Here is a 57,671-nt window from a genome sequence, read left to right on the forward strand (position 1 = left end):
TCATTACATACCTTCAAATACTCGTAATCCTGCACCAACAACTCCATTATTTTGTGCCAATGTACTGATGCTCATCTGCTCCAAAAGATGTTGTTGCTCAGGCAGCTGAAAACTCTTTAGCTTCACTTTAATCAACTCTAGTAGAAATGGATTTTTCACAATGACACTGCCACCCAAAACCATTCTATGCGGATCTAATAAACAGGAAATCTTATAAAGACCTTGAGCTAAATAATCAGTTACCTCATTGATAATGGACTGATATTCTGGTACCCCATTTATATAACTAGCAAAAACATCTTTTGTTGAAATAGTATCTACCTGTAAGTCTCTTTCGGCTATTCTCTGGATCCCTGGCCCAGCAGCGATTTTTTCTAATCGTTCATTGTTCCCCTCCTTCGATAGAACAGGGATCAAACCTAGTTCTCCAGCAAACCCTGCTCCCCTAAAAAATGAGCCTTTATGGATGATAGAACAAGATATTCCCGTACTTATAGTCACGTAGACAAAGGTTTCATTTCCTTTTACATGTGCTGCTCTCCATTCAGCAAAAGCCGCCATATAGACATCATTGTCAATCGTGATCCGCTGGATTCCAAATTGCTCCTGCAAACGGACTGAAATAGGAAACTGGCTCCACGGTAAATTGTTTTGAAAAACGGCAATTCCATTCTCACAATCCACTTTTCCCGGTACTCCAACACCAATACCCTCGATATCAGCGATGGAAATTGATGATCTTCTGAGAACTTGTTCCACAGCTTCTACAACTCTACCAAACATTTTTTCCCGGTCTAAAGGATCACTTTTTACTTCGGTACGTTCAAGCAGTTCGCCTGTATCTGAAATAACTCCCGCTGCAATCTTCGTTCCCCCAACATCAATGCCGACTGCCTTTTTCATTTGTCTGCACCCCTAGGTTTGTATTTAAAGTATTGAGCAATTTTCTACAATTGTTATCGTTGAACATATATTTGCAATTCATTGATCAATCCACTTGCCCTAATTGATTTATACGTATTTCCGATTGTAATTATAAAGCAGCCCTAAAAGACCAGCTAATCCAATCAACATCATACCCAGTTCAAATTTACCAGCTGTTTTTTGGTAGACGATAATGAAAGATAGGCATACGAGAAACACAACAATTTTAATAACGAATACGATATTAGCCTTCATTTGAAAAATCCTCCCACCTGATTTCACTAGGTGCCAACGTCACTTCTATCCTGTTTCCTTGTCCATCGTAGACAAACGTCATTTGTTCGACCATCGAATTGTTAACAATTGCCATTTTTTGGATAGATGGATATGCATGAACTTCACAATAAATATTGCTCGCATGATACTTTTGAAATTCCTCTTCTTTATGGGCAGCATAGTATAAAGCACGCATCAGCAGACGTGTATTTTCTTCACTGTATGGAAGCCCTGCTATATAGACAGCTCTGCCTTCTCCAAACGGATGAGCAGAAAGATGAACTTCACCATTTGAATATTCAATTATTTCGGTTTCTTCTGATAACGCATAAACATTTTTCATCCCTTCGCCAAAATCAAATTGGCTGCTGTCAGCAGAAATAAAATGATTTTCGACAGGATTAATAAAATATTTATCTGTTGATAAGCTGAATCCGAGTTCCTTGTCAACGCCTAAGACATTTGCCAATTGAAAATAATGCCCTTCATGCTGATAAGCTGTAGGTTCCCCAATACCTATGAATCCTCCGCCATTATACATCCAAGCTCTGATTGTAGTGACTAACTTTTCATTAATCCAGTTAGCACCTCCTGAAAAAGCTGTTCCCACATCACCGGCATTAATAATGACGTCAATATCCTCAGATATCCCATCATTCATGACATCATCAAAACTAATGAACGTAACTTCCACTGCAGCCCCACTCAAGGACTCTAAAACACCTAAATAAGAATAAATTTGTTTATACCATAGTGCATGAGCAACCATATGTGTTTGCCAAGTTCTCAACTTGCCCCAAGAATTCAAAATCGCAACTTTAAGACCGCAGTATGGCTTCACACCTTTGATTGTGTCATGAATTTCACGAAATTCCTCAGTGACTTTTTCAATATAGGAGATAAATTCTGGGAATTGATACGCTAGACTTAAATACCCCCCATAGCCGATACGATCAACAGGATTACGCAATAAGGCTCTACGCGCCGTTAGCCAATTTTCATTCGCTTCAATCGTCGGGTTGTTACCTTCGTAAAAAGTATCTGGAAAGAAATAAGGTAAGAAACGCCCTTCTGTATATCGAACATGTGGTATATCTGCAATCATACGCAATGTAGCCCCACCGCCCACACTGCCTACAACTGCATCCAATCCGATATTTTCAAAGTATTTCCCATATGGTTCTGTACCAATCCAGTTATCACCAAGAAACATCATTGCTTCTTTTCCACTTTCATGGACAATATCCACAAGTTTCTTTGCTTCTTCAGCAACGAACTTATGAACAAAATCTATATAATCTAAAAAAGCTGGAGTTGGAATTCGAAACGAAGTATTATAATAACCTTGATCAACAATGTCCTCTGGTCTTAAGCGATAGCCTTTTTCTTTTTGAAAAGCATCCAAAGCAGCAACTGAAACACTTGCACCATATCCGAACCAATCGACAAATTTCTCTTTGCCAAGATTATTGAACACAAGGGTAAAATGATAGAAAAACGTTGTAAACCTGACTACATCTGTATCCGGATTTTCTGTCAGCCATTGTTTTAAATAGTTTTTCATAAATTCATTAGAATGTGGCTGCCTGACATCAAAAGGAATATCATGTGGCTTATCTCCCCAATTATTAGTAATATGATTGTACATTTGGGTTGGATCCCAAATCGCATAGACTAGGAATGAAACCGTATATTCATGCCAAGGAATCGCCTTCGTAATCAAAACACGATTTTGATCTTCGTTTACTTCCCAATCATTAACGTCAACAACTTCTCCTGTTGTCCGATCAATAACCTCCCAATATTTTTTTGGACTGTGAACATAATCCGGTTTTAATTGTTCCTCAAAGTAGCCTTTCATAAAATCAATTTCGAGGGTGTCAGTAAGCGCCGTATTGAACAAGCTCATTAAATAAAGTTGCTGGCATTCATCCATATGCTTCTCTGCGAACTCATTGTGAGCTCGAGCAACAAAATAAGTCGTATAAATTTTCGCATCCAATTGTTTAATATCATCATCTAGTTTCGTTCCATCACTATCGCGAATCGCATCTGCACCCCATCGTTCCATTAATTCTTTCGTTTCCTTAAGAAAATTTTCTTCACTCGGTAAAGTAACTCGGCCTTTTTTCCTTTTCATGTAAATCCTCCTCTAATCCTTTAAACCACCAAGGGTCATTCCTTGTGTTAATTTTTTTTGAACAATGATATATAAAATCAAAGTTGGTAGCATGACAAGAACCATTCCTGCATACATTTGACCATAGTTTGCAGCGGATTTTTGAGCTGCCATCAAGTTCATTAACCCAACAGGTAACGTCTTATTCGGCCCTGGAATTAATGTTAAAGCAATAATGTATTCGTTCCAAAAGGCAAGAAAATTAAATAAAATGACGGCAATAATACTTGGACGAGCTATCGGAATCATAACTGAAATCATTGTTTTGAAATATCCAGCACCATCAACCAACGCCGCTTCCTCATACGTGGATGGAAGCGATTGAAAAAAACTAGACAGCAAGTAAATCGTGAATGGTAACGCCGTCGCCGCATATACCACAGCTAAAATAAATAAATTGTCTAGTAGCAATCCATCACCTAGTTGGCCTCGTAAAAAGTTATCTCCGTCCAATAACATCAAGAAAATTGGCACAACAATGTAGTTCACATTGATGAATAATCCAGCTTTAAAAAAAGTATTTATTAATTTGCTTCCTCTAAAGGTATATCTTGCCAACACATAAGCTGCTGGTAAAGCCACAATCAATAAAATAAGAAGGGCCAACGCAGTTACCATGACTGAATTCAACATATAGGTACCCATGTTTGCCTTTTGGAAAGCATCGATAAAGTTTTGAAAATAGAAACTTTTCGGCATGGCCCAAGGACTTCCATAAAACTCCGAATTTTGCTTCACTGAGGCTAAGAAAACCCATGCAACAGGAATAACAATTGAAATCGCTAACGTAATAAGTGCTACGTAGATAAAACAGCGATACATTGCTTCTGTAGTCATTCCTTTTTGTGTTTTCATTGTTTTTGGGGCTGGATAAGCTGATTCTACAGTCATTTCTTTTTGTGTTTCTATCTTTTTTGGATCTCGATAAGCTGTTTCTGTAGTCATTCTTTTTTGTGTTTCCATCGTTTTTGGACCTCCTTAATACTCCAACACTTCCCTTTTAGTAACACCACTGATAATTGCAGATAATGCGAATGAGAATAAGAAAATGACCACCCCAATAGCCATACCGTAACCGTAAGAAGAATTTGTGTAAGCCTGCTTATACATGTAGCTTAAAAACACTTCCGTCGATCCATCAGGTCCGCCGCCAGTCATTGCTTGAACGAGAAGAAAACTTAAATTAATCGTACTAATAACGAAGAAAGTTAACGTCGTCCGAATGTTGTTCCAAATTAACGGTAAAGTAATACTAAAAAATTGTCTGAACCGTCCAGCACCTTCCAAAGCAGATGCTTCATAAAAACTTTCCGGGATACTTGCCATTGCCGCCATATACATGACCATATAGTAACCAATCGCTTGCCAAATGAGTGCCCCGCCAATGCTGTAAATGGCAATTTTTTGATTTCCGAGCCACATCTTTTGTAGGTGTTCCAGATTAAATAAAGCAAGTAAATTATTTAACAACCCTGTAGTTGGGTCATAAACTGCAGAAAATATTCCCGCGATAACTACAACCGATAAAATATTAGGGATATAAAAAATAATTCGAAAGAAGCTTTTTCCTTTTATTTTTTCTCTCGTTAACAAAGTGGCAAACAAGATCGCCATCACCATCGTGATGAGTGTGACGATAACAATCAAGACTATACTGTTTTGGAGAGACCGAAAGAAGTTCATATCATTCCATAAAATCTTGAAGTTTTCGAGCCCAACAAATACCTTATTATTAGAAAATCCTCCCCACTTATATAAAGACATCCTGAATACCTCAATCGTAGGAACAATCATAAAAATGGCTAACAGGATTAGTGCTGGTGCAGTACAAACAAAAATAAAAATTCTTTTTTCTGTCGTCTTATTCATGCCATCACCTCAGTTAATAAGTACAACGGTGAGACTAGACGACTCACCATTGTATATAGTGAAAACGAATTTATTTTAATGCAGACCGTAATTGGTCACTCACTTTTTCAACAGAGCTTTGCCAATCTTTCACCTTTTTATCACCAGAAACAACACTGTCAATCGTTCTAAATAATGTATCTGGCATACTTACACCTTCAACAGCTTTCGTTGCAGCAAATCCACCTATTCCCACTTTCACTCCATTATCATAGATACTATAGAATGATTTATTTTCACCTGTCAGTTTATTAGAAAGGCCTTTGATAGGCTGGATCGCACTCGACTCAGCAAAAATTTCAGCTGCCTTATCCGAATAAACAAACGTCATGAAATCTTTAGCAAGTTGTTTATTTTTAGCTGCCGATGGAATCCACATTTGTTCAAAGAAAGTAAATGCATAACGGTCGCTATTAGCATCAATTGTCGGTAAAGCCATCATGCCCCATTCAAACCCTTTAGATCGAGGAGCTTCTTTCATTTCACCAACTACCCACGTACCATTTGGCATAAACAAAGCTTTGTTATCGAGAATCAACTGTTGATTTTTCTTGTAGTCTTTATCATTTGCATTCGCAACAGTAGTTGGCTCTGTATATTTTGCTAATTTTCCGATAATTTCGAAGGATTTTGTTGCTTCAGAAGTTTCCCAAACACCATCTGTATATTTCATAGCTTTATTAAATAACTCAGGCCCGCCCACCCCTAGTAGTAAAGAGTAGAAGAATGTATCAAAGTAGCCTGTAGTAGGATAAGTAAATAATGCAATCCCTTCTGCTTTCGCTTTATCTCCTAACGCCCACATTTCGTCCCAAGTCTTCGGCACTTCCCAACCTTTTTCTTTTAATAAACTAGCATTATAAAATAATCCAGTTGGACTATAGAACATCGGTGCCATATAAATTTTACCGTCATTATAAGGATTAGTTGCAGGTGTACCAGTAAGCCCTGGTACTAACTTATCTTTGACTTTAACATCTTCACCATAAACATTTTTATCAAAAACATCAGTAATGTCTTCTAATGCTTTATCTTTAATCAAAGTTTCTGTTAGCGCCTGTTTTCTCCCGGTTGCCAACAACACAACATCCGGATACTTTCCTGCTTTCATATTTGAGCCTATGACATCCTCAAGATTTTTGTCCACTGTCAATTTAACATCAACTTTAGGATTAGCAGCCTCATATGCGTCAATCACTTTGTTCCACATCTCTTTACCATAAGCCGATTCAAGTGTTGCCACATGAAGGGTTTGTTTCTCACTGGAGCCTTTACCATCCTTAGCGTTATCAACTTTTGTAGTATTACTTTGGCAAGCTATTAAACTAAAAGATAACAAAGCTGTCATCCCAGACAACAATAACTTTTTTTTCATCTCTATTTACCCCCATCTCCTAATCTTCCTTTCATAATTAAAGAATACAAAATAGATAACGCTTTCACAATAAACATCTTGTTCTGTTTTTTAGATATCTTGCTTTTTACTGAATATCCCACTAAAATCTTTATAAAATAGATAAAAAGTCTACGAAGGAGGGATTCATTTGTCCAATGAAGTATATGAGATTCCGCAGTTTCAACGAAATCACCTTCCAGTTAAACTTCTTTATATAACAAAATCAAAATACGATAAAGATTGGCATAGCACCATTCACGCTCATCACTTTACAGAGCTATTGTATATTACTAAGGGCAAAGGAACTTTTATCTTTTATAAAGAAGAAATCCCTGTCCAAGAACACAATTTAATTATCATCAATCCAAATATCGAGCACACGGAAAAGTCTGATACGAATTATCCACTCGAATACATTGCACTTGGCATTCAAGGTCTGTCCTTTTCATCCATAGAAAATCCCAGTCCCGTCACTATTCATAACTATAAACAGGATCAAAAAAACTTCCTCTTCTACCTTCAGCAATTGGTTGAAGAAGTGGAAAACCATCAAGAAGATTACGATTTGATTATACAAAATATTCTGGAAATATTATTACTTAAGATGATGCGAAAAAAATCTTTTAATGTAGAGAAAACATCTACTCAAAAAATCAATAAAGATATTGAATTTATTAAAAACTATATTAAGCAGCATTTTCACGAAAATATTAGCCTAGATACATTAGCAAGCATTAGTCATATTAATAAATATTATCTATCCCATTCCTTTAGGAAATTCGTCGGTGTGTCGCCTATTGAATATTTAATTCAAACTCGTATTAGAGAAAGTAAAATTTTGCTAGAAACTACTAATTATTCGATTTCTAATATTTCAACCATTACCGGTTTTTCTTCCCAATCATTCTTTGCACAATCATTTAAACGAGAAACAAATCTATCTCCTTCACAATACAGAAACGCTATAAATTCTAGCAAAAACAAACTAGATTCTAGTGCAAAAATTTAAAGATACATTCAATTAACCTATACTTCTTTAATGTATTGTTACTATTATTTTGGAAAGAGAGTGTTCCTATGATTCAACAATTAAAAACATATTATGGTGAGGATATAAAAATTAATGAAGCTGTGTTGTCAGAAGATTATAGCTGGTTTTTAGTTGAAGGAAACAAAGTCGGAATCCGAAAAATTCGATTACATCAAAGGGAACATCAATTGCTTTCATCCATCTTAACACCCATTCATACTGATCCATTTTATAAAACAGAAAAAGAAAAATCGTGGTATGAAGCATTATACAGAAATAACAACATCCCTATACGGTCCGTTCGTTTTTTACACTTTTTCACAACACAATCTATTGTAGAAAGAGAAGAATTTCAAGATGCTTTACAGTCTATGTTTTCTTTTACTACTACAATGATATGGGAAACCTCGCAAGCTGGTGTTCTCATCTTGGAAGAAAACATAACGGAATCTGTATTGCAAACAGCCTTAGATACACTAGAAACAGATTTTTTTATATCCCTATCCTTCTTTGTTGGACGACGTTATACGCAAACAACTGAATTTACTTACCTGTATCAATGGGAACGAACATTATTTTCTGTTCTTTCTCCCTATTTATCAAAAAAAATTACATACATTGAACAACTGCTCCCTTATCAATTAATGATTTCATTACCGAAAGAAAAAAGAGAAAAATATACGCATCAATTATTGGCACATATTTCAAATGACAAAGAACTAATAGATAGCGTTAAAGTATTCTTCCAATGTAACTTAAATGTCTCTCTTGCAGCTAAACAATTATATTTACATCGTAATACTTTGCAGTATCGAATTGATAAATTCATTGAAAAAACAGGGATTAATATAAAAACCTTTGAAGGTGCAGTAGCAGTTTATATGGCGTTTCTTTCTTTAGATATCTCATGAAAAACAATATTCATTTTTCTTATGCCACATCGTTATATACACTCTTGCATGATTTGGAAACTCTTTCCCATTATTTCTCTTATCTATAGTTGAACTTATATCTAAAAGAGCTTTCTCGTATCTTAAATCTGTAAACTTGCATAAAAGCCTCTTATTTTTTTGTGCACAACGCCAATTTACTTACACTTTTAATAATCTTACAATTCTATTAATTATAAAAAAGGAGTGAATATTTATGGCCGAACTTGTATTAGATCATATTTTTAAAGTTTATGATAATAAAATCACTGCCGTTTCTGACTTTAATTTACATATTGAAGATAAAGAGTTTATTGTATTTGTCGGTCCTTCTGGGTGCGGGAAATCAACAACTCTACGTATGATTGCAGGTCTAGAAGACATTTCTGATGGTTCGTTTTATATTGATGGAGATCGTATGAATGATGTCGCTCCAAAAGATCGCAACATTGCAATGGTATTTCAAAATTACGCACTCTACCCGCATATGACTGTTTATGATAATATGGCGTTTGGCTTGAAACTACGTAAACTTCCAAAAGATGAAATTAATCGTCGAGTAACGGAAGCGGCGAAAATCTTAGGACTAGAAGATTACTTACAACGCAAACCAAAGGCATTATCAGGTGGACAACGCCAACGGGTTGCACTAGGAAGAGCTATAGTCCGTGATGCAAAAGTATTTTTAATGGACGAACCTCTATCAAATTTAGACGCAAAGTTACGCGTAAGCATGCGTTCAGAAATTTCTAAACTTCACCGCCGTTTAAATACGACCACTATATATGTGACACATGATCAAACAGAAGCAATGACAATGGCATCACGCCTTGTTGTTATGAAAGATGGGCTCATCCAGCAAGTTGGAACTCCAAAAGAGGTATATGATACTCCTGAGAACATATTTGTTGGCGGATTCATTGGTTCTCCAGCTATGAATTTCTTTACCGGTACATTACAAGATAGCTATTTTCACATGGAAAATATCCGCTTCAAAGTACCAGATGGTCAACTAAAGACATTAAAGCAAAAAGGGTATAATGGAAAAAAAATCATACTCGGTATTCGTCCTGAAGACATTCATGATGAACCTATCGTTCTTCAATCTTCTCCTGAATCCACAGTCGAAATTACAGTAGAAGTTGCTGAATTATTAGGTGCTGAAACGATGATTCATGGAAAACTTTCAAACCAAAACTTTATTGCACGAATTAACGCTCGTTCCGAGATTAAAACTAACGATACACTTCCATTAGCTTTTAGTTTAGCGAAAGCACACTTTTTTGATATCACTACCGAGCAAAGAATACGTAATAATTGACGAATGTCTAAAAAAAATCCCGATAGAATTGTCCCGTAAGTAACTCAATCTTTCCATTTTATTGTATGCATAACTTCTACTTCGAAAAAAATAGATGTAGCTACGACAAACATTTCTTGAAAAAGAATTCAAGACTAGATTCCACTATATATGCGACAGAACCATACTAAAAAACATCTCATATGAATATGAAATGTTTTTTAGTATTTTCTATTCTTTTAATAAATCTAATAAACCATTCCCTTCAGATGTACGTTCATATCCTAAAGGTACAGTTCTTTTAATAAGTTGTGCATATATTTCTGGTTCTGATAACTTTCTACCATATTCCCTTTCACACTGCTTTATGAGCAATGCCAGTGCTCCAGCGACATGCGGTGTCGCCATAGAAGTACCACTTAATACCGCATATTTCCCTTCAGGATACGTAGATAATATTTCATCGCCTGGCGCCACTAAATCAATTTCTTGATTTGAATTACTAAAACATGCGATTTTCCGATCTAAATTGACAGCGCCGACTTCAATTACTTCTGAGTATGCACCTGGGAAATCTAGTTCCTCCGTGTTATCATTACAATCTCCATTATTCCCAGCAGCACATACGACGAGAACATCTTGCTTTACCGCATTTTGAATTGCTTCATGTAATTCCGGAACGTCTTGCGGGCCACCAAGTGACATGGAAATGACTCTAACTCTTTCTTTATTAGGCCCTCTCCAATTTACAGCATAATGAATCGCCTCAATAATTTGCTCATAACTTCCAGAACCATCCCCTGCTAAAACCTTTAACACTAGCATTTTAGCAAGTGGTGCCACTCCTAAAACACCGATTCCATTTTCAGTCGCTGCAATTGTCCCCGCTACATGAGTACCGTGTCCGTTATTATCAAGATAAATATTTGGATCTCCTTCGTAATCTTTCGTGAAATTTCTTCCGCCGATAATACGATCCTTTAAATCTATATGATTCGTATCACACCCTGTATCTAATACGGCAACGACAATATCTTTTCCTTTCGCACTCTTCTCCCATACTTGCGGAGCATGAATGAGTTGTACACCTGGCGGAATTTCATTTACTTGTTCAACCACCTTATCTACTGTAAAAGGAATCAATTGTATACCTTTTTGTTTATTCGCTGTACTACTATTCATCGTAATCCCTCCTGAAAATATATTATTTTCATTTCAGACCACTTTTGAAAACACTTACATGTAACATTCGTTTTATGTGTTTCGTTTTCCTTCCTTAAAAATGTTTCTCAATAAGGCTTACGAATTTTATACTACTCTTTTATCCCGCTTTAATGGGCAGCCCGATTGGTGAGGGCTGATTAAAGTTTCACTTTATTTATCTCGTAATTTTTAGAAACGAAAAATTACGAGATAAATAAAAGGACCAATTGAATGGTCCTTTTATAGTTTTTAAAGAATGATATGGAATTTTAAAAATAATTTGAATTAAGACTAAACCTCACTCTTGTTTAAAAACTTTTCTATTTCTTTTATTAAATATTTCGCTCCATCTATACTAACAGTAATGTTTCCATTTGCTAATGATATGTTTTGATTTGAAACATCACCTGTTATTTGACAAGCATTGTAAGGTTGATATTTTTGTAAAATGACTTTGTCTTCTTCTACGAAAATTTCAAGCGGTGATTTAATTTGTATTCCCAATACATCACGTAATTCTTTAGGAATTACAATTCGTCCTAATTCGTCTACTTTTCGAATAACTCCTGTTGCTTTCATATTACTTCCTCCCTTACTTTTTATTAATTTTTTCACCTCGCTTTTTCCATTTTATCACTTTTTGGTAATACCTGCCTCTTTTTAGAAAATTTTGTACTCAAGTTAAAAAAACACATTTAACGAATACGTAATCTCTCTTTCAATTGTTTTAAATAACGAGAGCGAATCAGTAAAAAATATACAACTTGAATTCCTATGAAAATACTTAATACAATCGCATTTTCTTTAAATAGTGAGTACTCAAACATCTGTCCGAGTGCAGTTAACGCTACTGCCCCATGTAATGTTGCAACACCTATTGGAACGAAGAATAAAAGTCCCAATCGAATTGTAACTACTTTCGATAATTCTCCACTTGTTAAGCCTACTTTTCGAATCATTTCAAACAAACGAGTATCATCCTCCAAGTCAGAAAACAAACGGAAATAAAGGAAGCTTCCTGCACATACGAAAAATACAATACCAATAAAGAAACCTACAAATAGAATTGGTCCTGCAATTTGTAAACTTTGGTTTTGTTCGTACTCTTCTGCACTAAACGTTGTATGTTCTTCATAAGGCTTCATCTGATGCGTTAGTTCTTTACCAACCTCAACTTCATCTTTCGTTCCTTCTGTTTTGTACACATAATCTTTTTCCTCTTTAAATCCATCTTGTAATGCATCATATTGATTTTTAGAGATTACATAAACGTTACCTCTTAATATTTTACTTAATGAAGAAGTATTAACTTTTTTCACATGTAAAGGTTCACTCAAATGTGGTAAAGTAATTTCTTTTCTTTCCTTTATCGGTGGTCCTGGTATATCGACTGACAAAAATAAAACTTCTTTTTGGGATACCGCATGAAAGGGTTCTCCTGTTAACTTCGCATATTCCTTATAGTCTGATTCCTTTATAAAGGTGGCGCTTTTTAACGACTGCTCTTCCGTTTTCTTCGTTGAAATATTAGTTTTTGAAGCTGCTATACTATGTTTCTTTAATCCTTCGTCAATCATTTTCAAATGCTGTGATTCATTACTATTTCCTTGCTTAGAATGATAGTGAAACGCAATTGGTCTCTCCATAATCGCCTTTGTCATTGATGTAAAGCCAACTAATGTACCTATTGCTGAAAATGCTACAGTTGAAATTATGGTTACAATAAAGAACATTCTTGCGTTATCTCTCATACGGTAAGCTAAATCTGACAACGTAATAATATTTGTCTGTGTCCAATAGAAACGTTTACTTTTTTTACATAGTCTAATAATAAAGACACTCAACTGCTTATACAGCAAATACGTACCAATAATGACTACCGTTGTAACAGGAATCATCATGATAAATACCATTGCACCGTGTGACATAAGCGCTCCTGCATATCCCGCACTAAGCAATATGACTGCTAATATAGAAGAAATAATGGATGCTCTCGGTTCCGGCTTCGCTTCTGCTGATCCTCTAAACAATTTCATAATTTTATTCTTCCGGATCATTCCTGCACTAAACAATGAAATAATCATAAATAATACGAAAAACATAATACTCGTTACAACAATGGCTTTCATTGGAATGTAATAAGGTAAGGAAATATCTAACTTTAATATCATGGGAGCTACAAACATTAATACTCCAGAAAATAACATTCCTGCTAGAATTCCAAAAATAATTGCCCCTATCCCAATCATAATATTTTCAAAAAAGATAAGACGCTTTAATTGATATTTCGTCATACCTAACATCATTAAAATTCCTAATTCACGCTTTCTCGTTTTTAAAAACATTCCCATCGAATATAAAATAAAGAAAAATGTAAATAAGTAAATAATGGACTGTGCAAACGACATACTTATGAACACGTATTGTCCCAATTCTCCAGCACTTAACGCCGGATGAAACGCAAAAAATGAATAAACAAAAAAAGCCATAATAGCAAATGCACTACTTAAAAAATATGCTGAGTATGTTCGTCTATTTCGCGTTACATTTCGGTATGCGAGTTCTCTAATGTTCATATTCCTTCTCCGCCCTTCTACTAGCTATGTTCTTATATTAGTAAAATGCGGAAATAGCTTCCATCGATTCAAATGACAAAAACCTTACATTGTTGAAAGGTTTCAAAAAAATTGCTTAAACGATGCAGTTTCATTATAATGACTACATTCATATTCATACACACATCCTATTGTATATTCGTTAATTTTGCGAAATAATAAAGGATAGAAGTATGTACCAATATACATATAAACTTATTTACCGCTTTAATATGAATAGGAGGAAAACATAATGACATTGCAAGAACAGATTATGAAAGCATTACACGTTCAACCTGTAATTGATCCGAAAGCAGAAATCCGTAAACGTGTTGATTTCTTAAAAGATTATGTAAAAAAAACAGGTGCGAAAGGATTTGTACTTGGAATTAGTGGCGGACAAGACTCTACATTAGCGGGACGTTTAGCCCAGCTTGCAGTTGAAGAAATTCGTAATGAAGGTGGTAACGCAACGTTTATCGCCGTGCGCCTTCCCTATAAAGTGCAAAAAGACGAAGATGATGCGCAATTAGCATTACAATTTATTCAAGCTGATCAATCTGTTGCATTTGATATCGCTTCAACAGTTGATGCTTTCTCAAATCAATACGAAAACTTATTAGGTGAATCATTAACAGATTTCAATAAAGGTAACGTGAAAGCACGTATCCGCATGGTTACACAATATGCAATCGGTGGACAAAACAGCCTTCTTGTTATCGGAACAGATCACGCTGCAGAAGCTGTAACGGGATTCTTTACAAAATTCGGAGATGGTGGTGCAGATTTATTACCATTAACAGGATTAACGAAGCGCCAAGGACGTGCTTTACTACAAGAATTAGGTGCAGACGAGCGACTTTATTTAAAAATGCCAACAGCTGATTTATTGGATGAAAAACCTGGTCAAGCTGATGAAACAGAGTTAGGTATTACATACGATCAACTTGATGACTATTTAGAAGGTAAAGCAGTTCCAACTGACGTTGCAGAAAAAATTGAAAAACGTTACACAGTGAGCGAACATAAGAGACAAGTTCCAGCATCTATGTTTGATGATTGGTGGAAGTAAGTAAAACATAAAAAAGAAGCTAATCTCATTTAGCTTCTTTTTTATATGTTAACGATATACCCCTACTCTTTTCTCCAATACATCCTGCAAGCAATCTTCATGTTGTTTACAAAATAAAGGCGGCATTTTATCTAACGGGAAAAACTGCAAATCCAATGTTTCATCACCGTCTGTTCTTTTCTCTCCTCCAACAATTGAGCATGAAAAGACTATCACAATTGACTGTGCCTTGTCTCCATTTGGATATGATTGAAAATATTTTGTATACACTCCAATAAGCTCATTTATTTCTACATCATACCCGGTTTCTTCTTTTATTTCTCGAATTGCAGTTTCTGCAGCCGATTCTCCAATTTCCATTGCCCCGCCAGGAAAGCCCCAGGCATTAAAGTCTCCTCTTTTTTGCAGTAATACTTCTCCTTCTTTATTAAATACACAACCACCGGCAAAGTTTAAGAAAACATAATCATGTCCTACTTTTTCACGTAATTCTTTTATATAATTGGCCATTCTCTTTCCCCTTTTCATACTTCTTTTATCACTATTTCTTATCTTTTTCAAGCAATTCAATAATTCGATCTAACTTCTGGTTCATATTAATCGCGTGGTGTTTCTTTGCAGCACTGCTTTGTAATACTCTTCTAATAAACAAAGTAAATGATATGAAAAACAAAACGATAAGTCCGATTACTAAACAAGTATATATCAATGTAAATATATTACTTTCGAAGAAGTTCATTCAGCATTCACATCCTCTCCTCGTTATTTTATCACATAATTCCCAATATTTTAAAGTAATAAACAAATGTAAAAAGAGCACCTTTTTACAGATGCTCTTTTTCATTACTTAATACGTAAATGTAATTGTCGCTAATGAATAATCTGCCATCGCACTATAAGGTGCTACTTGATAAGATACACGCTTTGCACCTTTTGGCCAATTTATTTCATTTAACACTTTCTTTATATCTTGCATTGTTCCATCCATAGACTGCTTATATCGTACTTCTACCTTTTCTGGCTTAGAAGCAAATTGTTGCTGTAATTTCTTCTTAAACTCACTATAATTCTCTGCTCCGTATTGTGTAGACATATATTTTAAATTTGTTTCTTTTAACATTTGTTCATACGCCGCAGTCTTTGAACTACCCGCTTTTATTTTGTTTGTTAATTCATTAAAATAACTTGTAGATGCTGCAGGATATTTACTACGATCCCAGTCGTGATCTTTACTTAATTGCTCATCAGACATATTAAAATATGAATATGTTACGCGCCCAGCTTTATCCGGTACCGGATCATCGAATGTAGTATCAAGGTGGTACCATTTGTTTTCAATGTTCACTAAATTCCATGCGTGAGCTTGTCCATTTCCTGTACCTGTTACAATATGGTTTTGGATACCCGCTTCTTTTAGTAATTCATATGTTAATAACGTATATCCTTGGCAAACGGCAGAACGATTCGCTAACGCTTCATATGCTGTATATGCTCCATAAGACGTATCATACGATACATGTTTTACAACGTAATCATGAATAGCTTTTACTTTCTCATGCTCATCCATTCCTGGTTTTACAATCGAGCCTATAATCGCTTTCGCCTGGGATTTTACATATTGTGTTTGCTCTTTTGATTCACGGTACTTAACTTGCAGTGTAAACGTATAGTTTCCTGGTAACCCTTTAATAGAATATTTAGTAGACGCTACATTATATTTTACATACTCATCTGCATCTACAACTTTATTAAACTCGCCGTACAATTGGTCCATCACATTTCTAGCATTTCTATCTTTCGTTTTATATGTGATTGTAATATTTTCTTCTCGATTATCAACCTGTTTTTTTAATTCTTTTCTAAAATCATTTAACAACTTTGCATCTGATTGTGATGTCGCTACAGTTGAATTCGTAGCTGCATAAGATACAGATGAAGCCTGTAAGCCTCCCATTACTATCGTTGAACAAAGTGCGGCAGCTGTCACATACTTACTTGTCTTTCCCATCATGTCACTCCTTACATTCTATAACTATACGAAAAAGTATCGTATAGTTTCAGAGTATACAATACTTTTTCGTATAGGTCATATGAGATTATGCATATTTAACATTGTAAAAAGGCTGTTCTTTTTATAAGAACAACCTTCTTCCTTAACAAGTTTGTAATACACAACATGCATTTTCAAAACGTCGATTTTTCAAGTCTTCATTTCCAATACAGAAATAAAGCATCCCTAAATCTCCCCACATCATATTACAATTTTTAGTATCTGAGTCAATTTGGAATAAAAGCGTCATTTGCTGCGGGTCTATTTCCATATACTGTCCAGTTTCGTACAATACCTCATCTTGTACAGAAAATGGCTCACCAAATATTTGATGGTTATCGTAGTTATCTGGGATTAGCTCTTCAAGTAATTGTAAGAAACGATCTGAATCATTCTCATCTTCAATGAAAAGCTCTGGCAATTTATATGTCAGTTCAAAAGTAGTTGCACACTGGTTATAATCCGTTTGCAATTCATCCGCTCTCCGTAATTGCTCAACAGGAACATCATAATAAAGTACACGTCCCGCTTCGGTTGGATTCACATCTTCTTCAAAGTAATTTTCAACGCTAAAGAAATATAACATCCCTGTCTTAGGAAGATTATGATCTATACCAACATTTTGTAAATCCTTTAAATTAAATTGTGCAATAAACTGTAACGGATTTCCTTTATGCGTTGGATATTCAAATGTAAATGGCAAGTCAGGAACCCCTCCCATTTTCGAACTACCTATCGCTACTGTTTCCTCCTGCTTTGGCACAACTTTTATACAAGGAAATACAGTATTCATAAGTTCCTCTTTTAAATGCGTCAGCCCATATTTATCAATTAATACTTCAATTTGTTTATTCATACATTCTCCTTATATTTACATACTTATTTGTATCATCGCACAAAAATTATACTCCATTCTTTATAAAAACAACAAGCCTCCGAAAAAACGGGCTCTTCCTTCATACGCGAACAAGTTTAAAAAAGCATAGTATACATTGTTCCTACAAACACGATAGTTCATTATTTCTTCCAGTACATTTTCCCCTCGTTCATTTTTATTTTTAATATAAGGAGGAATTCCACATGGGTTACGGATATAGTTGCGGCGGCTACGGTTACGGCGGTTACGGCGGTAGTTGTGGTGGATGTGGTTATGGAGGTTTCGCTTTATTAATCGTTTTATTCATCCTTCTAATCATCATCGGAGCTAGCTGTTGGGGCGGCTTTGTAGGCTGCTAGTAAATTTAAAAACTATTGTAAAAAAGCACGTACAATACGTGCTTTTTTGCCATTTTCAAATTTTTTATGTGAAAGGAAGTATGCTTTATGAAGATTGATGGTGTTTTTGAAGGAGGCGGTGTACGCGGAATTGCGCATGTAGGGGCAATTTGCGCGTTAGCTGAAAAAGGCTATGAATGGGAACGTGTAGCTGGAACATCAGCTGGTTCGATTATCGCTGCGCTCCTAGCAGCAGGATACTCTTGCTCAGAGCTAAAAACGATTATAACAAATATTGATTATAATAAATTTACGAAGAAAACCTTTATTGACAGAATCCCATTTATCGGAAAAGGATTAAGCGCATGGACTACTCTTGGTATTTACTCTAATATTTTTATAGAAGAATGGATTGAAGAATTACTTCGAAAAAAAGGAGTTCATTTATTTACAGATTTACCTGATTTAAATAAGCTTAAAATTATCGCTTCTGATATAAGTAATGGTAAAATGGTTATCTTTCCCGATGATTTACCAAACTACGGATTTTTAAATTATCGCTTCTCTATTGCTAAAGCTGTACGAATGAGTAGTACAATCCCCTTCTTTTTTGAACCGGTGAAATGGAGAACCCCAAAATGGAAGCAGCCTTGTTATATGGTTGATGGAGGAATTTTAAGCAATTATCCAATTTGGATTTTCGACTCCCCTACCTCTCCCCGCTGGCCGACTTTTGGGTTTCATTTCGTAAAAGATGAGATTCAAGCTGACCCAGCCCACTACAACGAGCCGATCTCCATGTTCAAAGGACTTTTTAAAACAATGATGCAAGCCCATGATTTACGTCATTTAGACAAGGAATCAAAAGCAAGAACAATTACAATCCCAACAGGGTCCATTACTAGTACAAACTTTGAGTTAACAATGGAAGAAAAAGAGTGGCTATACAATTCTGGTTATAACGCCGCAAATAAGTTTTTACAATCGTGGAACTTCAGACAATATATTGATAACTATAGAAACGGAAATCAGGATCGAAAATCAAATCGTTATTTCCGTCAACTTGACTCATAATATTATTATCTTTTATACGAGAACACGTAACGCTTTCAAAAAAATAAGCCTAGTAATAATATATTACTAAGCTTATTTACTTTCTGCATCATTATTATACGTTGTTTAAGGATAAGTTAACCCTTCTGCTTCCTCTGCAGTAATAACGGTGTATCGATTTCCCGTTCGTAATCCTAACAATTCTGCTTTTTCAATTGCTTCCTGCTTCGTCTCCGCATAAGCAGCTAAATATTTTTCTCCATTGATAATTTGGCAAATTACATATTGTTTCATTACTTTCTCCTCTTACTTTTTCATTAGTTGTGCAAGTTTTTTTATACCTATTTCAATTTCTTCTAACGTTGCGTATGAATATGATAAACGCAAAAATTGATTTGCACTTCTATCATACAAAGTACCTGGATTTAATAAAACCTTTTCTTTCAAAGCTTTATCAAATAAGCTACGATTTGAAACGGGGATATTCATATGTAACCAAATATAAAAACCACCTGCTGGTTCATACCAAGTTGCTATATCATGGCAATATTTCTCTAACATTTGTAACATAAAATCTCTGCGTTTTTTCAACTTAGTTCTTACAAACTGTAAATGTTCATCATACAATCCATTTGTAAACCATTCCGCTGCAATTTGCTGGGATATAGAACTCGATCCATAATCTGTTTGCATTTTTATGTCTGCCAATCTTTGAATAACAGGCTCAGACCCAACAATCCATCCAATTCTTAATCCCGGACTAATAACTTTAGACATACTTCCAATATGTAGTACGATTCCATTTTTATCATATGCTTTTAAAGGTTTCGAAATAGGAGCATCAAACCATAAGTCTTGATACACTGCGTCCTCTATAATAGGCAATCCAATCTCATTGCATATCTCCATCACTTCTGTCCGCTTCTTCGTATCCATGCTAAAATTAGTTGGATTATGAAAAGAAGGGATTGTATATAAAATAGAAGCATTAAATTGCTTCTTATATTTCGCAATATATGACACATCTAGCCCTCTCTCATCCAATGGCATTCCAATTAAACGTATTCCTGCTGATTGAAAAACATTGAGAGAGTATAAATATGATGGTTTTTCTAATAAAATTGACGCTCCTTTCGGAAGAAGCCCAATAGAAATAAGTTGAAGCGCTTGAATTGCTCCTGAAACAATCAATATAGAGTCAGGAGATACATATATACCCTGTCCTTTTAAATAATCTGCAATCTTCTTCCTTAAAGAAAGATTTCCTTTCGGCTCTTCATAGCCAAGTATCATCTTGGCTCCTAAAAGCTTATTCATAATATCTTTCATCTTTTTTTCAGGTAAAAGACTTGGCGCGAGCTCACCTGTTCCTAAACGAATGACATGCGGATCAAATTCAGCTTGATTTATTTCTTGAATAGCAGGCAGATTCGGATAATGAAGTCCTGTTTCTACATAAGACTGCCAATTAGGCGGGGGTGCGTATGTGGAAGCATTCACATTATTATTTACAACAATTGTTCCTTTCCTGCCGTTTCCTTCAATGTACCCCTTGGCAACTAGTTCATCGAAAGCCATTACAATTGTGCTTCGATTCACACCAAATGTATATGCCAATTCTCTTTGTGAAGGTAATTTCGTTCCAACAGTCCATTCTCCATTAACGATTCTTTCTTTTATATACATTTCTATTTGTTTATATAGAGGCGTCGCTAGAGACATATTCGGTTTCCAAACGATTCTTTCCATCATATCACCTTACATTCTTTTTGGTTGGTAACCTCCCCAACCATATGGATGGATACAAATTTTCATTTCTTCTATACAATATACACTATCATAACGAATTAAAATAGGAGGTAATATGATGAGTGAAGCAATTATTCATGGTATCATTCTTGCATTTGGCCTTATCATTCCATTAGGTGTTCAAAATGTTTTCGTCTTTAACCAAGGTGCGAGCCAACCGAATATTTGGAGAGCAGCCCCTGTCGTATTAACTGCCTCTATATGTGATACGTTACTCATATTGATAGCGGTACAAGGTGTTTCCCTTGTACTCCTTACTTTTTCTTGGCTAACTAACTCGTTATATATAATTGGATTTTTCTTTCTCCTATACATGGGCTTTGTTATTTGGAGAAGTAACCCTTCCAACGATGTAAAACAAGAAAAAAGCATGCCCTTAAAAAAGCAAATCCTTTTCGCCGCATCGGTTTCGTTATTAAATCCACATGCAATTTTAGATACAATCGGTGTAATTGGAACCAATTCTATTCAATACATAGGAAATGAAAAATGGGCTTTCACACTTGCAACTATTATCGTTTCTTGGATTTGGTTTATAAGCTTAGCTTTAGCGGGGAAATTTCTAAAAAGGCTAGACTCAACCGGAAAGACAATCGTATTATTAAATAAATTTTCTGGTCTCATCATATGGAGTGTCGCACTTTATATGTTAAAACAAGTTATTTATTCCTAATGAACGAAAGAGAATTGCATGTTACTGAAAACATCATGCAATTCTCTTACAAATTATGAAGTAGGTTCTGGTTTCTTTTTTACGTTCTTTGCATCTTTTGCTGGTTTAATCCAAATGATTGCTATAGCAGCACCGATCCCAGCGAAAATACTTGTTAAATAAAACACTTCATGGTCAGCACCTTTCATGAAAAAAGAGTATAGAGGTGGTCCAGCTGCTACACCGATAAATCGCATAGAACTATAAAATGACGTAACCGTCCCCCTTTGCTCCTTTTCAATTCCTTGTGTAATGAGAGCATCTAAACATGGGAGTGCCATACCAATTCCTACCCCCATAATAACGAGACAAAGAAGTAGTAAATAAATTCCTTTTATAAATAAAGGAATGATGACTGATGCAGCAGCCATTAAAAAACCAATGTAAATACACTTCTTCATCACATTTTGGTTGTCTCCAATTTTTTTGCCAGCCATATATGAACTAAGTGACAGTACAAGTAACGGGATTGCAAGTACACACCCTTTCCAAATACCATGAATGTCATACTTTGATTCCAGTATAGTTGACAAATAAAAGAGAATTCCGAATAAAATAAGCATAATAATTGCACCTAATGCAAAAATGGCAATTAACCATCTTCCTTTTTCTCGAAACGTAGCAAGAATTGATTTTATAAACTCTTTAAGCGGTGGTACTTCTCCTTCTTGTTTCTTTGCCTTTACTAGAACAAGTAATAAAACAATTGATACTACGCATAAAACTGGAATCGCCCAAAACGGTAGGAACCATACAATGGCAGCAAGAGCAGACCCTAAAATAGGGCTCAACACTTTCCCAAATGTATTGGATGTTTCGATGATTCCTAAACCTGTACTAACTTGTTTTTCATCTTTGTATAAATCACCAACACACGGTATAACAACTGGCATTGCACCAGCAGCACCAATACCTTGAATCGCTCTACCGATCAATATCCAAGTGTAGGGATTATCAACTTTCCAAGATACCCAACCAGTTATCGCTCCTCCTATAGCCGCAATCAGCAAACTCGGAACCATTACCATCTTTCGTCCCCATCTATCTGATAAATAACCAGCAATCGGTATAAGTAGAATGGCTACGATAGAGTAAATTGTAATAATCATGGATACTTGAAATGATGAAATATGTAATTTTTTTTCAATAGTCGGCAGAATTGGGATGAGCATTGAATTCCCTAATGTCATAACAAGTGGAACTGATGCAAGCGCAATTAAACAACAGTTTTCTTTTTTTAACATGTTGGCTTCGAAACCTTTCATCATATATTTCTTACCATATAATAGCCCTGCTGGAACGTAACTTTTCATTCCACCAGGGCTATTACATTTTTACTACTTCCCATTCACAACAAAAGAAATTGGGGAAAATATAGTATTATTCCTATTCTTTGAATCCAGTTCACAATATATCCATACCAATTAATTGAAAAAAAAAGAAAGGAAGAATCCTTCCTTTCTCCTATAACCTTCTACAATTAGCGAGTATATCCGCCACCAAGTTGTTGTTCTGCCATCGCTACAAGGCGTTTTGTAATTTCACCGCCTACAGAACCGTTTGCACGTGAAGAAGTATCAGCGCCAAGTTGTACACCAAACTCTTGTGCAATTTCATATTTCATTTGATCTAAAGCAGCTTGTGCTCCATGTGATGCTAATTGATTAGAATTACGATTTCTAGCCATTACCAATCACCTCCTTATTTATATATAAATTGTGTTAAATTTTAATTTAAATACATGGTAATTTTTGGTTATTTGTATTTTAAAAAAAGAGTCTCTACAATGAGAGACTCTTACATCATTTTATACTAAGAAGTTACTACTTCTAAATTTCTATTTGTTAGTACTTTCATTTCTTCTTTTCATATATCTTTCACATTATGTCCAAACCATTCGAGTGAAACAAAAGAGGTAAACTTTAATTGGTATACCTCTCTCAAACATACACTTTACATAATAATATTATTAATATCTTTCCAACAATACGCTGTTTCTTCCACCTGTAATCTCTCTAAAAATTTTGTATCAATTTTTTCTGGATTAAATTTTTCATAAAACGTTTTAGAAGGGTTATTCGTAACAACCCATACTAAAAGTGATCGCATATTATTGTTTGTACATTCAGATAGTAAAGCTTGAAATAACTTTTGTCCTATTTTCATTCCTTGATACTCTTGTAAAAGGTAAATCGCATATAATTCTCCATCACAATTATATGTACCAGTTCTTTCTGCTCCTCCATCGATGAATCCAACTATTTCTCCATTTAACGTCTCTGCTACAAATCTAAATTGATGATTACATGCTTTTTGAAAAATATTTTCCCATTGTTTTTCCCGTTGCTCATATGTTATATTTTCTAAAATCTCGTTAGGGAATATGCCTTTATATGTCGTTTTCCAACTATCAGCGTGGACCTTTGCTATACCTGGTATATCATCTTTTATCGCTCTTCTAATATGTATTTCCAACATTTCTCCCCCCTTGTTATTCACCATTATATCAATTTCTTTCCTTAAAAATCCAAATAAAAAAGAGTGAATTCACTTCACTCTTTTTTATCATCTTTATCTACTTTCCACTTCAACTGAAACAACACGATCTATCTCTTTTAGGGAACTATATAACTCTGTTGTATATAAATCTTCTGGAGCTAAAATAACCATCTCCAGTTGCTGAAATGCTCCACTATCTATATCTTTAATCTTCACGCGTTTTACATGCATTCCTAAATTTTTAATCTGCTTAAATATACCATCTAACTCATGATGCTCTTTTACAGTAATTTTAATAGACAAGTCCTTTTGTCTTAATGAATACGGTCCTGCAATTTTCACCAGTTGCGGAAGTACATTAATTGCTAAAATAATTAAAATCATAGCAACCGTCGCTTGTAAATAAAATCCTGCTCCAATCGCTATACCTAAAGCTGAAGCAGCCCACACCATAGAGGCAGTCGTTAATCCAGAAATAACGTCATTACTTCTTCGTAAAATAACACCTGCTCCAAGAAAACCAATTCCGCTCACAATTTGAGCAGCTAAACGCATGGGATCCATATTGGTATGCCCTGGAACAGAATATACATGTACAGATTCAATTGAAACCATCGTAATTAAACAACTTGCTACAGAAATAACCATACTTGTTTTCACACCAAGTGGTTTATTCTTTAGCTGCCTATCTATCCCAATGAATAATCCTAAAAAGAGTGCTAAACCTAATTTGAGTAAAAATTCATATGACATATTTCCATTCTCCTTACTTAACAATGTTTCCCTTAGAATAATTCACTATAACTCTTTTATGATATCAATTCCAGTCTTTTCTATTCATTTAACGTAAAAAACCGAAAAAACATTTGTGACGATGTTTCTCCGGCTTTTTATTACGCTTAAAACTCTTCTTTATTTCTGATCTTTAATCTTAATCTCTGCATCTTTGTAGAATGCTAATTTACTGTCATTATACTCTTTTGTAAAATTGTTAAATTGCTCTTTTGATTTTTGTGCTTCCACAGTTAATTCATTAACAGCCTTAACTTTTTCACCAATCTCTTTTAATTTCGTTTCTTTTACTTTTAATTTTTCATACAGTTCTTTTTCAGTCGCCAACGCCTTCGTATAATTTTCATTCATCTTTTGGAATGCATCATAACGGTTTTTATACGACTCTTCTACTGCTTTCGCTTGTTTTTGTAACTTTTTATCTTCAAGCTTCTCTATATTTCCTTGAACAGATTTTGTTTCTTTCTGAGCTTTTTCTAGCATTTCTTTCTCATTTTTCAATGCTTTTTCACGATCATCTACATTTGCAGTAGCTTGCTCTATTTTCTTCATAACAGCGTCATTATGATCTTTACCTTCTTGTAAAATTTGAGAATATAGTTCTTGACCTTCCTTCTCTAACTTCTCTAATTTTTTCGCTTCATCAACTAATGATTTCTCTTGTGTCGCCGCTGTTTCAAAAGCTGTATATAAGTTTTCTTCTGGTTTTTCACCGAAACAACCTGTTAATAGTCCTACTGATAGTGCTCCTACTACTGCTACTTTTCCATACTTCAACGTTCATTCCTCCATTACATACGGTTATCATGCCAGAAATTCACTGGGAAGTGACTCTCTTCATGATAAGCTTCAAACTCATAACCCTTTTCTTTTAACCCTTTTAAAATTGCTGGCACAGCAGCAACTGATTGTGGGTGAATGTCATGCATTAAAATAACTTCCTGTGGTTTTGTTGCATTTGTTATTACATTTTGAGCAATTTGAGCTGCCGCTGCATCAACTTGCACTTTGTTATATTTCCAGTCTAATGAATCAATTGTCCAATCCCATACTTTAAAGCCGCCTTCTACCACTTTATTTCGAAGACTTTCATTTAATCCAGGCATTGAACCGTATGGTGGACGTGTTAATTTAGGTGATTTCCCAATAATATTAGCGATTAAACTTTGATCTTCTTTCATCTCATTTACATACTCGCCATTTTTATATAACTTTGCAAAATTATGCGTCATACTATGCATTCCTACATAATGACCCTCTGCATTTTCACGTTTCACTAAATCTGGAAACTCTTTTACATTCGCTCCAATTAAAAAGAATGTCGCCTTCGCATCATGTTGTTTTAACGTATTTAATAATTCAGCCGTATATTTCCCTGGGCCATCATCAAATGTAAGATAAGCAACTTTTCTTTCCTTGCCATTAAAACGACTTGGTGCCGTTTTATTCATTTCTACTTTTGGTTGTTCACTTGCGAGTTGTACTACATTTTCTTGTTTTGCAACAGCCTTTGCTGGTGAAGTAATGGATTGAAACATGAAATACCCAATAGCTACTGCTGCAATCGCTATTAAAACGAATACTACTCGTTTAATGTTAAAAGCTTTTTCCATTCTATCGAATTCCTCTCCCTATTAATCTTATATATAAATCACCCAATATAATTATACATCTATTTATTTTATTACACTATATAAAACAAACTTTATATGTATTATAATGGGAGTTTTATCAAAATGGTCGTTCCTATTCCTTCTTTACTTATAATATTTATTGTACCTCCATGAAGCTCCACCATTTTTTAACGATAGCTAAACCAAGACCCGCATCTGTAGTATGATTATTAATCTGGTAAAATGACTATTCTATATATGGTAAATGCTCTTTAGCAATTCCAATCCCTTCGTCTTTCACCTTTATCACTGCTTGTCCTTCATTTTTAGTCGCTTCAATATATACTTTACCATTTTTATGTGAATATTTAATGGCATTTTGAATAATATTCAAGAAAATTTGCTTTAGCCTATTTCGATTTCCTATCAATTCAATTCGTTCTATAGTTTTGATGAATTGCATTTGCTTCTCTTCAGCATTAGGAGTTAATTGCCAAATCGTCTCCTCTAGTATATCGTATATTTGCCCCTTTTGTTTATATAAATTGAAATGATTTAAGTATAAAAAATCGTTACAGAAAAGTTGCAAATCCATCTCGATAAAAAAAGATTGGCAAAGGCCAATCTTTTTTTATTATTCATTTCGAACTGGCTTTGGTGTTACACCTAAATGTTCATTTAATTTTTTCGAAATATCTTTTACATTTTTTTCATTTGGAATGTAATAATAAATACCTCCGATACGTTTATCCGTACCTTCCACTTGCATTTTTTCCATTTCCAAATTAGATCCTGCCATATTTTTCGTAATAGCAAGCATATCATCAAAAGTTAAGTTCGTTTTCATATTTTTATCAACCGCATCAAGTAAAGAGCCCATTTTGCTGATAGATTGAACAGACATCGCTTTTTTAGCAATTGCTTCAATTACAAGTTGTTGTCTTTGACCACGCATTGCATCACTGTCAATTTTACGCGTTCTTGCAAGCGCAAGTGCTTGTTCTCCATTTAAATGTTGATACCCTTTTTCTAAATGGATCATACCAGCTTGGTCTTTACTATCTTGTTCTGTGAAAGTAACTGGTACATCAATATCAATACCACCAAGTGAATCGACAATTTGTACGAATGATTCAAAGTTAAACTTCACATAATAATCAACAGGAACATTTAAAAATCTTTCCACTGTATCGCGTGTACTTTCAACACCACCAAATACGTGTGCATGTGTAATTTTATCTAATTTCTTTCTAGATGGAATATATACACGTGAATCACGCGGAATACTTACTAATTTAACTGATTTATCATCTTTATTAATTGTTGCTAATAAGAGTGCATCTGTACGAACAGCTTCTCCGTATTGACTTTTTCTCATTTCACTACCATCAACACCCATGATTAGAATTGAAATGTTATCCTTTAAAGGTTCCACTTCTTTATCACGCTTCGATGATTTATCAATTTGTGCATATGCATCACTTACTACTGCTTTTGCTTTATTATATATTAACGATCCATATCCTACTCCACCAAAAATAAGTAGGAAAAACGGAATTAAAATGAACCATTTTATTGATTTTCTTTTAGAACGTTTTTTACTGCTTCTCGTATTTTGTTCTAATTCAGAGCTCATATCCATTCGCCTCTCTTTCTCTTTTCCAATTATAATGCAAGTCTATTAACCTTCATATTGAATTTCCTTTCAATTACCTTACAATTTTGTAAGGTTACTGCGCAAATCCAATATGTACTCCATTTCACATTATACTCTCGTGCTTATTTTTGGCAAGTCACTATTTTTCGGCTTCAAATATTTAACATTTCGCATTTTCCAAAATTACCGATTTATAAATTCATTCATTTCGAATCGTTCAATTCCCCCATAAAGTGAAACTTTAATCAGTGGGGGTTTTCTTCATCCCCCCACTGATTATTAGCCCTCACCAATCGGACTTTAATGGGCAGCAAGAATAAAGAACAAAATTAGTAATACAATCCGTATGAATATAGTAATGTACATTTCATATTATTTTTTCTCCAACGGTGTATACATTGTTTTCTTCCCATGATTATTAATGAAAGCTGATTTTGCTTTTATTTTCGTCTTTTGTATTTCTATCTCTTCATTTGAGAAATTCACAATAATTTCAATATTTTTTCCATACGAAGCTAATTGTACTAATTTATCTTCTGACAAATATGCAAAGTCCGTCATTTCTTCTTTTACTGCCTTTTCATGAACTTCATTCCAAACTTTCAGGTGCTGCGTAATTTCTTGTTTATGCTTATTCCACTCTACTTCATCTAAATGGTACAATGGAGGAACGTTATACAATAATTCGTATAGCATACGGTTTCCGACCTCATCTTTTACTTTCAAGCTTCCCCATTCCCAGTGATGCGTTGTAATTACAGAATCATTGTATACTAATTTATATAACGGTACTGAATATACAGGATTTAAATACACTTGTTTATACTCTTCTTTTAACGGTACTTGTTTTGCATATTTTTCTGGAACATTTTGATTCGGTGACCAATATCCGCCTACATAATACGGACTTGTTTTGTTTTTCCTCATATCTTCATCGTCCCATTTAATTACAGGCGTTTCAATACCATGAGCAAATGCAATCGTGCTACTTGCAAAGTCATTTCCGCCTTCTGAACCAACTACCATACCTTTTTCTTGCGCAATATAATCCATTCGTTGCAACCTTGCTTTTAAATCTTGTTCTTGTGTTGTTATATGTTTGGCCGAATAGTCATCATAAATTTCACCTGTCGCATCACAATCAATAAACCATGAATTATATTTAGGTCCATTTTGTAATATATCGTTCATTCTCTCTTTTACACTAGGAAGAGATAAAGTTGGATTTAATTTTCGCCCTCTACCTAAAAATCCTTGTACCTTTTCTCCATTTTTCTTCGTCACAGTTGCCTCTTCATATAACGATGGATCAGTAAAAGAAGCTGTATTCCAATTTTTATCAGCTTTTTCGTGAATAGAATGGTAAGAATCATACGGACCAACTAAATACCCCATTTTCTTAGCTTCTGTCACGAAATCAGGCTGCATATACCCTTGTTCCCAGTTCGGTAACCCAATCCATGCATTATCTATTCCTGCAGCTTTCATTTCCTTTATAATATCCGTTCCATCTGCCTTACCCCATTTACTTACTTCTTCAACTGCATCATCGAGCGCTGACTTTAATACATGCTTATTTAAGTTATATAACTCCATCTTTGATAAATGATCCACACCTTTGTTTAATAACTCACTAGCCTTCTGATCCACTCTTTGGAAAATATCCTCTTTATATAATTCCTTCATTGATAATACTTCATTTATATAACGCAAAATAACATTTTTTTGATACTTATCAATGAAATCTTGTTTACTTACTTGATCGAATACATTTAATTCTCCAGGCTCTGAACTATATTTTTGAATAAGCTCTTTTATATGGCTAAACACAGGGCTATTTATTTTCTCTCTTAGCTTTAGCCAATTTACATTACTTTCTGATAAGCCATTTTGATTCCAAAAATAAAAATGAGCTGCACCGTAAAGCTTTTCTATCTCTTTATTTTTTCTAGCCTTTTCTTTTAATGTTTTAAATTCGCCTTTTCGAGCGATATTGTCTTTATACAGTTTAGCAATACTTACTGCATCATTATTTGTCACATATACTTGAAATCCATATGTTTTATTTTTATTTATACGCGGAAATTCATGTATAAAATCAAATCCTATTTTCGGATCCGAATGAAATTTCAATTCATTATTAAACATATTGTTCGAAATATATACAATCGAATATTTCGAACCATTTAACGCGAAAAACTTCATAGAAAATGATTCAGCAAATGAATAGGCATCATCCTTTAAAAACTTCTTCCAATTTTCATCATTACTCGGAATTTGTTTCCCTTCCCATAACGGAAGTGTATAATTTTCAGCTTGTACTTTCGGCCAAGTAAAGCTTTCTGCACCAGTCGATTCCACTTCAATATTTAAGTGATCTTTTTTCTTCTCTAGATTCACTTTTACTTTTTGATCTGGATATTCCCAAGATGTACGATCCTTATCTTTTTTTACATTCGACACCTTCATTTTCGGCAAAGGCTGTGATGCCAGTTCCTTTACGCCATCATGTTCTACAGTTAACGTGAAAGTCTCTGGATTGACATCATAAGTAAATTCTTTATACGTTGCTTTCTTTATTTTAGACTCTTGAACAGTATTGCTATCTTTTACATCACACCCGACTAAAGTCGAAAATGACATCGTTGTAAGAAGACATATCGCTATCATTTTTTTCATCTTCTGCACCTCCACCACCGAATATACAGGGGCTTTGTTACAGGAATGTGGCAAAAAAATAGAACTAGCATAAACTAGCTCTATTTGCGTATTAAAAATAAAGTGAAACTTTAATCAGTGGGGGTTTTGTTCATCCCCCACTGATGATTAGCCCTCACCAATCGGACGTTTACGGACAGTTCATCTCCCACCTAACTTCTTTGCTCCAACTGAATTTTGAGATGGGAGTTTTACTGTCCATTAACGCGGAATACAGGCAAATCATTCTAAGTTGTAACACTTATTTCTTAACTAAAGAAATAAGTGTATATAATATAGCCTAAAGCTAGCACTAAAATTACTAGCGCTGTACCTTTCCAATTCATACCACCTGCCATATCAACTGGACTACCTGTTTCAGCTCTGTTTAATCCATCCTTTAAAGAACCTGTAGGATTATTTTTCAATTCACTTTGCCTTATACGTTCTCTTTTTTCTTCTGGTGACTCTTGCTTCATAGGATCACCTCCAAATGAATACACACTTTACTAAATTATACATGATTACTTTTCTTTTATATGCCAACTGAAAAGCTATTTACAACAAAAAAAGCTAGCAATGCTAGCTTTTTTATAGTTCTATATGTTCTTCTTTATTTACAGTAATCCCTCTATGATCGATTTCTAGCTCACACACTTTCATAGACGTAAATACTCTCGCTAATTGCTCAGCAATTTCTTGACGTTTCTCATAAGGCGTTAATATAAAAATAGATGGTCCTGCACCGCTAAGCGCTGTACCGTATGCACCGAATTCTTTTGCACATTTACGAATAGATGGTAATAACGGTACTAGCTCTAAACGATATGGCTCGTGAAAATGATCCCTTTCCATCATTTCGCCTACAACTTCCCATTTCTTTTGACATAAAGCAGCTACTAATACATTACTTATTGCACTAGCCTTAACAGCTTCATGAAACGGGAATACATCTGGTAATACAGATCGACTTTCATCTGTATTTAGCTCTTCATTTGGAATAAGAGAAATAACGCCTAATTCCTTACTTTCAATTCTTACAACCGAAACATTCTTTCCATCAAGTGCTCCGATTACCGTTCCTCCTAATATAGAAGCAGCAACATTATCAGGATGACCTTCAAAATTTGTAGCAATTTGAACTTTTTGATCAGTCGTTAAGTTCAAGTTACCTAGTTGATTCGCAAGCTCTATCCCAGCTACAATTGCTGATGCACTACTTCCTAGTCCTCTTGTTAATGGGATATTACTAGTAACTTCTATTATATAAGGTGATAAAGAAGGACTCACTTTACATGCCGTACTAACGATTAAATTTTTATCGTCTGTCGGAATCGACTCATCAAAAGAATGGATCACTTGCCATTTATTAGATTTCTCTTTTACTACTACATGCAAATACAATGACAAAGCTATTCCTACTGAATCGAATCCAGGTCCAACATTCGCTGTACTAGCAGGAACACGAATACTTAATGGTATCACGACATAATCACCCCTTTAATATGCTCTTTAATTTGTTCTATATTATTTGAAACACTTGCAATATCTAATGTATTAGAAGAAATTGCGATATCAGGATCTTTCAAGCCGTTTCCAGTTAAAACTGCAACAACTGTTTCTCCTTTTTTGATTTTTCCAGATTGAACATGTTTCATTACGCCAGCTAATGAAGCATTCGATCCTGGCTCAGCGAAAACCCCTTCCGATTTTGCTAATAATCTATACGCATGTAAAATTTCTTCATCTGATACCATATCTATTTCACCGTGAGACTGCTCAGCAGCCTCTACTGCATATGACCAACTTGCTGGGTTACCGATGCGTATCGCTGTTGCAATTGTTTCTGGCTCGTCAATTACATGCCCTTTTACAATAGCAGCTGCTCCTTCCGCTTCAAATCCATGAATTCTTGGCTTCTTATATCCTTTTTCTTTCTCATATTCACAGAAACCCTTCCAATACGCTGTAATATTTCCGGCATTCCCAACAGGAATCGCTAAAACATCTGGTGCACTTTGCAATTGGTCACAAATTTCAAATGCTGCTGTTTTTTGCCCTTCAATTCGATAAGGATTTACCGAGTTAACTAATGTGATTGGCTCTTCTGCAGCAATATTTCTTACAGCCTTTAGTGCATCATCAAAATTTCCTTCTATTGAAATAATTTCAGCACCATAGGCAACTGCTTGCGCTAATTTCCCATGTGCAATTTTCCCTTCTGGGATTACGATAATACATTTCATTCCAAGACGTGCCGCGTATGCTGCGGCCGATGCTGATGTATTACCTGTTGACGCACAAATAATGGCCTCTGAACCTTCTTCTTTCGCCTTCGCAACTGCCATTACCATACCACGATCTTTAAAAGAACCTGTAGGATTCGCTCCTTCATACTTACCGTATAACTGAATTCCTAATTGTTTTGATATATTTAATAACGGGATAAGCGGTGTATTCCCTTCCATTAAGCTCACATCAGGTGTATTTTCATTTACTGGTAAATAAGAAGCATACTGTTTTAATAATCCTTTATACATATTGTTTTTCCTCCTCAATAATGTAGTAACTGTTTATTTCACTTGCGACATCTTCTATCGCTCCTAAAACTCGTTCGAATTGATATTTTGAAGTTTGATGTGTTACAACAACGACTTCTGCAAGTTCACGATTTAAAGGTAATTGAATCACTTCTTTTAAACTTACGGAATAATTAACGAAACATTCTGTTATTTTTTGCAACATCCCTGGTTCGTCTCGTAATGAAATACGCAAGAAATATTTCGAAACGACTTCTTCATCTCCCTGTAATTCGTACGGCTCTGGTTCTTTTAACGCACTTTTATTTTTCTGAACTTGATTCATATTTTTAACGATTGAAATAATATCACTTACTACAGCAGAACCAGTCGGTAACTTCCCAGCTCCAGGTCCGTAAAACATTACTTCCCCTACTGCTTGACCGTGAACATATACTGCATTAAATTCATTATTTACATTCGATAATGGATGATGACTAGGTAAAAGAGTCGGTTCTACACTTAAATGAATGGCTGATCCTTGTTTCTCTGCTTTACCAATTAATTTCATTGTAAACCCTAACTTTTCAGCCATTTGTAAATCTTCTTTTTCGACTTTTCGAATCCCTCTTACTTGTACATCATCTAAAGAAACATTCATCGAAAAACCTAAGTTTGCAAGAATCGCTACCTTTCTCGCCGCATCTAGCCCATCTACATCCGCTGTCGGATCTGATTCTGCGAAACCTAATTTTTGTGCTTCCTGTAAAGCTTCTTCATACGACCATCCATTTTGACTCATCTTTGTTAACATGTAATTTGTTGTACCATTTACAATTCCCATTATTTTTTCAATTTGATCTGATGCTAATCCGTCTGTTAACCCTCTTAACACCGGAATACCGCCCGCTACACTTGCCTCATAACATAAATCACAATCATTATCGTTCGCCAGCTGGAGAAGCTCTGCACCATATACAGCCATTAAATCTTTATTTGCTGTTACGACATGTTTCTTATTTCGTAAAGCTTTAACAATATGCTGCTTCGCTTCTTCAATTCCGCCCATTACCTCTACTACAATATCAATATTTGAATCATTTAGAACTTCATCGACATGACTTGTTACTACGATTCCATCAATACAAACATCACGTTCTTTTTCTAAATCACGTACAGCAACTGTCTTCACTTTCACTTCATACCCTGTATCAAGCGCAATTTTTTTACAATGTTCTTTCAAAATATGGACAACACCACTTCCGACCGTACCTAATCCTAACACCCCTACATTAACAATATTATTCATCTTCTAATCTCCTCCTACAATTTTATTTTTTATCTTTATCAATCACCTTACTCTGCTTTTCAATCATGCAGGTGGTGGTTATTTCCGTACGTACAAATCGTTTCATGTTACAGCACCTCCTTTCAAAGTAATAAAAAAACACACTCATCCCTAGGAAAGGGACGAATGTGTTTTCGTGGTTCCACCCTTGTTCCAATCTAGACATATTTCTCTCTAGATTGCTCAAGTTCAGATAACGGCTGATTCCGTCAATAATTACTAGATTACTCGTTCACTATTGAAGTTCAAAGGTGGTAAAATCATTTCTCGTGTTAGGAAGCTCACACCCTTGACTTCCCTCTCTGTAAACCGTAAAAATGATTTCATGTCCTTATCGTTACTTTTCGTTCATGTTTATTTGTTAACTCATTATACTCGCATAAAAAACAAAATCAATACTATTTTTTAATTATTTTTAATTTTCAATCTCTAAAACCATAAAAAAACACACTCATCCCTAGGAAAGGGACGAATGTGTTTTCGTGGTTCCACCCTTGTTCCAATCTAAACGTATTTCTCTCTAGATTGCTCAAGTTCAGATAACGGCTGATTCCGTCAATAATTACTAGATTACTCGTTCACTATTGAAGTTCAAAGGTGGTAAAATCATTTCTCGTGCTAGGAAGCTCACACCCTTGACTTCCCTCTCTGTAAACCGTAAAAATGATTCCGTGTCCTTATCATTACTTTTTCGTTCATGTCTATTTGTTAATTTATTATAGTTATGAAGTTTTTAAAAAGCAAGCCTATTTTTACTAACTATTTTCAAGAAATTTTTTTATTATATTTCACAATATCATTATGCAACTGCCACTCAATTTACCTATTTTGTTATTTCTCCAGTTTTTAAATCAACAGTTCACATATAAATATCCCATTCTAAAACACGTACATCCCACAAAAAACTATATCAATAAAATTTTTCAATACAATCTTTTCGTATAACTTTCTTTAACGCTCTCTCACTTGGTTGCCCCAATATTTTCCGTAATTCTTCCTCTGTTGAAATAATCGATTTTATTTCCGTCCTCTCTATACCCACTTATACCGTTTGAAAAAAACTAGACAAATGTATACATTCGTCACGCACAAGCCAAAACGGTGCGCCTTGTACGATTCGCCACAGGGAATCTCACCCACGTCTACCGAATATTTGACGTCACAATTGCCCTTTCCCTCCTTTCGAAGTTCCAGTTCATAGGATCAGAGGTCACCCCTGACTCAGTAGGAGCTGTTAGCTCGACTTTTTACTGCACTTTGTTGTCACGACGATTTCATGGGCACGGAGTCTTCCTTACAGGTTATCCATGGCATTGCCACCACCGTTTTTTTGTTTTAATTTAAAACTATCCTAATTTAGATAATACATATATTTTTTGTTGGAACGTATGTTTTTTCCAATGTTTTGTTGCCGAAGCCCATTGTTTTTTTCGTTCCATCGAACGATTCATTTTTTTCGGATACCCTAATGGACAAGCATACGGCACTTTTTCAAATGTCAAATCCATCCCTCTTCTTGCAATCACACAAGCCGCACTTCCGTGAGAACTTAATCCATACCGTTTCATAAATACTGTATGACCAATTTGACTGGTATAAGCAGGGTTAACAGGTATTGCTTCTACGCCTATTTTTAAACACTTATGCTGTAAAAGTTCTTTATAACGACTATAATAAAAACCACTTAATAGTCTTGCTCCATTTTTACTACTTTCACGAAGCTGTAATTTTTTCTTTTTAAAATCTAAATCTTCATAAGCAATTGGTTTTTTCTTTTCTAATGCGTATTCGACCACTTGTTTTAATGCTACACTTAAACTTTGTTCGGCAACTTCCGAAGAAACATTGTATCCCTTAAATGGAACATCGAATGTATGAATTGGATTTCCGAAACGGTCTGTTTCCGTTACCGATAAAAAGTTTGCGTTACAATCAATTCCAATGCATCCATTCCCTTTTATGGTTTGAATGTCTGGCATATCAACATCCACAGTCGCACACAAATACCAATTGTCTTCTTCTCGAATGAATTTAAAGGTTAAGGCACGATAGTACGTTACTTTATTTCCTTTTCCCTTTGTATATCCCACTCGACCTATTTTTGCTACGTCTAATTGTTCTTGACCATAAGGGAACACAACGTTCGGAACAGTAAAATGTGTGCCATATGTTGTTTCATTTTGGTTATCTACACGAATCCGTAAATGATTGTCGGTGTCATACATACAGGTTTGATTGCCATTCTTTTCATCACTCGAACCAATAAACGTAAATTGAGCAGCACGTTTTTCTTGCCATTTTTGTTTCCATTCTTTAAAGGTTAACTTGTTTTCTTCTAAATGGAATTGTTTATGAAACCATTCTTTTGAACCAAAACAAATACGAATTTTTTTATTTTTTTCATCTTCTTGTAATCGCTTTAATTTTAGTTCTAAACGATATAATCTTCTTTTCTTTTGATGAATGGTATGCTTTTGTTTTCTATAACTTCTTACCTTTTTTGTAAAATTCTTTTCTTTCCCATTCATTTGTAGCAATTTTTCATGTGCTTTTTCTTTTTGTTCCACTTTCTTTATGATTACACCCTGTAAATGAATGATTTTTTCTGTTGTTTCTTTTATATATAATTTTTGTAGTTCTCTACGTGCTTTGACACGTCCGTCTAATTGTCTCTTAATGCTATTATATTGACGAGAAGTAAGGTCGTATAAACGACAATAGCGTACTTTTGTTTGGTTTTCATTGTGACCACGCACATATAAATCCACAAATAGTTTGCGTTCGATATGACCAAATTCTTTTGCGAATTGTTGATAGTATTCATAAGTGTTGATTGTTATACCTTTACTACTCAGAACATTCGTGTTCTGAAGTTTTGTTTTGTACGTTTGGAACACGAATGATTTCCTCCTCTACTGTTTTTTGCAACTCCTTATGTTTTTTACTTCGTAGTCCATATAATTTTCCTGAAAAACTGGTAATAATACCAATTAAATCATCCGCTAACTCTTCTTGTATACTTTTTGTATTTTCTTTTTCATCTAATACATGAATAGTTACATTGTGGCTTTTAAAATATTCTTCTAAATAGCCATAGCCAAAACGTGTTAATCGATCTCGATAACGGATAGCTACATCTGTTATCTCTCCTTTTTTCGCCAAATCCATTAGTTTTAACAAACCTTTTCGTTTATCGTTCAAACCTGAACCGACATCCGAACAGGTTACAATAGAAGAAAAATGTAATTTTTCCATTTTTTCTTGAACAAAAAGGAGATTTGACGTTCCAAATCTCCTTTTTGTTTTTGTTCGTTTGAAGAAACACGACCATAAATAGCTAATTTTTTATTTGTTTTTATATTTTCTACACCTAATATGCGATGCACTTCGCTTTCAGGAATACGTCTTCTACCACTAGGAGTGCGAACGACTTGTATTTTCCCTTGTGCATCCCATCGTTGTAATGTTTTAACGGAAACATCTAATAATTCAGTTACTGTTTTTAAATTTAATAATTTTTTCCACACTCACACTTTATCATATATGACAACGAATATATATGTCTGTCTATAAAATCATTCAACTGCTAAACACCCTCTCCTTTTTTCTTTATTTTCCCAAAATTCATTACAAATATTGTATAATAAAATTTGCAGAAAGGGGAATTTAAATGACAGAGTGGTTAACAATATTTGATACTGAAAAAAATATACTTGGGAAGAAATTACGTGATGAAGTGCATCGTGACGGTGATTGGCACGAAACATTTCATTGTTGGTTTGTAGAAAAAGATGAGGAAGATATGTTTTTATATTTCCAATTACGCTCTAGAAATAAAAAAGAAGCTCCGAACATTTGGGATATTACTTCCGCTGGACATATTATGCATGATGAAGATGTACAAAGTGGTGGTCTTCGTGAAATTGAAGAAGAATTAGGGCTTTCTTTTCAAACGACTGATTTAGCATATAAGGGCATCTTTACAATAGATTATGAAATTTCAAATCTTACAGATCGCGAGTTTTGTCATATGTATTTCCACAATGTCATTAACCCACTTCCATTCGCACCGGGTCAAGAAGTAGACGATGTGATGAAAATACATGCAACTTCTTTTCTACAGCTATTAAAAAGAGAGATTTCATCTTTTACCGCTACTTCTGTTTTGAGCAATAAACCGCTAACGATAACTTTTGATGATATTTATCCATATGATTTTGCATACTATGAATTTGTTATTGAACAAGGAAAAGACTTACTAGAAAATAATAGTCTATAAATAAACTAGGACTCCTAGCATCGTACTGCAAGGAGTCCTAGTTTTTCATTATTGTTCAAGTATTTTCAATCTACTCTCTACTTGTATAAATAAACGAATGATTAATAACAGCATAATCACCATAATCGCTATCATTGTATGTGGATATCTAAACAGTATACTAATCACACTTCCAATTAACATCATAATGAATCCGTTTTGCTTCATCACTTCTGCACTATACCTATTACCTGCATCCCATAATTCTTTATTTTTCATAGATTGTTTCGTACGATAACCATATGCCGCATTAATATCGTTCGGTGGATTTTTTTGAAGGACAATTGCCGCAAGTATAAATATAATACCTATTAAAATACTCATTCCTATGTTTATTAGTGCATACATCAATTATATCCCCTCCTAACCTACAGCTTCATTATACGACACAATCCTGTTTTTTCCAAATTTACAACACATTCACTTTCGCTCTTTCGATGTTTGGAACATGCTTGGCAGCGTTACAAAACGTGCCCCTTTCGTTTTTAACTGTGGAATGATTTGGTCCAGTGCCTCTACAGATCCTTGCAGGCGTCCACCTGGAGTTGAATGTTGAAGTATGATACTACCAGGAAATGAGTTCCCTAACACATTATTTGTAATCGTATCAGCACTTACACCTTTCCAATCAACTGTATCCACACTCCACTGTACAATCATAAAGTTTTGCTCAGTTGCCCAATGCAATTGATTTTCAAGTATTTCACCATACGGCGGGCGTATAAATTTAGGAGCATAGCCGACTAAACGTTTTAATATTTCTTCCGTTTTTATAATTTGATTACGGTACTCGACCTCATTTACTTTCGCTAAATTTGGATGACTATACGTATGATTGCCAATTACATGCCCTTCATTCGCAATACGCTTTACGACATTCGGAAACTTTTCTGCGTTTTCACCAAGTAAGAAAAAAGTCGCTTTTACATTATGTTGTTTTAACTTATCTAATATTTTCGGCGTAAATTCTAAATCCGGTCCATCATCAAATGTAAGTGCGACTTCCGCTTTATTGTACGGTCCTGAAAATGCGTACGCATATTTTTCGACCCATGAAAATGGTGTCCACGATCCACGTTCATCTGCTTTCATTTGTACTTCATAGCTTTGAGGGGTATATGTGTATGGCAATGTGCTTATATAATTTCCGTAATAAAATAAGTTATATGGCATATAGGTATACGGAACATCTCGTTCTAGTCCCCATTGATATGGAGCAAACATTTGTGGCGAATAAAAATAATACATAATAAAAACCTCCCTAAAATTTCATATGTGATTCCTCTACACTTTGTTAGAGAAATTCTTATTCATAAACAAAAATAAGACTGTCCGTAATTTGGACAGTCTTACTACTTACTATTGTTAATAAATTGATGTGCTATCTTTTGGTAAAGCTTTCACATGTTTTAAATAACTCGTCACTCTGTCATCATCACCTTGCGGGTACTGATATCCATAAGCGCTAGCAATTTCATTCGCCACTTCCCTAAATAAATCACCCATGACAAAGAATGATTCCCATATGTTTTCATATTCTGCATTAGAAAATGTCTTTTTAAATTGCTCCCACATATCTCCTTCGAAATATTGCTCAAAATGCTTTCCAAACTTCCCTGCATTAACTGTAAAGTCTGTTTTCATACCAATATGCCATTCTAGCATTACGATGAACATATCTCGCACCGGACCATCAAGCATTCCTTTTGCATAAGAAAGCTCTTCTCTCCATAATCCTTTTGCCACATTCGTACTACACCACCAAAATTCATTACAGCAACCTAAAAACTCTTTTTCTGTAGGCTTTTTTATTAAGTAATCTTTATCGCTTGCTGGCGGGAATTCTTCCATACAATTATCTTTATCGAGAAGTAATTTACTTAAGCTATCTTGTCCAACGAACTTTTTTATTAAATCAACCGGAACTAATGTTAAATCAATCCGATTTCCATCCATGAACTGCATTAAATACGGAAACTTCCCGTCTCCATCTGGTGGAACTAATAACATTTCTTCTGGCATTTGTACAATCATTATTTCTCCAAACCTATGAATCCAATTATGATTAGACGTAAAAGAGCGTATATCTTTTACAACATATATAATATCGTAGTCTTGAAAACAATCTCTTTTCACATTTGGATTTACACGCGATCCATTCATGATGACAGCTCGAATTCTTTCATCCTCTTTTGCTGTATTTATAATTAAGTCCAGCATTTCTTTTTCAGTTCTCATCTATTCCTAACCTCCAATTTTTAATATAAACTTATATTTTGAAGTACGTTGGAGGTCCACGAGCTAACTGCGTTGTATACGATACATGTTATAACTTTTCAAACATCTTTTTCATTCTATTTATCTCCTTTCGTTATTCTTTTACGACTGCCATTATAAATCCATCGTACCCTTTACTTCCGACTGTTTGAAGCGCTGTAGCACTTACACGTGGCTCAGCAGCTATTAGCTCATAGAAGCGACGTATCCCTTGTACGCGAGGGTCATTACTCGTATTGTCAATCACTTCTCCTTCACGTACTACGTTATCCCCAATAATTACAGTACCGGGGCGTGATAGTTTCAGTGCCCATTCAAAATAAGCAGGGTTATTTTGTTTATCAGCGTCTATAAAGATAAAATCAAATGGTTCATACTTCTCATTTTCTATTTGTTGTAAAGAATCTAAAGCTAATCCTGTTCGCACTTCAACTCTATCATTCAAATTAGCGCGTTCAATATTGCTACGCGCAATGTCAGCATGCTTTTCTACTATCCACTTTTGATTATACCGAAAATTCTGTCTCATATGCAAAAAATAAAGAAGGGACATCTACTTCATTACAAAATAGATATCCCTTCTTTTGTTTATACATGTATCCCTTACGGATTAGTAGACCAAAGTCCTGCTGATTTAATAAATGTACGTTTATTTAATTTCAGCTGCGCTACGATAAACTCTGCAATATCTTCTGCTTGCATTACTTTATCCGGATTTCCGTCAGTTAATCCTAAATCAACAGCCATGTCTGTTGCTACTGTACTTGGAGTTAAAGCTGTTACACGAATGTTATGTTTGCGAACTTCCATCGCTAACGATTCTGTTAAGCCAAGAACACCAAATTTAGAAGCACTATATGCACTTGTTACAGGTGCACCTTTTTGTCCTGCTGTAGATGAAATATTAATAATATCACCAGATTGTTGTTCAATCATGCTTGGTAAAGCTGCGCGAGTTGCATAGTATACACCCATTAAGTTTACTTGAATGATTTTTTCCCAATCAGCAACGTCTAATTCTAAAAACTTACCGAATTTAGAAATACCAGCGTTATTAATTAAAATATCGATAGATCCTAAACCGTTTTTTAACGTTTCAATTGCAGTAGTTACCTCTTCATATGAAGAAACATCAGCAGTCGCAATAACAGCTTTTACGCCTTCTGCTTCTACTTCTTTCGCTACAGCTTTTAAGTTTTCTTCTGAACGAGCTAAAAGACCGACATTTACGCCTTCTTTCGCTAATGCGATCGCTACAGCGCGACCAATCCCTCTACCTGCTCCTGTAATTAAAGCATTTTTGCCTTGTAATAATTCTGCCAAGTATAACACTCCTTAATCATCTCAGTTATGTACTATATGAAAATTGTATCTATGTTTATGTAAAAAGGCAATGATGCACTTTCATGTGCGTAGGTTACTTGTAGGTAACTATAGAAATTTTTTATTTATAATTCTTATGGATTTGCCATAATTCATGTAAAATAAAAATAAATTCTACATAGGAGAGTATATGTGTATGACAAGAAAAAAATGGTTCTTGCCACTAACTGCAGTCGGACTATGCATCATATTTTTGGCTATGTACTTTATATTTGGTAATCCACTACATTATAAAGTAATAAAAAAAGATACTAACGAATATCTCCATACTATAAAAGGATATAAGCAAAAAGAAATACAAAGCATAACCGGAAAATATACTCCTCTTTATAATATCGGCTATTATGCGGAAGTCGTATATAAAGACGAACCTTATTTTACATACTCTTATACATACGATAATAATAAAATAATACAAGACAACGGCATTTTAGGAAGACATACTGAGTCATTTGAAAATCTTAATTTAAACTGGTCATTGTTTGACGAGTTAGTAGACGGTATTCATAAAAACTTGCAAGAAAGAGGTTTAAGTAAAAAGAAAGATTATTCTATACGCCATGTTCAATTCGTTGATATTGATGATGATAAAAACGGTGCAGAAGCATACGTTGACTTTAAAAAAGATAAAGAATCTGATTACTCATACCGTATGAATAGTGAAGGAAAAGCTTATCAGTATAGCTGCAGCAATGGTAAATGTACGTATAAAGAAAAATAGTGTTAGAAGATATGCCCCTAACACTATTTCTCTTTATACTTAGGAATACACACAATAAATTCCGTACCCTTCCCTTCCTCACTCTCGACTTTTATTTCTCCTTGATGAAGGTCAAGTACTTTTTTTACGATAGCCAAACCTAAGCCACTTCCTCCATAAGCACGATTTCGTGAAGAATCCGCTTTATAAAAGCGCTCAAAAATATGTTGCTTCTGTTCTTTTGATATACCAATTCCTGAATCGCGAATACGTACTTCCACTACTTTCTCATATTCTTTTAACTGAATTGTAATCGTGCCACCATTTGGCGTAAATTTAATACTATTATGAATTAAATTTATCCAAACTTGACTCATACTTTCTTGGTCAGCAGTAATGTGCACTTTCTCTAAATTAAGTTCCAATTCAATTTCTTTTTCAGCCCAGAGCGGTTCACTATTTAACACAATTTGCTTTAACTGTTGATCTAATCGATAAGTCGCTCTTTCTGGTGTATATTCTTCCGACTCTAAAAGGGTAAGCTTCAGTAAATTTTGACTTAGTTTAGATAATCTCGTCGTTTCCGTTTCAATAATGGTAAGGTAATGCTCTCTCTTTTCCTCGGAAAGATTGTTATCTTGTAGCGCTCTAGCAAATCCTTTTATAGAAGTTAATGGTGACTGTATTTCATGAGAAACATTCGATACAAATTCCTGGCGCATTTTCTCCATCGCATTTAGTTCATCTGTCATATCATTTATACTTTTTACGAGCACACCAATTTCTCCATCATATTTCTCTTCATTTCGTATTTTTACGGAGAAGTCCCCTTTTGCAATTTTTTGTATCGGTTCAATAATAGTCCAAATCATCGCCTCTCGCTTCGGTCTCATTAATACCCCAATCAACACCCAAATAAGAACAATAAATACAAAGCCGACCATATCACTAATTAAAAAAGTAACAAAAGGTGATACTTGTATTTCAAGAGCATTTATTACACTTGATGATACATAAAAGGCTATAGACCAAATTATTGTGAGAAAAGAAAAGAGAGCTAGTACCGCTCCAATTATTTTCAATATCTTCACCTTATTCATTCGCTCTCTTCTTCTCATTTACTTACCTCTAAGCGATATCCTAAGCCTCTTATCGTTTTAATACTAAATTTCGACTTCTCTTCTTGGAACTTCTCACGTAACCGATTTATATGAACGTCTAGTGTACGCTCATTCCCTTCAAAATCATATCCCCATACATCTTCAATTAATTGCTCTCTCGAACAAGTCCTTCCCGCTTTAGAACCTAAAGTAAAGAGCAATTCGAATTCTTTTAGTGGTAACGTAACCGTTTGTTCTCCGGTTATAACTTCAAATGTTTTACGGTTTAACAGTACATTTCCAACTTGAATTGATTGCGACACAGTAATTTGATAACGTTTCAATAACGCCTTTACCCTCACTACTAGTTCTATCGGATCAAATGGTTTTACAAGATAATCATCCGTACCAAGATGAAACCCTTTTACTTTTTGAGATGTTTCTCCTTTAGCAGTTAGCATCAAAATAGGGATATCATAGTATTTTCTTAATTCAAAACATACATCAAATCCATCCATATTCGGCATCATGATATCAAGAATAACCATATCAACTTTCACTTCATCTATTTTTTGAAGTGCATCTAGACCATCAATTGCTTCATATGTTTGAAATCCTTCCCGCTCTAAAAATACAGAAACAAGTTCTCTAATATGTGGATCGTCATCTACTATTAAAATTTTTGGTAGCAAAGAAAACCTCTCCTTTCTACGTAGCATCTTTTATATAACTTGTAAAAATGAATCATCAGCGGAGTATAAGCCCCACTGATGATTCATTTTATAATACGCCCTCTTTAATTTTCAATTGTTGCGTTGCAAATTCACGATACATGTCATGTGTGCGTAACAATTCATCATGTGTACCGCTTCCTGTAAGATTCCCTTTTTCTATAAAAATAATTTTATCTGCATCTACTACAGTAGAAAGTCTATGTGCAATAACTAACGTTGTTCTGCCTTTCATTAAGTTATTTAATGCCTTTTGAACGACAGACTCTGATTTACTATCTAAACTAGAAGTTGCTTCATCTAACATAAGAATTTGTGGATTTCGAAGTAACGCTCGGGCAATGGCAATTCGCTGTCTTTGTCCTCCAGAAAGTTTCACACCACGTTCTCCAACTTCTGTTGCATATCCATTTGGCAAATCATGAATAAATGCATCAACGTATGCCATCGCCGCTACTTTTTCAATTTCTTCATCTGTCACTTCTCCCTCAACGCCGTAACAAATGTTATCCCGAATCGTTCCATCAATTAACGGACTATCTTGTGAAACGTAACCAATTTGACGTCGCCATGATTGTAATGAATAGTTCGTAATTGCATCTTTCCCTAATTTAATAGCACCGCTAGTTGGCTCATAAAAACGTTCTAATAGTGAAAATAATGTCGTTTTCCCGCTACCACTTGGCCCTACGATCGCTGTTACTTTTCCTGATTTAATTGTGAAATCAATATTCTTTAACACTTGCTCTTCTTCGTTATACTCGAAATATACATTTTCAAGAACAATTGGTTGCTTAGCATTTGTGACTTTCACACCAGTTTCATGGTCTTCTACTTCATATTCTAAAATAGTATTAATTCTTTCCGTTGCACCAATTGCCTTTTGGAATTGTGTAAAGAACATAGATAATTGACTCATCGGCATTATAATTTGAACTAAATATAAAATAAACGCTACTAGTTCCCCAGTTGTTAATGCACCGCTAGAAACTCGCATCCCGCCATATCCTACGATAATAACAAGTAATGCCATTAAAACAAACGACATAACTGGTGAAATTAACGCTTGCACTTTTCCCTCTTTCAAACCAAATTGCAATAACTTCTCGATACCTTTATTTCCAGTTTCATATTCTCTTTTTTCTGTGTTCGAAGATTTCACTAAACGAATTTCTGATAATACTTGCGTTAGCACACTTGTAAAAGAAGCTGTTTCATCTTGAAGCGCTTTTGAAATCTTATACATTTTTCGTCCTAGTGGAACTAAGATCAGTACTGATAATGGAATAACCGTTAAAAGTAAAAGTGTCATTTTCCAATCTAAAACAAATAATACGATTAATGATCCGACAATTGAAATACCGCCTGTTAATAAATTTGACAAATGCTCAGAAATTAATGTCTTCACAACACCTGTATCATTTGTCATTCGGCTAATTGTATCGCCTGTTCTATTTTGATCATAATAAGATACTGGCAATATAAGTACCTTTTTCCACAAACGTTCTCTCAGTCCGGCTACAATCTTCTGCCCGATATAATTTAGTAAATATATAGATAATCCTGCAGCTATAGTTTGCATAATAAAGAATGCAACTAGCCCAACAATTTGTCCTGTACTAATTGACGAAAGTGAAAAATTATCTACTAATCCTTTTGTTAACATCGGAATAAATAAACTCGCTCCCGTAGAAAGCAAACTCATGAATAACGCAAAAACAAGAATCCCTTTCGAAGGATTTGTATCTTGAATAAGGCGTAAAAACTGCCTCCAACTCCCTTTTTTCTTTATTTCATTTCTAACTTCCATTTCTGTCATCTCCTCGTGTTAAACAAAACTGTTCTTTCTAAAAATAGAATACAATACAAATGTAAACTGAATGTAAACACACTTTTTCTGTTTTTACAAAATATACATAAAAACTCATCTTTACAACAGATATAAACATCTGATATTATTACCTGGTACTTAATATTGTTCTATGTGAATGATAGATAACTAATTTACAATACTATATAAATCTCCAGTTATTGAAAGGAGTATCCTTTTTGCAAACAAATATACATTCTAAAAAGGAAACAATTATTTTTATTCATGGTTTAGTCGGCAATCGTCGTGCTTTCAAAAAAGAGCATAAACGGTTTTCCGCCTCTTACAACATTATTACTTATGACTTATTAGGTCACGGCGATGATAAAGGAGAAGCTATCGAATTTTCATTACAGCGTCTCGTTGATCAATTATTGAATTTATACGAAAAAGAAGGCATTCAAAAAGCTCATATTTGCGCTTTAAGCTACGGCTGTTATATCTCTACCATTTTTGCACAAATGCATCCAGAAAAAGTTTTGAGCATTTGTCATATTGGTGGACATTATAATAACCCTTCCCTTTTATATAACGTATTTCAAAAGTTTTGGGAGAAGCGAGGAGACGATTACTCTAAATGGCTCTCTCAATACGCAAATACCATTTTTCCAAGTGGCATACTAAAGGCAAATCCGTTCGCAGTCATTTCAAGAAATATTTATTATCGGTTCGGATTGCAATTACATTCATCAATTATTGCTCAATCATTACGTCACCGGTTAGAATTCGATTTAAAATCTAAATTAAAATCACTTCCCCACCCTATTCTATGGGTAATGGGCGAACATGATCATCTCTATAAATCTTGTCTTTTTGATTTAAAGTCCATTCTTCCTAACGTTTTATATAAAGAAATACCGTTAGCAGGACATGCAGCAAACTTATTCCGCCCCAACTACTTTCATGATCTATACGCTCGATTTTTAAACGGGAAGTTACAGTAAAAACTATTACCTTCCAATTTATTAAACTATAAAAAGGCTTCCCAAGTTTCCCTGGAAAGCCTTTTCTCTATACGAAAAGTATATAATCTACTTTTTCTTAGTATGCTTTTGTGTAACCTAATAGGTGCTTGCTCCAGTAAGAGTTACTTACAGAACTAATACGTACACCAGTTGCATCAGTTTCTGCACTAATGAACTGACCGTTTCCTAAGTAAACACCCATGTGAGAAGGACCTGATTTATAAGTGTTTTGGAAGTATACTAAATCACCTGGTTGTGGATTGCTAGTTTTTGTTTTAGAGCTCCAGTATCCAGCAACTGTTTGACGAGCGCCTTTATGACCAGTTTGATTTAATACGTAGTGAATGAATCCACTGCAATCAAAACCAGCAGGTGTTGTACCAGCTGTTCTGTATGGTGAACCATTTAATGATCTAGCGAATCCAGCGATTGAAGATGTATCTCCACCAGTTGTTGGCTTTTGTACGTCTTTACCTGGTTGTTGAACGTTATTTGTAACGTTATTGTTATTTGTAACGTTGTTTACTCCGCCTTTTACAAACTTAACGAAGTCTGCACTTACGTAACCTGTGCGGCCGTTATGGTTAATTTTGTACCAACCATTTTCAGCGCCAGTAACGTTTAATACTGTACCGTTTGTTACACCACCGATTACAGCGTTGTATGTAGCTGGGCCTGTACGTACTTTTAAAGCACCAGTGTTAACAACATAAGAACCACCAGTTTGAACTGTAGTAGTATTGTTGTTTGTAGTTGGTTGTTGTGTTTGGTTAGATACAGCAGAACCACCTTTTGTGACGAAGTCTTTGCTTACGTATCCAGTTCCACCATTGAAATTGATTTTAAACCAATCTTGTACTTCACCAACAACTTGTACTGTTTTACCTTTATTTACAGAGCCTAATACTGTATGAGATGTACTTGGGCCTGTACGTACGTTAAGTGAAGAAACGTTTACTGTGTAAGTACCAGTTCCTTGTTGAACAGTAGTTCCTGTTTTACCACCAGTCGTTACGAAGTCACCACTTACATAACCAGTTTGACCGTTTACAGTTACTTTGAACCAACCGTTTTCTTGTCCAATTACTTGTAGTACTTGACCTTGTTTTACTTTAGAAATAACGCTATGTCCTGTACCAGCACCTGAACGAACATTTAATACATCAGCAGTTACTGTGTATTTTAAGTCAGATTTTGTTTCTACAGTTTTTGTTTCAGTTACAGTCGTTTGTGTTTGAGTTTGTCCATTAATTTCTTTTAGCGCTTCGTTTGAAACTTGTGCATGAGCAGAATCCATACCTGGAACTGCAACACCTGCTACTGAAGCTGCTGCTAAACCTGCAATTACTTTTTTCATAAGTTGTCTTTACTTCCTTTCCCTACTATCCTCTTAAAAAAAACTTATAAACTTAATACTTTACAATATTATCAAAGTAAAATATTCATTAAGTTCCATTTTTTAACAAGAGTTTTATTTTTCACACAGAGTTCATTTTAAACGAGCGAAGTGAAATCCGTGTGAACTTCATGTGAACTTTACCATTAAACTTACTCTTTTTGCAATGCTTTTTTTATATTTCTTATGTATTTTATTGAAAATTCGACATACCATTCATTATCTTAGTATATATTTTCTATCCACTTAAAAAAATTCTATTCATCTAACACAATGCAAAGAATGTATTTCCTAGTATAGTTCTTCCTATGAAGGATACTCTTATCATGACAAAAAACACTTTTTTTATCAATAGTATAATATTTTTAGAAAACTATTTTTGATACTATCTATCGCTTTTAAAAGATTTGACGATTTGTAAGATTTAACTTCAAAAATTCTGTTCTAATTTGACGAAAATGTACATTCCACTAACTATTTTTCACTACATATGGAATTTTCAGGATATTTATATTATTATATATACAGTGGTACCTTAATCCATACAAATATTATCCACCCTACCCGGAAACCAATCGAACTTTTACAGGTCGGTATTCTCCACTTAACATTGAATTTTGAGATGGAAGCCTTATTGCCTGCAAATAGTGAAATCAAAAAGGAGGTATATTTATGAAAAATATAATAGATAATCCTATCAATAAAAATATAGAACTGTACTATGCTTTTTTTCAATTCGTTTCAATTATTACCTTACAAAAAATATCAACTGTTGAAACACGTAAAAACGAATTAAAAGATCAGATGAAAAATTCCTATCAAAAAAATCCTTACTACTTATAAAAAGGTGAACAGGTTGTATCCCTGTTCACCTTTTTATAAGTAGCAAAACCCCGATTGGTTCAAATAATAATTAGTGGGGGATAAACAATTCCCCCGCTCGTTCCTACATTATTTATAAATTTTCACACGTTTTTCTAAAGGCTGGTATTCTTTTTCACCTGCAGGTACAACTGGTTTACCAAACGGCATTTGCGCAATAAGCTTCCAATTTTCTGGAACCCCCCATTCTTTTCTCACTTCTTCATCAATTAATGGATTGTAATGTTGCAATGTAGCACCAAACCCTTCAATTTCCAAAGCTGTCCAAATTGCAAATTGTAACATTCCTGAGGATTGCTGAGACCAAATTGGAAAGTTCTCTTTGTATAATGCAAATTTTTCTTGCAGTTCTTCCACCACTTCACTATCTTCGAAGTATAGAACTGTTCCATAACCACTTTTAAATGCATTCATTTTTTCTTCCGTAGAAGCGAAGTTATTTTCAGGTACAATTTTTCGTAACGTTTCTTTCGTAATATCCCATAACTTATCGTGTTGTTCTCCAAGCAAGACGACAACGCGAGCACTCTGAGAGTTAAAAGCTGAAGGTGTATGTTTTACAGCATGATAAATTACTTCTTGAATTTTTTCATCAGAAACTACTTGTTCTTTACTAATTGCGTAAATAGATCTTCTGTCTTCAATTGCTGAGTAAAAATCTTTTGCCATCATAATTCCCTCCAATTTTCATTTGAGGCTTTTTCCTATGTACACATCATATGCCCCTCAAAACTTATCATTAATAAGTTTCTAACTTTATAATATAAACAAACAATAATAAACTCAAATAATAACACTCACATTTTTTACCTTTTTACTTTATTAGTGCTAAAAAATAAAAGGCAATTTGTTGTTACCGATAATACGTAACAACAAATTGCCTTTCTTATATGATGATCCAACTCAGTATTTCACTTAATTAACTAAGCCAAATGCATAAGACATTAGCTTATTCGTCTCTGTAAAACGCTTTGTTTTACCTTTTGTTCCCATAACAACTGTAATAATACGAGTATCACCTTGTTTTGCTGTACCCGTAAAACAATACCCTGCGCTATCTGTAAATCCTGTTTTTAATCCGTCTATTCCTTCTATATATAAAGCTTTATTATTTTTGTTTAACATATCATTTGTACTTATAACATTAATATTATTAAATGCTAACTGACTTTGACGTAAGTGAGTCACTTCTAATATTTCTGGGTAATCTTTTATAAGATGATACGCCAAGTTTGCTACATCACCAGCCGTCATTTTTGTTTCACTTCCATCGGGCTCTTGTAATCCAGAAGCATTTGCAAATTTAGCATGTTCCGACATTTTTAACTGTTTCGCTTTTGCATTCATAAGCTGAACGAAATCTTTCTCCGATTTTGCCATATGTTCTGCTAAAGCCACAGCTGAATTATTAGCTGACTCAATCATTAATGCATGATATAAATCTTTAACAGTTAATGTGTCATTAACTTGTACTGGGATTCTCGCTCCCTCTGTTTGTGCCGCTTTCGCACTCATTTTCACCGGATCTTCCCAGCGAACTTTCCCATTATGTACATTTTCTAATAGAAGATATGCTGTCATCATCTTAGACATACTAGCTGGCGCAAAAGCCTCATTTTCATTATGTTGATAAATAATATCTCCATTACTCGCATCAATAATCATAGCTGCTTTTGCATCAATTTCCGGTGGTATGTACTTTGGTGGGACTACTTTTTCAACTAATCCTGTTTTAGGTAGTTCTGCCACTTGTAAAGGTTGTCCCTCTATACTTGTTGCACTCTTTTGAGTTCCTTGGAATAAGAACCAACATATCCCTAAAACAATGACTAATAGGACTGTCAGCCTTCCCCATTTTAACCGCTTCATTTCAAAACTCCTTTAACAAACCTTTTATACACTCACATTTAACCATAACAACTTTCCCTTTATATCGTCAAGGTAAAAAGCATATTTATTCATCTACAGTAATTATTATTTCAATGCATGTATGTTACAATAACAATACCGAAATATAAGAATATTCAATGATAAATCCTTATGAATAAAACTATTAATAGAAAGGATTCATACAAATGCCACTTCCAAAATCATTAAAATACGGAAACACAATTGGGATTTACTCACCTTCTTCTCCAGTAACCTACACTTCTCCTAAAAGATTTGAACGAGCGAAATCTTACTTACAACAGAAAGGATTTCATATATTAGAAGGTTCACTAACAGGTCGATATGATTATTATCGTTCGGGTAGTATACAAGAGCGTGCTGAGGAACTAAATGCTTTAATAAGAAATCCTAATGTTTCTTGTATCATGTCAACAATTGGTGGCATGAATTCAAATTCCTTATTACCTTATATTGATTATGATGCTTTTCTAAATAACCCTAAAATAATGATTGGGTATTCAGATGCAACAAATAAAACGATACATATTATAGAATCTTAGAAAAAATGAATACATGGCTTTTATTGTTTTACAATAAAAGCCATGTTACTATATAATTTGGAATGTGAAAGATTAAACTAAATACGTTCCAATATCTATCATTAGAAAAATTAGGTATAAATATATATTTATATGCAAAAGAGAGTGAATAAATGAAACCAACTATTAAAAATTACTTATTTTTACATGTAGCTTTTTTGATATATTCTATCATTATGGTTTACATGAAATGGGCGGCTAAATTTCCCATTGCTTCCATCTCATTTTTTATTGCTTATTTCGGACTAGTTATACTTTTATTTGGATATGCAATTTTATGGCAACAAGTAATTAAACATTTCGAAATATCAAAAGCATATTCACATCGCGGGATTATTATACTATGGTCAATGCTTTGGTCAGTATTTCTATTTGGAGATACGATTAAGTGGAATCATTTACTTGGTGCAGCTATTATTATCGTCGGAATTGTGGTGGTGACAAAAGATGAATAGTTATATGTTATTATTTATTTTCGGGATAATTTTAGCTAATTACTCACAAATATTATTAAAAAAAGCTACTTTGCAACAATACGATTCTAGAATAAAAGAATATGTGAATCCTTATGTTATTATTGGCTACTCTTTATTTGTAATTAACGCTGGATTAAATGTTATCGCCATGAAGGGAATGGCATTAAAACAAGCATCAGCATTAGAATCCTTAAGTTATATCATCATATTAATTTTCGGTTGGTATTTCCTAGGAGAAAAAATAACGAAACGTAAACTCATCGGCAACATGATTATTATCGTTGGTGTAATCGTTTATTGTATCCAATAGTAAAAGGCTCCGTTTGTGATAAACGGAGCCTTTTACTATTGACCTAAATTTTGCACCTTATCTTTCAAATCTCGAACTTGATCTACCGTCTGCATAAGCTCAGAGTTTTTAAACTCTTCTACATTCACTTTCCCTTCTTCTATCTTTGTCATCGCCGTATCAATTAACGTATTTAACTTTTCGTTATATCCGACGATTTGCTGATGAAGATCCTTTGCTACATCAGGCGGTGTTAATTCATTAAAAACGGGTATATCTTGTTTAATTTCACTAAGCTTCGCTTCTAATTCTTTTCGAGCTTCACTATCATTAACAGCCTTTTCAGCTAATGCTGGTGCATCATTTGCAAATGCACTTATTTCATTTACATAATCTGTCGCTTTTTGAGCATAATCTATGGAGTTCTTTCCTTGTTCAACGAGTGAACATCCCATCAAACCAATTGTAACTATAAATACTAATAAAATTGATTTTATTTTCATTTTAGGCTCCCTTCGTCTTTATAATTGTCTGTAAGTTTCTCTATCCTAACTTCTAGCTACATTACTTATAACCTTTTTTTCAAATAGCTATTTACCCTCTTACATGCCCGATTACCGTTACAACATCTACTTCTATATGTACGCTAATAATATCTTCAATTATATCCGTATACCCTTGTCCTATAGCTGTTCCATAGTGTAATGTAAGCCCCTTCTTTTCATACACTGACTTTGGTACTGAAAAAATAAATCTCCTCAAATTTCTTTCATCAGCCGGTTCCATAATTAAAACAATCCCATCCTCATCAAACATATACGCTCGCCCTCCAACTTTACATTCACTATAGCTCAGTATTGCCTTGGTCAGCAAAATTTAAAACATAATACGTTTATATACACACTCTGCTGCACCATAAAAATAAAAAACATTCCTTCTTTTTGTTAAGAAGGAATGTTTTTTAAAAAATCAATTTCTAACTCTAGCATCTTTCTTTGACGAGGTTTTATTTTTCTTACGGGAACTCCAGCATAAATATACCAATCTTCTAAACTCTTTTTCACCATACTCATCGCACCTACTGCCGTGCCTTCTCCTATAGTTACATTTGGAAAAAGAATAGAATTAGCACCAATAATCGCATGTTTTTTTAAAATAACTTTTTCTGTTTTCACATTCCTATATTGATTCGGGACGGTTGGCCCCATTAATGTATTCCCACTGAAATCATCTAGTACTGCATATACGATTGTTTTAGCTGAGATATTTGCAAAGTCATGCATTTCAATTCCAACTTCCCCTCCATATAACGCTGTATACGCTGATATATGCGAATAACTTCCAATTGTGATTTTGCCACTTAAAATGCAAAAATCATCAATTCTTACATGATTACCAACTGATATAACACCTGGATTATATATACTTGCTTTTTTACTAATCAATACATTTTTCCCAACAGATAAAAATCCAATTTTCTTTAGCTCTTCTTGACTATAAAAACTATTCATCTGCCGACACCACCTTCTGTCCTAAACAGATTACAATTTGTTCTACTATTTCTTTCGTCATTCCTTCCCATAAAGGCAAACTTACTATTCGTTTTGCTATTTTATTCGTTCTTGTTAAATCTGTAGACTTATAGTTTCTAAAAAGAACTTGTTGGTGGCAAGAGGGCGAAAAGTATAATCTAGCTTCTATTTTCTGTTTTTTCAGGTCTTCTATTACTTGTTTGTTGCGAACTTCTTCCGGACAAAGAATAGGCATAAATTGCTGAATAACTGCTTCTGTCTTTTGGAGTTGCCACCCTTTTTTCATTAACCCATTACTTTGTAACAATTGTTTATACCATTCAGAAATACGGGTGCGTTCTTTTAATTTGTCATCCCATTTTTTCATAGTTGCAATCCCAATCGCGGCTGCGTATTCAGACATTTTACAATTAAACCCCATCATCGTACATTCACGATTTGTATCAAATCCGAAATTCCCCATTCTTTTAATACGTTGTATATCTTCTTCATTTTTACTATATATGAGCCCTCCTTCACCAATTCCGAAAGGCTTTGTTGCATGAAAGCTATATATGATCATTCCACTAAAATCTTGACCGTAATGCATCCCTCCATTCATTAATCCAAATCCCGGTGCCGCATCTACGACAACCGGAACACCTTTTTTCTCTAATTCTTCATATTCTTCTAAGTTCATCCATGAGCCAAAAGTTGCGTACGGGACAACAATCGCAACCTCTTCTTTTAATTCTTCAATCTTATCCCAGAGTACTGTTTTATCCATATACCAATCATCTATTGAAATATCAATAAAATAAGGTTCCAACCCACACCAAATAGCCGCTAATGGAGTTGCAGGGAATGTAAAACTAGGCATGAGGGCATACTTTCCTTTTTTTCTTTTCTTAAGTTGAATGGCCGCCATTAACCCTAACGTTGCGTTTGCTACTGTTGTAACAGCTCCCCTGTTCTGAAAAAATCCCGACATAATTGTTTGTTCAAAACGTTGATTTATAGGTCCATAATTCGTATATATGTGCGATGCATCAATTTCCTTCAATTCATCTAAATACTCAATTACTGGTACAGTTGAAGCACGTAAAAAAGGAATATTCTCCATATCTATTTATTCCTTCCTATCATTTTCGGACAATATAGAGCATATCTGTTTCAGATAATCCAAATTTCCTCGCACTTTTCATTCCTTGTCTTTCAGCTATGTTATATAATTCCACCTTAAATCCTGCATTCGTTAATCGTTGAATGAATCCCGATTGATTATAAATTCTCACATGATCTTCTTGACCAAAAGCTAATTTTCTCAATTGTGGTGTTACAATTAATTTATTCTCTATAATAGAATCTACATTCATTACGATTGGTACTTGAATAATTCCCCATCCATTTGGTTTTAAAACCCTATATAACTCTCGCATTGCTTTATCATCGTCAAGAACGTGTTCTAATACATGGCTACACAAAATTACATCAAACGTATTACTATCATATGTAATACTTGTAACATCAATTTCCTTCATTAATGGATCCTTTGGTTCTATATCCCCACATACATACGTAATATTTTTATACTCGTTAAACCAATCCCTTAAATTCGCTTCAGGTGCAATATGAAGCATAGTATATTTTCTACTTAACAAGTCCGTTTCCGTTTCAATGTACGCACGATACAATCTTTCACGATCCATTGAACTACAAACTGGACATATCCCTGTATCTTTATTCCACATCTCAAATTTATATTTCGGAAAATCATAATCTGCTGGCCAAGGTAAAAATTTTTCAAATTGTTGATTGCAATATTGACAATAACAAGGTTCTTTCTCAAACATATGAGCAACTAGCTTGTTTAATCCTTTTTTAATCTTTTCATTATAAATTTGATCTAGTTCTCCATTTTTTACTGCATCCTTAACTATAAATCCCGCATTTTCTAAACAATAAGATAGGCTCTCCTTATAATCCCTCTCAGAACTTAAAAACCCACTATTATATGCATCTATAATTAATTCAATCCACTCTTCAATTGTCATTAAAATAAAATGCATTTGTTTTTGATTTTGTCCACTATGTTGTCTAAAATAACTAAGAGGCTCTTTTATATAAACTACTTTCCCTTTCCTCATCATATCTAACCAAGTTGCAATGTCATTAATAGCAGAATAAGCCTTCCCTTTAAAATACCCAAACTTCCCTTCAAACAAGTTCCGATTAAACAGAACAGTTGTCGGCTCACCCACTATATTTTTTAAATTTTTCAATATGTAATTCCCTAATTCTTTTCCTTCAAAAAGTGTAGTTTCTTTCGCAATTTTCATATTCAAAGTTGAAGGTGGTAATATCTCACCGTTCTCATCAATCAGTTCACGATAAGACGTCACAAATGAAATATTTTCTAACGTCAAAAAGTATTTCATCATTCTCTCGATCTTTTCATGATGAAATAAGTCATCATCTAATAAAAAGTTTATATAATCCCCGTTCGCAA

General features: G+C 34.4%; 56 protein-coding genes, 5 pseudogenes and 2 other annotated features (1 of these 63 cut by a window edge). Of the genes and pseudogenes, 14 read left to right on the forward strand and 47 right to left on the reverse strand.

Going from position 1 to position 57,671, the window contains the following annotated elements; genetic code table 11:
• Nucleotides 1–3: 3 nt before the first annotated feature.
• From LMD38_RS16575 to LMD38_RS16600, 6 genes are all read right to left on the reverse strand, one after another.
• Nucleotides 4–903, reverse strand: coding sequence for an ROK family protein (locus LMD38_RS16575; protein ID WP_062821925.1), 900 nt, complete (start codon nt 901–903; stop codon nt 4–6).
• A 108-nt stretch (nt 904–1,011) separates the two neighbouring features.
• Nucleotides 1,012–1,179 (reverse strand): DUF6903 family protein, encoded by a 168-nt coding sequence (locus LMD38_RS16580; RefSeq protein ID WP_000646587.1) that lies wholly within the window; start codon nt 1,177–1,179, stop codon nt 1,012–1,014.
• Entirely contained in the window at nt 1,169–3,340 is a 2,172-nt protein-coding gene (gnpA, locus tag LMD38_RS16585; protein WP_062821926.1) for a 1,3-beta-galactosyl-N-acetylhexosamine phosphorylase, read from the reverse strand. Before gnpA ends, LMD38_RS16580 begins: the two co-directional genes overlap by 11 nt.
• Nucleotides 3,341–3,352: 12 nt before the next feature.
• A complete protein-coding gene (locus LMD38_RS16590) occupies nt 3,353–4,342 on the reverse strand; it encodes a carbohydrate ABC transporter permease (protein ID WP_016717254.1) in 990 nt (329 codons plus the stop codon).
• A gap of 15 nt (nt 4,343–4,357) precedes the next feature.
• Nucleotides 4,358–5,248, reverse strand: coding sequence for a carbohydrate ABC transporter permease (locus LMD38_RS16595; protein ID WP_001044589.1), 891 nt, complete (start codon nt 5,246–5,248; stop codon nt 4,358–4,360).
• Between the two features lie 70 nt (nt 5,249–5,318).
• Nucleotides 5,319–6,662, reverse strand: a complete 1,344-nt coding sequence (locus tag LMD38_RS16600; protein WP_016717253.1) for a carbohydrate ABC transporter substrate-binding protein — start codon at nt 6,660–6,662, stop codon at nt 5,319–5,321.
• 169 nt (nt 6,663–6,831) lie between these two features.
• On the opposite strand from LMD38_RS16600, the gene LMD38_RS16605 reads away from it, so the two are divergent.
• From LMD38_RS16605 to LMD38_RS16615, 3 genes are all read left to right on the forward strand, one after another.
• Nucleotides 6,832–7,692 carry an AraC family transcriptional regulator gene (locus tag LMD38_RS16605; RefSeq protein ID WP_016717252.1) on the forward strand — a complete coding sequence of 287 codons (861 nt, stop codon included), beginning with the start codon at nt 6,832–6,834 and terminating at the stop codon, nt 7,690–7,692.
• Nucleotides 7,693–7,760: 68 nt separating this feature from the next.
• Complete coding sequence (locus tag LMD38_RS16610; RefSeq protein WP_227585351.1) at nt 7,761–8,624, forward strand: PucR family transcriptional regulator; 864 nt, start codon at nt 7,761–7,763, stop codon at nt 8,622–8,624.
• A 235-nt stretch (nt 8,625–8,859) separates the two neighbouring features.
• Nucleotides 8,860–9,963: an ABC transporter ATP-binding protein gene (locus tag LMD38_RS16615; protein WP_016717250.1), complete on the forward strand. Its 1,104-nt coding sequence runs from the start codon at nt 8,860–8,862 to the stop codon at nt 9,961–9,963.
• A 210-nt stretch (nt 9,964–10,173) separates the two neighbouring features.
• Here the strand turns inward: LMD38_RS16615 and LMD38_RS16620 are convergent, their stop codons facing one another.
• The 3 genes from LMD38_RS16620 to LMD38_RS16630 form a co-directional block, all read right to left on the reverse strand.
• The gene (locus LMD38_RS16620; protein WP_001089044.1) at nt 10,174–11,124 is read right to left on the reverse strand and encodes a serine protease; all 951 of its coding nucleotides are present in this window, start codon (nt 11,122–11,124) and stop codon (nt 10,174–10,176) included.
• Between the two features lie 312 nt (nt 11,125–11,436).
• Complete coding sequence (locus tag LMD38_RS16625) at nt 11,437–11,724, reverse strand: AbrB/MazE/SpoVT family DNA-binding domain-containing protein (protein WP_000648331.1); 288 nt, start codon at nt 11,722–11,724, stop codon at nt 11,437–11,439.
• Nucleotides 11,725–11,840: 116 nt separating this feature from the next.
• The gene (locus LMD38_RS16630) at nt 11,841–13,721 is read right to left on the reverse strand and encodes an FtsX-like permease family protein (RefSeq protein WP_016717249.1); all 1,881 of its coding nucleotides are present in this window, start codon (nt 13,719–13,721) and stop codon (nt 11,841–11,843) included.
• A gap of 271 nt (nt 13,722–13,992) precedes the next feature.
• Between LMD38_RS16630 and nadE the strand changes: the two genes are divergently transcribed.
• Nucleotides 13,993–14,811 carry an NAD(+) synthase gene (gene nadE, locus LMD38_RS16635; protein ID WP_000174882.1) on the forward strand — a complete coding sequence of 273 codons (819 nt, stop codon included), beginning with the start codon at nt 13,993–13,995 and terminating at the stop codon, nt 14,809–14,811.
• A gap of 48 nt (nt 14,812–14,859) precedes the next feature.
• Here nadE and LMD38_RS16640 read toward each other — a convergent pair whose 3' ends face one another.
• From LMD38_RS16640 to LMD38_RS16655, 4 genes are all read right to left on the reverse strand, one after another.
• Nucleotides 14,860–15,321, reverse strand: a complete 462-nt coding sequence (locus tag LMD38_RS16640) for an NUDIX hydrolase (protein WP_014893814.1) — start codon at nt 15,319–15,321, stop codon at nt 14,860–14,862.
• Nucleotides 15,322–15,352: 31 nt separating this feature from the next.
• Entirely contained in the window at nt 15,353–15,550 is a 198-nt protein-coding gene (locus LMD38_RS16645) for a DUF4083 domain-containing protein (RefSeq protein WP_014893815.1), read from the reverse strand.
• A 108-nt stretch (nt 15,551–15,658) separates the two neighbouring features.
• Nucleotides 15,659–16,819: a transglutaminase domain-containing protein gene (locus LMD38_RS16650; protein ID WP_000520871.1), complete on the reverse strand. Its 1,161-nt coding sequence runs from the start codon at nt 16,817–16,819 to the stop codon at nt 15,659–15,661.
• Between the two features lie 145 nt (nt 16,820–16,964).
• Nucleotides 16,965–17,717 (reverse strand): YwqG family protein, encoded by a 753-nt coding sequence (locus tag LMD38_RS16655; RefSeq protein WP_001041264.1) that lies wholly within the window; start codon nt 17,715–17,717, stop codon nt 16,965–16,967.
• A gap of 224 nt (nt 17,718–17,941) precedes the next feature.
• Here LMD38_RS16655 and LMD38_RS16660 point away from each other — a divergent pair, with 224 nt between their 5' ends.
• Both LMD38_RS16660 and LMD38_RS16665 read left to right on the forward strand, forming a co-directional pair.
• Nucleotides 17,942–18,097 (forward strand): YjcZ family sporulation protein, encoded by a 156-nt coding sequence (locus tag LMD38_RS16660; protein WP_000540426.1) that lies wholly within the window; start codon nt 17,942–17,944, stop codon nt 18,095–18,097.
• 87 nt (nt 18,098–18,184) lie between these two features.
• Nucleotides 18,185–19,150 carry a patatin-like phospholipase family protein gene (locus tag LMD38_RS16665; RefSeq protein WP_000686819.1) on the forward strand — a complete coding sequence of 322 codons (966 nt, stop codon included), beginning with the start codon at nt 18,185–18,187 and terminating at the stop codon, nt 19,148–19,150.
• Between the two features lie 105 nt (nt 19,151–19,255).
• On the opposite strand, the gene LMD38_RS16670 is transcribed toward LMD38_RS16665, so the two are convergent.
• Together LMD38_RS16670 and LMD38_RS16675 are read right to left on the reverse strand one after the other, a co-directional pair.
• Entirely contained in the window at nt 19,256–19,423 is a 168-nt protein-coding gene (locus tag LMD38_RS16670) for a DUF3933 family protein (RefSeq protein ID WP_000816383.1), read from the reverse strand.
• 12 nt (nt 19,424–19,435) lie between these two features.
• A complete protein-coding gene (locus LMD38_RS16675; protein WP_141114866.1) occupies nt 19,436–20,881 on the reverse strand; it encodes an aminotransferase-like domain-containing protein in 1,446 nt (481 codons plus the stop codon).
• Between the two features lie 115 nt (nt 20,882–20,996).
• Here LMD38_RS16675 and LMD38_RS16680 point away from each other — a divergent pair, with 115 nt between their 5' ends.
• On the forward strand, nt 20,997–21,611 hold the full coding sequence (locus tag LMD38_RS16680) for a LysE/ArgO family amino acid transporter (RefSeq protein WP_001287294.1): 615 nt from the start codon (nt 20,997–20,999) through the stop codon (nt 21,609–21,611).
• Between the two features lie 53 nt (nt 21,612–21,664).
• Here the strand turns inward: LMD38_RS16680 and LMD38_RS16685 are convergent, their stop codons facing one another.
• The 16 genes and pseudogenes from LMD38_RS16685 to LMD38_RS16760 all read right to left on the reverse strand — a co-directional run bounded on the left by LMD38_RS16685 (nt 21,665) and on the right by LMD38_RS16760 (nt 38,302).
• Nucleotides 21,665–22,894: a bacillibactin exporter BcbE gene (locus LMD38_RS16685; RefSeq protein WP_033678375.1), complete on the reverse strand. Its 1,230-nt coding sequence runs from the start codon at nt 22,892–22,894 to the stop codon at nt 21,665–21,667.
• Nucleotides 22,895–23,130: 236 nt separating this feature from the next.
• Nucleotides 23,131–23,337 (reverse strand): alpha/beta-type small acid-soluble spore protein, encoded by a 207-nt coding sequence (locus LMD38_RS16690; RefSeq protein ID WP_000113545.1) that lies wholly within the window; start codon nt 23,335–23,337, stop codon nt 23,131–23,133.
• Nucleotides 23,338–23,603: 266 nt separating this feature from the next.
• Nucleotides 23,604–24,128: a GNAT family N-acetyltransferase gene (locus tag LMD38_RS16695; RefSeq protein ID WP_016717245.1), complete on the reverse strand. Its 525-nt coding sequence runs from the start codon at nt 24,126–24,128 to the stop codon at nt 23,604–23,606.
• 93 nt (nt 24,129–24,221) lie between these two features.
• Nucleotides 24,222–24,902: an MgtC/SapB family protein gene (locus LMD38_RS16700; protein WP_000119508.1), complete on the reverse strand. Its 681-nt coding sequence runs from the start codon at nt 24,900–24,902 to the stop codon at nt 24,222–24,224.
• Nucleotides 24,903–25,061: 159 nt separating this feature from the next.
• Nucleotides 25,062–25,718, reverse strand: coding sequence for a YkyA family protein (locus LMD38_RS16705; RefSeq protein WP_000873553.1), 657 nt, complete (start codon nt 25,716–25,718; stop codon nt 25,062–25,064).
• Nucleotides 25,719–25,732: 14 nt separating this feature from the next.
• Nucleotides 25,733–26,554, reverse strand: coding sequence for a peptidoglycan-N-acetylglucosamine deacetylase (locus tag LMD38_RS16710; RefSeq protein WP_062821928.1), 822 nt, complete (start codon nt 26,552–26,554; stop codon nt 25,733–25,735).
• Between the two features lie 101 nt (nt 26,555–26,655).
• Nucleotides 26,656–27,119: pseudogene (locus tag LMD38_RS16715) on the reverse strand (sensor histidine kinase); the annotation flags it as partial.
• Between the two features lie 69 nt (nt 27,120–27,188).
• Nucleotides 27,189–28,190, reverse strand: a complete 1,002-nt coding sequence (locus LMD38_RS16720; protein ID WP_062821945.1) for an LCP family protein — start codon at nt 28,188–28,190, stop codon at nt 27,189–27,191.
• A gap of 393 nt (nt 28,191–28,583) precedes the next feature.
• Nucleotides 28,584–30,890 carry a glycoside hydrolase gene (locus LMD38_RS16725; RefSeq protein ID WP_062821929.1) on the reverse strand — a complete coding sequence of 769 codons (2,307 nt, stop codon included), beginning with the start codon at nt 30,888–30,890 and terminating at the stop codon, nt 28,584–28,586.
• 287 nt (nt 30,891–31,177) lie between these two features.
• Nucleotides 31,178–31,387, reverse strand: a complete 210-nt coding sequence (locus tag LMD38_RS16730; protein WP_000808278.1) for a DUF6366 family protein — start codon at nt 31,385–31,387, stop codon at nt 31,178–31,180.
• 112 nt (nt 31,388–31,499) lie between these two features.
• Nucleotides 31,500–32,393 (reverse strand): homoserine kinase, encoded by an 894-nt coding sequence (gene thrB / locus LMD38_RS16735; protein ID WP_062821930.1) that lies wholly within the window; start codon nt 32,391–32,393, stop codon nt 31,500–31,502.
• The gene (gene thrC, locus LMD38_RS16740) at nt 32,390–33,448 is read right to left on the reverse strand and encodes a threonine synthase (protein WP_000276440.1); all 1,059 of its coding nucleotides are present in this window, start codon (nt 33,446–33,448) and stop codon (nt 32,390–32,392) included. Before thrC ends, thrB begins: the two co-directional genes overlap by 4 nt.
• Nucleotides 33,441–34,736 (reverse strand): homoserine dehydrogenase, encoded by a 1,296-nt coding sequence (locus LMD38_RS16745; RefSeq protein ID WP_062821931.1) that lies wholly within the window; start codon nt 34,734–34,736, stop codon nt 33,441–33,443. Before LMD38_RS16745 ends, thrC begins: the two co-directional genes overlap by 8 nt.
• A 154-nt stretch (nt 34,737–34,890) precedes the next feature.
• Nucleotides 34,891–35,122, reverse strand: a binding site (T-box leader).
• Between the two features lie 114 nt (nt 35,123–35,236).
• Nucleotides 35,237–35,468 (reverse strand) — a binding site (T-box leader).
• A gap of 247 nt (nt 35,469–35,715) precedes the next feature.
• Nucleotides 35,716–35,817: pseudogene (locus LMD38_RS16750) on the reverse strand (pyridoxamine 5'-phosphate oxidase family protein); the annotation flags it as partial.
• A gap of 304 nt (nt 35,818–36,121) precedes the next feature.
• Nucleotides 36,122–37,672, reverse strand: coding sequence for an IS200/IS605 family accessory protein TnpB-related protein (locus LMD38_RS16755; protein WP_062821932.1), 1,551 nt, complete (start codon nt 37,670–37,672; stop codon nt 36,122–36,124).
• Nucleotides 37,623–38,302, reverse strand: a pseudogene (locus LMD38_RS16760) (IS607 family transposase). The gene LMD38_RS16755 and the pseudogene LMD38_RS16760 overlap by 50 nt, the downstream one beginning before the upstream one ends.
• Nucleotides 38,303–38,445: 143 nt before the next feature.
• Between LMD38_RS16760 and LMD38_RS16765 the strand changes: the two are divergent.
• On the forward strand, nt 38,446–39,054 hold the full coding sequence (locus LMD38_RS16765; RefSeq protein ID WP_062821933.1) for an NUDIX hydrolase: 609 nt from the start codon (nt 38,446–38,448) through the stop codon (nt 39,052–39,054).
• A 48-nt stretch (nt 39,055–39,102) separates the two neighbouring features.
• Here LMD38_RS16765 and LMD38_RS16770 read toward each other — a convergent pair whose 3' ends face one another.
• The 5 genes and pseudogenes from LMD38_RS16770 to LMD38_RS16790 form a co-directional block, all read right to left on the reverse strand.
• Nucleotides 39,103–39,441: an SdpI family protein gene (locus tag LMD38_RS16770; RefSeq protein ID WP_016717236.1), complete on the reverse strand. Its 339-nt coding sequence runs from the start codon at nt 39,439–39,441 to the stop codon at nt 39,103–39,105.
• 72 nt (nt 39,442–39,513) lie between these two features.
• Complete coding sequence (locus LMD38_RS16775) at nt 39,514–40,341, reverse strand: peptidoglycan-N-acetylglucosamine deacetylase (protein WP_000291219.1); 828 nt, start codon at nt 40,339–40,341, stop codon at nt 39,514–39,516.
• Between the two features lie 117 nt (nt 40,342–40,458).
• Complete coding sequence (locus tag LMD38_RS16780) at nt 40,459–41,331, reverse strand: aminoglycoside 6-adenylyltransferase (protein ID WP_016717235.1); 873 nt, start codon at nt 41,329–41,331, stop codon at nt 40,459–40,461.
• A 133-nt stretch (nt 41,332–41,464) separates the two neighbouring features.
• Nucleotides 41,465–41,860, reverse strand: a pseudogene (locus LMD38_RS16785) (O-methyltransferase); the annotation flags it as partial.
• Nucleotides 41,861–41,973: 113 nt separating this feature from the next.
• Entirely contained in the window at nt 41,974–42,693 is a 720-nt protein-coding gene (locus tag LMD38_RS16790) for a 3-ketoacyl-ACP reductase (protein WP_000818985.1), read from the reverse strand.
• 196 nt (nt 42,694–42,889) lie between these two features.
• On the opposite strand from LMD38_RS16790, the gene LMD38_RS16795 reads away from it, so the two are divergent.
• Nucleotides 42,890–43,474 carry a DUF3139 domain-containing protein gene (locus tag LMD38_RS16795; RefSeq protein WP_061182718.1) on the forward strand — a complete coding sequence of 195 codons (585 nt, stop codon included), beginning with the start codon at nt 42,890–42,892 and terminating at the stop codon, nt 43,472–43,474.
• Between the two features lie 23 nt (nt 43,475–43,497).
• Here LMD38_RS16795 and hitS read toward each other — a convergent pair whose 3' ends face one another.
• The 3 genes from hitS to LMD38_RS16810 form a co-directional block, all read right to left on the reverse strand.
• Complete coding sequence (gene hitS / locus LMD38_RS16800; RefSeq protein ID WP_001254314.1) at nt 43,498–44,571, reverse strand: envelope stress sensor histidine kinase HitS; 1,074 nt, start codon at nt 44,569–44,571, stop codon at nt 43,498–43,500.
• Nucleotides 44,568–45,245: an envelope stress response regulator transcription factor HitR gene (gene hitR, locus LMD38_RS16805; protein WP_061182716.1), complete on the reverse strand. Its 678-nt coding sequence runs from the start codon at nt 45,243–45,245 to the stop codon at nt 44,568–44,570. The genes hitS and hitR overlap by 4 nt, the downstream gene beginning before the upstream one ends.
• A gap of 88 nt (nt 45,246–45,333) precedes the next feature.
• Entirely contained in the window at nt 45,334–47,094 is a 1,761-nt protein-coding gene (locus LMD38_RS16810) for an ABC transporter ATP-binding protein (RefSeq protein WP_061182715.1), read from the reverse strand.
• 239 nt (nt 47,095–47,333) lie between these two features.
• On the opposite strand from LMD38_RS16810, the gene LMD38_RS16815 reads away from it, so the two are divergent.
• Complete coding sequence (locus LMD38_RS16815) at nt 47,334–48,098, forward strand: alpha/beta fold hydrolase (RefSeq protein ID WP_001194311.1); 765 nt, start codon at nt 47,334–47,336, stop codon at nt 48,096–48,098.
• Nucleotides 48,099–48,195: 97 nt separating this feature from the next.
• On the opposite strand, the gene entFM is transcribed toward LMD38_RS16815, so the two are convergent.
• A complete protein-coding gene (gene entFM / locus LMD38_RS16820; protein WP_000755519.1) occupies nt 48,196–49,476 on the reverse strand; it encodes an enterotoxin EntFM in 1,281 nt (426 codons plus the stop codon).
• Between the two features lie 711 nt (nt 49,477–50,187).
• Here entFM and LMD38_RS16825 point away from each other — a divergent pair.
• On the forward strand, nt 50,188–50,358 hold the full coding sequence (locus tag LMD38_RS16825) for a hypothetical protein (protein ID WP_061182306.1): 171 nt from the start codon (nt 50,188–50,190) through the stop codon (nt 50,356–50,358).
• A 108-nt stretch (nt 50,359–50,466) separates the two neighbouring features.
• On the opposite strand, the gene LMD38_RS16830 is transcribed toward LMD38_RS16825, so the two are convergent.
• Both LMD38_RS16830 and LMD38_RS16835 read right to left on the reverse strand, forming a co-directional pair.
• Complete coding sequence (locus tag LMD38_RS16830) at nt 50,467–51,069, reverse strand: nitroreductase family protein (RefSeq protein ID WP_201027230.1); 603 nt, start codon at nt 51,067–51,069, stop codon at nt 50,467–50,469.
• A gap of 243 nt (nt 51,070–51,312) precedes the next feature.
• Nucleotides 51,313–52,266 carry a D-alanyl-D-alanine carboxypeptidase family protein gene (locus LMD38_RS16835; protein WP_000825886.1) on the reverse strand — a complete coding sequence of 318 codons (954 nt, stop codon included), beginning with the start codon at nt 52,264–52,266 and terminating at the stop codon, nt 51,313–51,315.
• Nucleotides 52,267–52,472: 206 nt separating this feature from the next.
• On the opposite strand from LMD38_RS16835, the pseudogene LMD38_RS16840 reads away from it, so the two are divergent.
• The 3 genes and pseudogenes from LMD38_RS16840 to LMD38_RS16850 form a co-directional block, all read left to right on the forward strand.
• Nucleotides 52,473–52,817 (forward strand): annotated as a pseudogene (locus tag LMD38_RS16840) (LD-carboxypeptidase); the annotation flags it as partial.
• A 182-nt stretch (nt 52,818–52,999) separates the two neighbouring features.
• The gene (locus tag LMD38_RS16845; RefSeq protein WP_062821934.1) at nt 53,000–53,341 is read left to right on the forward strand and encodes an EamA family transporter; all 342 of its coding nucleotides are present in this window, start codon (nt 53,000–53,002) and stop codon (nt 53,339–53,341) included.
• Entirely contained in the window at nt 53,334–53,672 is a 339-nt protein-coding gene (locus tag LMD38_RS16850) for an EamA family transporter (RefSeq protein ID WP_001089868.1), read from the forward strand. Before LMD38_RS16845 ends, LMD38_RS16850 begins: the two co-directional genes overlap by 8 nt.
• Before the next feature lie 35 nt (nt 53,673–53,707).
• Here LMD38_RS16850 and LMD38_RS16855 read toward each other — a convergent pair whose 3' ends face one another.
• From LMD38_RS16855 to LMD38_RS16875, 5 genes are all read right to left on the reverse strand, one after another.
• Nucleotides 53,708–54,154 carry a DUF6376 family protein gene (locus LMD38_RS16855; RefSeq protein WP_000695208.1) on the reverse strand — a complete coding sequence of 149 codons (447 nt, stop codon included), beginning with the start codon at nt 54,152–54,154 and terminating at the stop codon, nt 53,708–53,710.
• Between the two features lie 91 nt (nt 54,155–54,245).
• On the reverse strand, nt 54,246–54,467 hold the full coding sequence (locus tag LMD38_RS16860; protein ID WP_000459104.1) for a hypothetical protein: 222 nt from the start codon (nt 54,465–54,467) through the stop codon (nt 54,246–54,248).
• Between the two features lie 128 nt (nt 54,468–54,595).
• Nucleotides 54,596–55,162 carry an acyltransferase gene (locus LMD38_RS16865; RefSeq protein ID WP_062821935.1) on the reverse strand — a complete coding sequence of 189 codons (567 nt, stop codon included), beginning with the start codon at nt 55,160–55,162 and terminating at the stop codon, nt 54,596–54,598.
• Nucleotides 55,155–56,285: an aminotransferase class I/II-fold pyridoxal phosphate-dependent enzyme gene (locus LMD38_RS16870; protein ID WP_000427944.1), complete on the reverse strand. Its 1,131-nt coding sequence runs from the start codon at nt 56,283–56,285 to the stop codon at nt 55,155–55,157. The genes LMD38_RS16865 and LMD38_RS16870 overlap by 8 nt, the downstream gene beginning before the upstream one ends.
• Nucleotides 56,286–56,304: 19 nt before the next feature.
• Nucleotides 56,305–57,671: the 3' portion of a glycosyltransferase gene (locus tag LMD38_RS16875; protein ID WP_062821936.1), read on the reverse strand. The gene runs 1,195 nt beyond the window's last position; only the last 1,367 of its 2,562 coding nucleotides appear in the window; its start codon lies beyond the right edge, outside the window; its stop codon occupies nt 56,305–56,307.

The sequence above is a fragment of the Bacillus pacificus genome, from assembly GCF_020861345.1.
Lineage (GTDB): Bacteria > Bacillota > Bacilli > Bacillales > Bacillaceae_G > Bacillus_A > Bacillus_A pacificus.

Excerpts from the sequence above, each read along its gene's own strand:
- LMD38_RS16575 (WP_062821925.1), bottom strand. The coding sequence starts at position 903 with ATGAAAAAGGCAGTCGGCATTGATGTTGGGGGAACGAAGATTGCAGCG.
- LMD38_RS16580 (WP_000646587.1), bottom strand. The coding sequence starts at position 1,179 with ATGAAGGCTAATATCGTATTCGTTATTAAAATTGTTGTGTTTCTCGTA.
- gnpA (WP_062821926.1), bottom strand. The coding sequence starts at position 3,340 with ATGAAAAGGAAAAAAGGCCGAGTTACTTTACCGAGTGAAGAAAATTTT.
- LMD38_RS16590 (WP_016717254.1), bottom strand. The coding sequence starts at position 4,342 with ATGGAAACACAAAAAAGAATGACTACAGAAACAGCTTATCGAGATCCA.
- LMD38_RS16595 (WP_001044589.1), bottom strand. The coding sequence starts at position 5,248 with ATGAATAAGACGACAGAAAAAAGAATTTTTATTTTTGTTTGTACTGCA.
- LMD38_RS16600 (WP_016717253.1), bottom strand. The coding sequence starts at position 6,662 with ATGAAAAAAAAGTTATTGTTGTCTGGGATGACAGCTTTGTTATCTTTT.
- LMD38_RS16610 (WP_227585351.1), top strand. The coding sequence starts at position 7,761 with ATGATTCAACAATTAAAAACATATTATGGTGAGGATATAAAAATTAAT.
- LMD38_RS16615 (WP_016717250.1), top strand. The coding sequence starts at position 8,860 with ATGGCCGAACTTGTATTAGATCATATTTTTAAAGTTTATGATAATAAA.
- LMD38_RS16620 (WP_001089044.1), bottom strand. The coding sequence starts at position 11,124 with ATGAATAGTAGTACAGCGAATAAACAAAAAGGTATACAATTGATTCCT.
- LMD38_RS16625 (WP_000648331.1), bottom strand. The coding sequence starts at position 11,724 with ATGAAAGCAACAGGAGTTATTCGAAAAGTAGACGAATTAGGACGAATT.
- LMD38_RS16630 (WP_016717249.1), bottom strand. The coding sequence starts at position 13,721 with ATGAACATTAGAGAACTCGCATACCGAAATGTAACGCGAAATAGACGA.
- nadE (WP_000174882.1), top strand. The coding sequence starts at position 13,993 with ATGACATTGCAAGAACAGATTATGAAAGCATTACACGTTCAACCTGTA.
- LMD38_RS16640 (WP_014893814.1), bottom strand. The coding sequence starts at position 15,321 with ATGGCCAATTATATAAAAGAATTACGTGAAAAAGTAGGACATGATTAT.
- LMD38_RS16645 (WP_014893815.1), bottom strand. The coding sequence starts at position 15,550 with ATGAACTTCTTCGAAAGTAATATATTTACATTGATATATACTTGTTTA.
- LMD38_RS16650 (WP_000520871.1), bottom strand. The coding sequence starts at position 16,819 with ATGGGAAAGACAAGTAAGTATGTGACAGCTGCCGCACTTTGTTCAACG.
- LMD38_RS16655 (WP_001041264.1), bottom strand. The coding sequence starts at position 17,717 with ATGAATAAACAAATTGAAGTATTAATTGATAAATATGGGCTGACGCAT.
- LMD38_RS16660 (WP_000540426.1), top strand. The coding sequence starts at position 17,942 with ATGGGTTACGGATATAGTTGCGGCGGCTACGGTTACGGCGGTTACGGC.
- LMD38_RS16665 (WP_000686819.1), top strand. The coding sequence starts at position 18,185 with ATGAAGATTGATGGTGTTTTTGAAGGAGGCGGTGTACGCGGAATTGCG.
- LMD38_RS16670 (WP_000816383.1), bottom strand. The coding sequence starts at position 19,423 with ATGAAACAATATGTAATTTGCCAAATTATCAATGGAGAAAAATATTTA.
- LMD38_RS16675 (WP_141114866.1), bottom strand. The coding sequence starts at position 20,881 with ATGATGGAAAGAATCGTTTGGAAACCGAATATGTCTCTAGCGACGCCT.
- LMD38_RS16680 (WP_001287294.1), top strand. The coding sequence starts at position 20,997 with ATGAGTGAAGCAATTATTCATGGTATCATTCTTGCATTTGGCCTTATC.
- LMD38_RS16685 (WP_033678375.1), bottom strand. The coding sequence starts at position 22,894 with ATGTTAAAAAAAGAAAACTGTTGTTTAATTGCGCTTGCATCAGTTCCA.
- LMD38_RS16690 (WP_000113545.1), bottom strand. The coding sequence starts at position 23,337 with ATGGCTAGAAATCGTAATTCTAATCAATTAGCATCACATGGAGCACAA.
- LMD38_RS16695 (WP_016717245.1), bottom strand. The coding sequence starts at position 24,128 with ATGTTGGAAATACATATTAGAAGAGCGATAAAAGATGATATACCAGGT.
- LMD38_RS16700 (WP_000119508.1), bottom strand. The coding sequence starts at position 24,902 with ATGTCATATGAATTTTTACTCAAATTAGGTTTAGCACTCTTTTTAGGA.
- LMD38_RS16710 (WP_062821928.1), bottom strand. The coding sequence starts at position 26,554 with ATGGAAAAAGCTTTTAACATTAAACGAGTAGTATTCGTTTTAATAGCG.
- LMD38_RS16720 (WP_062821945.1), bottom strand. The coding sequence starts at position 28,190 with ATGAGCTCTGAATTAGAACAAAATACGAGAAGCAGTAAAAAACGTTCT.
- LMD38_RS16725 (WP_062821929.1), bottom strand. The coding sequence starts at position 30,890 with ATGAAAAAAATGATAGCGATATGTCTTCTTACAACGATGTCATTTTCG.
- LMD38_RS16730 (WP_000808278.1), bottom strand. The coding sequence starts at position 31,387 with ATGAAGCAAGAGTCACCAGAAGAAAAAAGAGAACGTATAAGGCAAAGT.
- thrC (WP_000276440.1), bottom strand. The coding sequence starts at position 33,448 with ATGTATAAAGGATTATTAAAACAGTATGCTTCTTATTTACCAGTAAAT.
- LMD38_RS16745 (WP_062821931.1), bottom strand. The coding sequence starts at position 34,736 with ATGAATAATATTGTTAATGTAGGGGTGTTAGGATTAGGTACGGTCGGA.
- LMD38_RS16765 (WP_062821933.1), top strand. The coding sequence starts at position 38,446 with ATGACAGAGTGGTTAACAATATTTGATACTGAAAAAAATATACTTGGG.
- LMD38_RS16770 (WP_016717236.1), bottom strand. The coding sequence starts at position 39,441 with ATGTATGCACTAATAAACATAGGAATGAGTATTTTAATAGGTATTATA.
- LMD38_RS16775 (WP_000291219.1), bottom strand. The coding sequence starts at position 40,341 with ATGTATTATTTTTATTCGCCACAAATGTTTGCTCCATATCAATGGGGA.
- LMD38_RS16780 (WP_016717235.1), bottom strand. The coding sequence starts at position 41,331 with ATGAGAACTGAAAAAGAAATGCTGGACTTAATTATAAATACAGCAAAA.
- LMD38_RS16795 (WP_061182718.1), top strand. The coding sequence starts at position 42,890 with ATGACAAGAAAAAAATGGTTCTTGCCACTAACTGCAGTCGGACTATGC.
- hitS (WP_001254314.1), bottom strand. The coding sequence starts at position 44,571 with ATGAGAAGAAGAGAGCGAATGAATAAGGTGAAGATATTGAAAATAATT.
- LMD38_RS16810 (WP_061182715.1), bottom strand. The coding sequence starts at position 47,094 with ATGGAAGTTAGAAATGAAATAAAGAAAAAAGGGAGTTGGAGGCAGTTT.
- entFM (WP_000755519.1), bottom strand. The coding sequence starts at position 49,476 with ATGAAAAAAGTAATTGCAGGTTTAGCAGCAGCTTCAGTAGCAGGTGTT.
- LMD38_RS16825 (WP_061182306.1), top strand. The coding sequence starts at position 50,188 with ATGAAAAATATAATAGATAATCCTATCAATAAAAATATAGAACTGTAC.
- LMD38_RS16830 (WP_201027230.1), bottom strand. The coding sequence starts at position 51,069 with ATGATGGCAAAAGATTTTTACTCAGCAATTGAAGACAGAAGATCTATT.
- LMD38_RS16835 (WP_000825886.1), bottom strand. The coding sequence starts at position 52,266 with ATGAAGCGGTTAAAATGGGGAAGGCTGACAGTCCTATTAGTCATTGTT.
- LMD38_RS16845 (WP_062821934.1), top strand. The coding sequence starts at position 53,000 with ATGAAACCAACTATTAAAAATTACTTATTTTTACATGTAGCTTTTTTG.
- LMD38_RS16850 (WP_001089868.1), top strand. The coding sequence starts at position 53,334 with ATGAATAGTTATATGTTATTATTTATTTTCGGGATAATTTTAGCTAAT.
- LMD38_RS16855 (WP_000695208.1), bottom strand. The coding sequence starts at position 54,154 with ATGAAAATAAAATCAATTTTATTAGTATTTATAGTTACAATTGGTTTG.
- LMD38_RS16860 (WP_000459104.1), bottom strand. The coding sequence starts at position 54,467 with ATGTTTGATGAGGATGGGATTGTTTTAATTATGGAACCGGCTGATGAA.
- LMD38_RS16865 (WP_062821935.1), bottom strand. The coding sequence starts at position 55,162 with ATGAATAGTTTTTATAGTCAAGAAGAGCTAAAGAAAATTGGATTTTTA.
- LMD38_RS16870 (WP_000427944.1), bottom strand. The coding sequence starts at position 56,285 with ATGGAGAATATTCCTTTTTTACGTGCTTCAACTGTACCAGTAATTGAG.